Raw genomic sequence first — 54,728 nt, forward strand, 5'->3', positions numbered from 1 at the left:
CGGGTCGGCGAACGCGTCGGCGGCGGGCGGGCCGAGCAGGGTCAGGCCGGACTGGCGCAGGATGCTGCGGTCCAGCGCGTACCAGAACCGCCCGTCCGCGGCGGGCCGGTCGGCCGGGTCGTAGGTGGCGCGGAACGGCATCGTGGCGCCGGTGTTCAGCTCCAGCTCGAAGCCCGGCTCGAACGTGCCGGAGGCGGCCACGTCCCGTCGGTAGACGACCAGCTCCAGGCCGCGCGCCGGGCAGGGCAGCGACTCGTGCCGCAGCCGGTCCACAAGCGTCCGCCTCGCCTCGGCGGACGGCGGCCCGGCCACCAGCAGCGCCACGTCCACGTCGCTGCGCCCCGGCTGGTAGGCGCCCAGCGCGACCGAGCCGGCCGCGTACGCGCCGGCCAGGTCGTCGCCGAGCACGTCCCGGGCGCGCCGGACGAGTCCGGCGAGGTATCCGCGTACGTCGTCGCGCATGCCCGCATCCTGCCCGGCGGGTGCCCGGCGCCGCCGCCCGGGTGGCCCGGACGCGACCCCGGCGCGCCGCGCCGGCCGGTGCCGTCGGCACAGGTCGGTTAGCCTGCGAGCCGGGCATGGACACGATCGGCCGAGCAGTCGGAGGCATCGCGTGCGGCACAGCGGAGAGAACGGCGCGGTCCCGGCGCGACCGCGACGCCGGGGGCGGCGCCTGCTCGTCATCCTGGCGGTGTGCGCGCTGCTCGCCGGGTGCGGGCTGGTCGCCGGCGGCTACTACTTCGACAGCGTGCCGACGCCCACCGACCTGAAGCTGCCCGAGTCGACCACGGTCCTCTACGCCGACGGCCGCACGCCGATGGCGAAGTTGGGCGCGCAGAACCGCACCATCGTCCCGTACGGCCAGATGAACGACTCGGCGAAGCAGGCCATCGTGGCGGCCGAGGACCGCACCTTCTGGACCAACCGCGGCATCGACCTCAAGGGTGTGCTGCGGGCGGCGTGGGCGAACGTCAGCGGTGGGCAGCGGCAGGGCGCCTCCACGCTCACCCAGCAGTACGCGCGGGTCGCGGCCGACCTGCGCGGCGTCACCTACTCCCGCAAGCTGCGCGAGGCGGTGATCGCCTGGAAGCTCGACGACAGGTACAGCAAGGAGGAGATCCTCGGCTTCTACCTGAACACGGTCCCGTTCGGCCGGGGCGCGTACGGGATCGAGGCGGCCGCGCAGACGTTCTTCGGCAAGACCGTGCGCCGCGACGCGCCGGCCGCGCAGCAGCTCACCCCGGCCGAGGCGATGGTGCTCTGCGCGATGGTGAAGCAGCCGGAGGCGGACCCGGCCGACCCGCAGGGCGCACCGGGCTACGACCCGCGCCGCAACGCCGTCGCGAAGCAGAACTCGATCGACCGCTGGAACTATATCCGCGACGGCATGGTGAAGCTCGGCTACCTGACCCCGCAGCAGGCGGCGAACCTGGCGTACCCGGACACGGTGCGGCCGATCGACCGCGACGCGGGCCGCTCCGACCTGGACCGGCCGACCGGGCTGGTGGTCAACCACGTGCTGGCGGAGCTGCGGGGGACGGAGCCGTTCCGCGGCAAGCCGGACGAGGTGATCCGCGACGGCGGCTACCGGATCGTCACCACGATCGACAAGCGGGTGCAGGACGCGGCCGAGGCGGCGGCGGACATCCGCCGGGACAGCGCGCCGGCGGCGGTGCGCGGCCAGCCGAAGAACTGGCAGGCGGCGCTGGTAGCGGTGGAGCCGGGCACCGGCCGGGTGCTCGGCTACTACGGCGGGGACCGCGGCTCCGGCGCCGACTACGCCGGCTGGTACACCGACGAGCAGGGCCGGGCGCGCGGGTTCGGCCAGCATCCGCCGGGGTCCTCGTTCAAGGTGTACGACCTGGCCGCCGCCGTCCGCGACGGGATCTCGGTGAAGCAGCGGTTCGACTCGCCGGACACCAAGGAGTTCCCCGAGTCGGGCCGCACGAAGGGCAGCGCGGCCGGGCCGATCCGCAACGCCGAGCACGCGGCCTGCCAGCCGGACTGCGCGCTCTGGGAGGCCACGGTCGCCTCGTTGAACGTCACCTACTTCGAGCTGACCGAGAAGCTGGGCAGCGCCAAGGTGATCGAGACGGCCCGGCAGGCCGGCGTGGAGTCGATGTGGGAGACGGTGCGGGGCAACCCGCGGCCGCAGCGGGTCGACCTCCGCGACGACCCGGCCGACGAGTTGGCGGAGCACTTCTCCGCCGAGGTCGGCATCGGCCAGTACGGCATCACCGTGCAGGACCACGCCAACGGGATGGCCACCTTCGCGGCCGGCGGCAGGCGCGCCGACGCGCACTTCGTCCGGTCGGTGACCAAGGGTGACGACAAGGTGTGGACCGAGCAGCTCCGGCAGACCGACCTCGGCCTCGACTCCGAGGCGGTGAACCAGCTCGACTGGGCGCTGCGCCGGGTCCGGGCGGCCCGGCTGGAGAACGGCTGGGACTCCGCCGGCAAGACCGGCACCTGGCAGGCCGGGCAGAGCACCACCCAGAACGTGCACACCTGGATGGTGGGGTGGACCGGCGCCCTCGCCTCGGCGGTCTGGCTGGGCACCACCGACGGGAAGCCGCTGCGGACCACGGGCGGCAGTTACGAGGTGTACGGCTCGACCGGGGCCGCGCCGATCTGGCGCCAGTTCATGACCCGGGCCACCGCGGCGATGAAGCTCGACCCGGACCGGTACCGCTTCCACGAGCCGGCGTTCCCCGGCGACGCCCCGGAGCCCACCGGATCCGCGCCGCCGGCGACCACCTCGGCGCCGAGCCCGTCCGCGTCGCCGTCGCCGAGCCCGACCTCGTCGAGTCCGAGCCCCGGTCCGACCCGGCGGCCCACTCCGCGCCCGACCCTGTCGCCCTCGCTGACCACGTTGCCCACCGGGCCGCCGACGCGGACCCGGGGACCGCGCTGAACCTCTGTGCACCACCCGCACACCGCGGCAATGCACGCAGATCGGGCACGCTGCCGTCCGCTGCCGACAATGTTCACCCTGATCAGGGGCTATTGAAGATCATGGCTTCCTGAATTCGGGGTGACGGCGGGGTGTCCGGCGACAGTCGGTTGCCCGGGTCACCCATTGCTCACGGCTCCGACGGCGTGTGATCGTGCACCAGCGAGTCGTCGACCCCCGGCGGCTCGGACGGTCGATCTGTCGACCCGGAGCCACGCCGGCAGCTCCGGTGACCGGCCGTCACCCTGCCTCGCACCATCGCGCCGCCCGACCCCACCGGGCTCCGTGCGGCGCGCCCAAGAACAGGAGCGAACCCTCTTGAAGCTCTCACCTCGCCTCGCCGCGCTCACCGGCGCGGCCGCGGCCGGCGTGATCGCCGCCGGCACCGCCGCGGCCGTGCAGGCCGCGCCACCCGGGCCCGCCGCCCCCAACCCCGCCCAGGCCCGCGCGGCGGCCGCCGACTCGACCCGCGCGCTGGTCGCGAACCGTCCCGCCTACCTGCAGGCCGGTTCCGACGACGCGTTCGTGCAGAAGCCGGTCATCTCCTCGGAGGGCACCCAGTACGTGCCCTACGAGCGCACCTACAAAGGACTGCGGGTGGTCGGCGGTGACTTCGTGCTCGCCACCGACTCCGCCGGCAACCTCAAGTACGCCTCCGTCGCGCAGCAGCGGCCCATCGGCGCCCTCGCCACCACCCCCAGGCTGACCTCGGCCGCCGCCGCGAAGACGGCGCGCGCCCAGCTCAAGACCGTCAGTTCCGTCGAGGGCACCACGCTCGTCGTCTACACGCTCGGCGCCGGGTCGGCGCTGGCCTGGGAGACCACGGTGCGCGGCACCGACGCCGACGGCCCCAGCCGGCTCACCGTCGACGTGGACGCCCACACCGGGGCGGTGCTGCGTAAGCAGGAGCACATCGTCAACGGCACCGGCACCGGCGCCTGGAACGGCCCGGCCCCGCTCACGTTGAACACCACCCAGTCGGGCAGCACCTACACCATGAAGGACCCGACCGTCACCAACCTCAGCTGCCAGGACGCCGCGAACAACACCACGTTCAGCGGCACCGACGACGCCTGGGGCAACGGCACCGCCACCAACAAGGAGACCGGCTGCGTCGACGCGCTGTTCAGCGCGCAGACCGAGCACAAGATGCTCAACCAGTGGCTGGGCCGCAACGGCGCCAACGGCAACGGCGGCTACTGGCCGATCCGGGTGGGCCTCAACGACCAGAACGCCTACTACGACGGCAGCCAGGTGCAGATCGGCAAGAACACCGCCGGCCAGTGGATCGGCTCGCTCGACGTGGTGGCGCACGAGATCGGCCACGGCATCGACGACAACACCCCGGGCGGCATCTCCGGCGGCGGCACCCAGGAGTTCGTGGCGGACACGTTCGGCGCGGCCACCGAGTGGTTCGCCAACGAGCCGTCCAGCTACGACGCGCCGGACTTCCTGGTCGGCGAGAAGATCAACCTGGTCGGCTCCGGCCCGATCCGCAACATGTACAACCCGTCCGCGCTCGGCGACCCGAACTGCTACTCCAGCAGCGTCCCGGGTGGCGAGGTGCACGCCTCCGCCGGCCCGGGCAACCACTGGTTCTACCTGCTGGCCAACGGCAGCAGCCCCACCAACGGGCAGCCGTCCAGCTCCACCTGCAACAGCAGCAGCGTGACCGGCCTGGGCATCCAGAAGGCCATCAAGATCATGTACAACGCGATGCTGCTGAAGACCTCGTCCTCGTCGTACCTGAAGTACCGCACCTGGACGCTGCAGGCGGCGAAGAACCTCTACCCGGGAAGCTGCACCGAGTTCAACACGGTCAAGGCGGCCTGGGACGCGGTCAGCGTGCCGGCGCAGTCCGGTGACCCGACCTGCGCCGGCGGCACGCCGACGCCCACGCCGACCACCACGACCACCCCGCCGTCCGGCGGCTGCTCCGGCAACAAGCTGGCCAACCCCGGCTTCGAGTCGGGCAACGTGAGCTGGACCGTCTCGTCCGGCGTCATCACCACGGACAGCGGCCAGGCGGCGCACGGCGGCTCGTACAAGGCGTGGCTCGACGGCTACGGCTCCTCGCACACCGACACGCTCAGCCAGTCGGTCACCATCCCGGCCGGCTGCCGGGCGACGCTCAGCTTCTGGCTGCACATCGACAGCGCGGAGTCGACCACCTCCACCGCCTACGACAAGCTGACCGTCAAGGCCGGCAGCACCACGCTGGCCACCTACTCCAACCTGAACAAGGCCACCGGCTACGTGCAGCGGTCCTTCGACGTCTCGTCGCTGGCCGGCACCACGGCGACCATCTCGTTCAGCGGCGTGGAGGACGCCTCCCTGCAGACGTCCTTCGTCGTCGACGACACGGCGGTCACGCTGAGCTGACCCCGACGCGAGCGGCCGGCCGTCGTCCTCCCGACGGCCGGCCGTTCCGCGTCTCCGGCTCGCGGCTTGCGGGATCTGGTACGGAACGGCCTCTCATAGGGGACTTCCGTACCAAGATCTACATCTTGGCGGGCGGTCAGGCGGAGCGGGCGGAGCGGGCGGTTCGGGACGCGGCGACGCGGTCGCGGCGGATCCGCGCGGCCACCTCGTGCATCGTCCGGCTGAACAGCTCCGCCTGGTCGGGCAGGCCGCCGAGGCGGGCGGCGAGCGCGTCGGTGTCCGCCCGGGCGGAGTCGCCGACCTGCGCGTCCAACTCGCTCAGCGCGTCGTTGACGGCGTCGACCAGGTGTCCGCAGAGAACCTCCAGCGGCAACCCGGCCAGCTCCGGGTCGACGACGACGGAGTGCAACCGGCCACCCTGGACGGCGACCGCCCGGACCCGGCCGCCGACGGCCGCGCCCTCGGCCCGGAGCAGCTCGCCCGGCTCGCCGTCGGCGAGCACGCAGGCCCGGGACCGCATCGCGGCCAGCGCCTGCTGCGTGCGGGTCAGCAGCTCGTCGAGGCTCGCGGCGGCCGAGAACGCATCGTTGGTCATATCCGCGCTTTCTTCACGTCTTAGCCGAGTCTGGTGACCATAGCAACAGGCGGCGACGGAACCTCGTCACCCGCCGCACCAGGCCGGCCGCCGACGCCGGGAGCAGGACGGACGCCCACCACTCCCGGCGTGTCGCGCGGGGGCGAACGCCCGGCCGGACGACCGGCCGGGCGCTCGCGTCGCCTGCCGGCGCGACGTGGTCCCGAGGACTCGCGACCCGGACCCGCAGCACGCGACCGGACCGACGGGACGCGACGCAGACGCGACACGGCGGCCCGGAGCCGGGGATCAGCGCAGGCGCAGCCGCTGGCCCGGGAAGATCAGGCCGGGATCGTCGCCGACCACGCCCCGGTTACACGCGTGCAGGGCGCGCCACCCACCGGCGACGTGCTTCGCCGCGGCGATCTCGGACAGGGTGTCGCCGGGCCGCACCAGGTAGGCGCCGGTGGCCGGCGCGCCGCGCCGCTCACCGCCCGACGAGGTGGCCCTCTTCGTGGTCGGGGCCTTCCTGGACGCGGTGGAGCCCGACTCCTTGCCGGCGTGCGTCCGGCTCGACCCGGCCTTCCTGCCGCTCCACCCGGCCTTCCTGCCGCAGACCGGCCAGGCGCCGATGCCCTGCCCGTCGAGGACCCTCTCGGCGACGGCGATCTGCTCGGAGCGGCTGGCCCGGTCGGCGCGGGCGGCGTACCGCTGGCCGCCGTGGCCGTTCCAGGTGCCGCGCGAGAACTGGAGCCCGCCGTAGTAGCCGTTGCCGGTGTTGATGTGCCAGTTGCCGCCCGACTCGCACCGGGCGACGGCGTCCCAGTTCAGGCTCGCGGCGGCGGCCGGCGCGGCCGGCCCGAGCAGCGCCACGGCGCCGGTAGCGGCGCCGGCTACGAGCGCGCCGATCACGGTACGGCGGCGCCGGGCTGAGTATGCGGTTGACATGTGGATTCCTCCACGCCGACGAGGTGAGCTGTCGGGTTCGGGCCGAGGAGCCCGGCCGCCGGTGGCGGCTTCACCCCGAGGTGACGTGCACCGTGGAACGTGTGGGTCCCCCGCTCCCGCCCGAGGTCCGGGTACCACCGGGCCGGCGGCGGGATTAGGCGTTACCGGCCCGTGGTGTCCGCGACTGCGAACGGAACCGAGGCTAGGGACGATTTCCGACGATCGCCCGCTTCTTGGGACGTTCTTCACCCGCCCGGGCTACCGTGCGACCGCCGCGTCCACGGTGGTCGGGTCCGCCATCACCCGGCCGGTGGTGGGGCTACCGTGGGGCGGGACCGGCAAGATCGCGTAAGGAGCGGGGCGATGACCGACCACGGACACGAGCTGACCTTCGGTGGCTTCCTCACCCCCGCCGCCGGTCGCCCCGACCAGGTGGTGGCGCTGGCCACGCTCTGCGAACAGGTCGGGCTCGACCTGGTCACCTTCCAGGACCACCCGTACCAGCCGGGCTTTCTGGACACGTGGACGCTGATGTCGTACGTGGCCGCCGCCACCGCCCGGATCGGTCTGGCCGGCAACGTGCTCAACCTGCCGCTGCGCCAACCTGTGGTGCTGGCCCGCAGCGTGGCCAGCCTGGACCTGCTCACCGGCGGCCGGGTCGAACTGGGGTTGGGCGCGGGCGCGTTCTGGGACGCGATCGAGGCGACCGGCGGGCGGCGGCTCTCCCCCGGCGCGGCGGTCGACGCGCTGGACGAGGCGATCCAGGTCATCCGCGAGGTCTGGGACACCGAGCGGCGCGGCATGATCCGGGTGCCCGGGGAGCACTACCGGGTGGTCGGGGCGAAGCGCGGTCCGGCGCCGGCGCACCCGGTGGGCATCTGGGTGGGCGCGTACAAGCCGCGCATGCTGCGGCTGGTCGGGCGGGCCGCGGACGGCTGGCTGCCGTCGCTGGCGTATCTGCCGAAGGGACCGGACGACCTGCCGGCGCTCAACGCGCTGGTCGACGAGGGCGCGCGGGCAGCCGGGCGCGATCCGGGCGCGATCCGCCGGATGCTCAACGTCACCGGCACGTTCACCCGCTCGTCCACCGGCTTCCTCGCCGGGCCGCCGGAGCGGTGGGTCGAGGAGCTGGCCGGCCTCACCCTGGAGCACGGCGTCACCACGTTCATCCTCGGCAGCGACGAGCCGCGCGCCCTCCAGATCTTCGCCCAGGAGGTGGCGCCGGCGGTCCGGGAGCTGGTCGCGGCCGAGCGCACCACGCCGGGCAGCGGCGCCCGGGCCGTCGCCGACGAGCAGGCCGCCGCCGGCGGCCCGACCACGCTCGCGGTCACCCCCACCCCCGATCCGGGGGTACGGCTGAGCGCCCGCCGCCTCTGGGACGAGACGACCCGACCGACCGCCCCGCCGCCACCGGCCGGACAGGTCTACCCCGCCCGGGGGCAGGCCGCCGGGCAGCACCTGGTGGACGTGCACGACCACCTGCGTCAGGAGCTGGCCCAGGTGCGCGACCTGCTCGACCAGGTCCGGCGCGGGGCGGTGTCGCCGGGCGGGGCCCGGGCCGCGCTGAACGAGATGACCATGCGGCAGAACGACTGGACGCTGGGCGCCTACTGCGCGGCGTACTGCACGGTGGTGACCCAGCACCACGGCCTGGAGGACGCGTCGATCTTCCCGCACCTGCGCCGCTCCGACGCCGGGCTGGCGCCGGTGCTGGACCGCCTCGAGCAGGAGCACGTGGTGATCCACGGGGTAGTGGAGAGCGTCGACCGGGCACTGGTGGAGCTGATCCGCTCCCCCGGCGACTTCACCGGCCTGCAGGAGGCGGTGGACCTGCTCACCGACACCCTGTTGTCACATCTGTCCTACGAGGAGCACCAGATCGTCGAGCCGCTGGCCCGACACGGCTTCTTCCCCGGCCAGCTGTGACAAGCGGGAGCCCCTCCTATCGCGTAGGCGATAAGAAGAGGCCCCTCCTTGCATCTAGAGGTTGCGGGCGAGACGGTCGGCGAGGATGCGGGTGAAGCGGGCCGGGTCGGCCAGCTCCCCACCCTCGGCCAGCAGCGCCATGCCGTACAGCAGCTCGGCGGTCTCGGTCAGCGCGGCGGCGTCGCCGCCCTCGCCGTGGGCCTTGCGCAGGCCGGTGACCAGCGGATGGGTCGGGTTCAGCTCCAGGATCCGCTTGACCCGGGGCACCTCCTGACCCATCGCCCGATACATCTTCTCCAGCGTCGGCGTCATGTCGTGCGCGTCGCCCACCACGCAGGCCGGCGACGTGGTCAGCCGGGTGGACAGGCGCACCTCCTTGACGCTGTCGGTGAGCGCGCCGCCGAGGAAGGTGAGCAGGTCGGCGTACTCCTGCCGCTCGGCCTCGGCCTTCTCCTTCTCCTCCTCGGTCTCCAGGTCGACCTGACCCTTGGCCACCGAGCGCAGCGTCTTCCCGTCGTACGCGCCGACCCGCTCGACCCACACCTCGTCCACCGGGTCGGTGAGGATCAGCACCTCGAAGCCCTTGGCCCGGAACGCCTCCAGGTGCGGGGAGTTCTCGATGGTGGCCCGGTTCTCGCCGGTGGCGTAGTAGATCTCGGTCTGGCCGTCCTTCATCCGCTCGACGTAGCCGCGCAGCGTGGTCGGCTCGGCCGGGTCGTGGGTGGAGGCGGCGCGGACCAGGTCGAGCAGCGCCTCGGTGTTGTCCGGGTCCTCCAGCAGACCCTCCTTGACCACCGGCCCGAACTCGGTCCAGAACGTGCGGTACGACTCGGCCGACATGTCCTTGAGCGTGCCGAGCACCTTCTTGACCAGCCGCCGGCGCACCGCCCGGATCTGCCGGTCCTGCTGCAGGATCTCCCGGGAGATGTTCAGCGACAGGTCGTGCGCGTCCACCACGCCCTTGACGAAGCGCAGGTAGTTGGGGATCAACGCCTCGCAGTCGTCCATGATGAACACGCGCTTGACGTAGAGCTGCACGCCGCGGCGGCCCTGCGGGGAGAACAGGTCGAGCGGGGCGTGCGAGGGCAGGAAGAGCAGCGCCTCGTACTCGAAGGTGCCCTCGCCGCGCATGTGGATGGTCTCCAGCGGGTCCGCCCAGTCGTGCGCGACGTGCCGGTAGAACTCCTTGTACTCGGCCTCGTCCACCTCGTCCCGCGAGCGCGCCCAGAGCGCCTTCATCGAGTTGAGCGTCTGCTCCTCGCGGGTGCTGGCGCCGTCCTCGCCGGGCTTGTCGACGGTCATCCGGATCGGCCAGGCGATGAAGTCCGAGTATCGCTTGACGATCTCCCGGATGGTCCGCTCGTCGGCGTAGTCGTGCAGGTTGTCCTCGGCGTCGACGGCCTTAAGGTGCAGGGTGACCGAGGTGCCCTGGGGCGCGTCCTCGACCTCCCGCACCGAGTAGGTGCCCTCGCCGCTGGACTCCCAGCGGGTGCCGCCGGCCTGGCCGGCGCGGCGGGTCAGCAGCGTCACCGTGTCGGCGACCATGAAGGTGGCGTAGAAGCCGACGCCGAACTGGCCGATCAGCTCCTGCGAGGCGGCGGCGTCCTTGGACTCGCGCAGCTTGCGCAGCAGCTCGGCGGTGCCGGACTTGGCGATGGTGCCGATCAGCGCGACCACCTCGTCGCGGGACATGCCGACGCCGTTGTCCCGGACGGTGAGCGTGCGGGCGTCCCGGTCGACCTCCAGCTCGATGTGCAGGTCGGACGTGTCGGTCGACAACTCCTTGTCGACAAGCGACTCCAGCCGCAGCTTGTCCAGCGCGTCGGACGCGTTGGAGATGAGTTCACGCAGGAAGACGTCCTTGTTCGAGTAGATCGAGTGCACCATCAGCTGCAGCAGCTGACGCGCCTCGGCCTGGAACTCCAACGTCTCGACCCGGTCGCTCACACCGACTCCCTTCACCGTGGCGGTCCTACGGCGGAAAGGATACGAGGGGTGACGGCAAGGGCACGCACCGGCCGGGCCTCGGCCGGAAAATCCACTGGTCCAACCAGTTGACGGGTTGATGTGTGCCGGACCACACTCGTGGCCATGGCCTTCGTCCCCGCCCCCCGCGCCTCGGTTTCCGACCACGTCTTCGGCCAGCTCCGCGACGCGATCGTGGCCGGCCGGTACCGCCCGGACGAGACGCTGCCCGGCGAACGTGAGCTGGCCGCCGGGTTCGCGGTGAACCGGCACGCGGTCCGGGAGGCGCTGCGCCGGCTGCAACAGCTCGGCCTGGTCCGGGTCAGCCAGGGCGGCGCGACCCGGGTGCTCGACTGGCGGGTGCACGCCGGCCTCGACCTGGCGCTGTCGCTGGCCCGCTCCGGCGACGTGCTCCCGGTCGAGACGCTGGTGCGCGACATGTTGGAGATGCGGGCCTGCGTCGGGGTCGACGCGGCCCGGCTCTGCGCCGAGCGCGCCGACGAGGCCGTGGTCGCCGCGCTGGTCCGGGCGGCCGAGGAGTACGGCACGCTCGCGCCCGACCTGGACCGGATGGCCGAGGCGAACATCCGCATCTGGCGGCTGGTCGTGCGGGGCAGCGGCAACACCGCCTACCAGCTCGCCTTCAACAGCCTGGTGGCCGGCACGTTCGCGGTCGGCGACGTCCCCCCGGACGCCCGCGCCGCCGAGCTGCTCGACGTGGCCGGCCACCGCCGGCTCGCCACCGCCGTCGCGTCCGGCCAGGGCGCGGCGGCCGCCCGGCACGCCCGGGCGCTGCTGACCGCCCCGGTCACCACCCCCACCACCCCCACCACCGGAAGGGAAGCGCGCGCATGATCCCCGCCGTGCTGTACGCCGTCCCGGCGTTCCTGCTGCTGATCGTCATCGAGGCGGTCTCCTACCGTTTCCTCCCCGACGACGACGAGCGCGGCTACGAGCTGCGCGACACCACCACCAGCCTGTCGATGGGCCTGGGCAGCCAGCTCATCGGCTTCCCCTGGAAGCTGCTCACCGTCGGCCTCTACGCGGCCCTCTGGACGGTCGCGCCGGTGCACCTCTCCCCCGGCGACTGGTGGACCTGGGCGATCGTCTTCTTCGCCGACGACCTGGCCTACTACTGGTTCCACCGGTCACACCACGAGGTACGCGTGCTGTGGGCCAGCCACGTGGTGCACCACTCCAGCGTGCACTACAACCTCTCCACCGCGCTGCGGCAGAGCTGGACGCCGATGACCTCACTGCCGTTCTGGCTGCCGCTGGCGCTGCTCGGCATCCCACCGTGGATGATCTTCCTCCAGCAGTCGATCAGCCTGCTCTACCAGTTCTTCCTGCACACCGAGCGGGTGGGCCGGCTGCCCCGGCCGATCGAGTGGGTCTTCAACACCCCGTCGCACCACCGGGTGCACCACGGCTCCAACACCGAGTACCTGGACCGCAACTACGGCGGCATCCTCATCGTCTGGGACCGGCTGTTCGGCAGCTTCGAGCCGGAGCGGGCCCCGGCGCGCTACGGGCTGACCAAGAACATCCAGACCTACAACCCGCTGCGGGTGGCCACCCACGAGTTCGCCGCGATCTGGTCCGACGTACGCCGGGCCACCTGCTGGCGGCACCGGCTCGGCTACCTGCTCGGCCGCCCCGGCTGGCAGCCGGCCCGGTGAGGCGCTCCTGGCTCGCCCTGTTCGGGCTCGTCGCCGTCGTCGAACTGGTCGGGGTCGCGCTCGACTCGACCGTGCTCCAGTGGCTGGCCAAGCCGCTGCTGGCGCCGGTGCTGCTGGCGTACCTCCTTCAGCACCGACGCCGGGTGGACGCGGTGGCGGCCGGGCTGGTCGCGGCCACCACCGGGGACGTGGCCCTGCTCGTGCCGGGACGGACCGCGTTCCTGGTCGGCATGGGGTTCTTCCTGGTCGCGCAGCTCGCCTTCCTCGCCGGTTTCCGGCGTCGCGGCCGCCCGCCCGTGCTGGCCTGGGCCGGTTACCTGCTCGCCTGGGCGGTGGGGAACGCGCTGCTGTGGGGCGCGTTGGGGCCGCTGCGGCTGCCCGTGCTCGGCTACAGCCTGGCGCTGTGCCTGATGGCCGCCGCGGCGACCGGCGTGTCGGCGCGGGTCGGGGCGGGCGGCGCGTTCTTCCTCGTCTCCGACCTGCTCATCGGCGTGGGCGCGGCGGGCACGGAGCTGCCCGGCGCGGGCCTGCTGGTGATGACCACCTACTGCGCCGCGCTGCTGCTGATCACCACCGGCTGGGTGGCCGCGTCACCGCCGGCGGCCGGCCGTCCGGCCGGCGAGCGGCCGGTCGCGGGGCGGGTGGCAGCGGGCTAGCGCACCCCGAGCATCCGGGTCACCACGGTCAGGTCGTCGCCGCCGAGCCCCTGCTCCGCCGCGTTCCGCCACTCGGCGGCCAGCGCCTCGGCGGCCGGGAAGCTGCCCGTCGGCGCCTCGCGCAGCGCCAGCTCGACGTCCTTGAGCGCCAGCGCGAGCGAGTATTGCGTGCCGTGCTCGTCGCGGACCACCCGGGCCAGCTTCTCCGCCGCCCAGGGCGCGACCAGCGGGCTGCCGTCGAGCGCCCGGCGCACGGTGTCCCGGTCGAGGCCGAGCGTGTCGCCGAGCGCCACCGCCGCGGCGACGCCCTCGTTGACGAACGCGAGCAGCAGGTTGTTGACGAGCTTGAGCCGCGAGCCGGTCCCGGCCGGGCCGAGCCACAGCGTCCGCTGCCCGACCGCGTCGAAGACCGGGGCGACCCGGTCACGGACCTGCTCCGGGCCGGACGCGAGGACGGTCAGTTTTCCCTGCTCGGCCGGGCTTCGGCTGCCGGCCACCGGCGCGTCCACCAGGGTGACGTCGGGCCGCTCGGCGGCGACCAGCTCGGCCAGCCGCTCGGTCTCGGCCACGCCGATGGTGCTCATCTGCGCCCAGACCGCGCCGTCCGGCAGGGCGGCGAGCATGCCCTGCTCGGTGGCGATGGCGCGGACCGCGGCCCCGTCGGTCACCATGGTCACCGCCACGTCGGCCCGGCGCACCGCCTCGGCCGGGTCGGCGGCCACCTCGGCGCCCCGCTCGGCGAGCGCCCGGGCCGGTTCCGGGTGCCGGTTCCACACCACCGTGTCCAGCCCGGCCTTGACCAGGTTCGCCGCCATCGGCGTACCCATGCCGCCGAGCCCGAGCACCGCCACCCGCGTCATCCGCCGCCCCCTCATCGCCGTCCGGGCCAGCCTAGGGGCCGGTTCGGGCGGCGGCACGCCGAACGGCGCAGGCGGGTATCCTGCCGGCGTGGCCAGGGAGAACGGGCGCAAGCTGATCGCCTCGAACAAGAAGGCGCGGCACGACTACGACGTCCTCAAGACCTACGAGGCAGGCATCGTGCTGGCCGGCACCGAGGTGAAGTCGCTGCGCGAGGGGCGGGTGTCGCTTGTCGACGCGTTCGCCCAGGAGCGCGACGGCGAGCTCTGGCTCTACGGGCTGCACATCGCCGAGTACGGCTTCGGCACCTGGACCAACCACGCGCCCCGGCGCACCCGCAAGCTGTTGCTGCACCGGGTGGAGATCGCCCGGATCCTGGAGAGGCTGCGCGACGGCGGGGTCACGCTGGTGCCGCTGTCGATGTACTTCGCCGACGGCTGGGCCAAGGTCGAGCTGGGCCTGGCGCGGGGCCGCCGGTCGTACGACAAGCGTCAGGCGCTCGCCGAGCGGGACGCCAAGCGGGAGATCGCGCGGGAGATGGGCCGCCGGCTCAAGGGCCGGGCGGCGACGCGCCGGGCCTGACTCTCCGGCGGGTCGCGGACAGTCCCTGACCGCTGTGTGGGGAAGGCTGGCCGGGACCCGACCGAAGGAGAGCTGAGATGGGCCGCGACGTGCAATTCACCTTCGACTGCGCCGACCCGGCCAGGCTGGCCGCGTTCTGGGCCGAGGCGCTGGACTACCAGGTGCAGGGGCCACCCGACGGCTTCGACTCGTGGGAGCAGGCGCTGACCGCGCTCGGGGTGCCACCGGAGCGGCACAACGACGCCTCGGCCGTGGTCGATCCCGAGGGCGCCGGGCCTCGGTTGTTCTTCCAGCGGGTGCCGGAGCCGAAGCGGGTGAAGAACCGGGTGCACCTGGACGTCCGGGCCGCGCCGGGGCTGACCGGGGACGCCCGGATGGCGGCGCTGGAGGCGGCGGCCGACCGGCTCGTCGCCCGCGGCGCCGGCCGGGTGGCCCGCCACGAGCCCGCTCCCCCGCTCGACGCCGGCCATCTGGTGATGACCGACCCCGAGGGGAACGAGTTCTGCCTGGACTGATCCGGACAAGCACAAGACATCTTGTACTTCGTGTCTTGTGCATCTAGCCTGTCGCCATGGCGGACGAGCCGAAGCACGTGCACCTGACCGATCCCCGCGCCATGCGGGCGCTGGCCCACCCGACCCGGCTGCGCCTGCTCGGCGAGCTGCGCCTGCGCGGCCCGCAGACGGTGGGGATGCTCAGCGAGCGCACCGGCGAGGCGGTGGGCTCGGTCAGCTGGCACGTCGGCAAGCTGGCCGAGCACGGCTTCGTGATCGAGGCGCCCGACCTGGCCCGCGACCGCCGCGAACGGTGGTGGCGGGCGGCGCACGCCTCCACCGACTGGGATCCGGTCGAGCTGCTCGACGACCCCGAGCGGCGGCTCGCCGGCGACCTGCTGCGCCGCGCCGCGATGGAGCGCTACGTGGCCCGCTACCAGGCCTACCTGGAGTCCGAGGCGAGCCTCGACCTGGCCTGGGTGCGCGGCACCACCAGCAGCGACACGGTGCTGCACCTGACCCCCGACGAGCTGGGCGAGCTGCGCGACGAGCTGTCCGCGCTGGGCCGGCGGTGGCGGGCGCGCGGCGCGCCCGACCGGCCGGGCGCGGAGATGGTGACGCTGATCTGGCAGGCCTACCGGGGGCCGCAGTGAGCCGGGACCGCCGGCCGCTGGCCGGGCTGCTGATCGGGCACGCCGTCTCGCTGACCGGAAACGTGCTGACGCTCATCGCGCTGCCGCTCTACGTGCTGGCCGAGACCGGTTCACCGGCGGCCACCGGCCTGGCCGGCGCGTTCGCCACCGCGCCGGTGGTGCTGGGCGGCGCGTTCGGCGGCGTGCTGGTCGACCGGATCGGCTACCGGCGGTCCAGCGTGCTGGCCGACGTGGTCTCCGGCGTGACCGTCGCGGCCGTACCCCTGTTGCACGCCACGGTCGGCCTGCCGTTCCCGGCGCTGCTGGCGCTGGTCTTCGTCAGCGGCCTGCTGGACACGCCCGGCCAGACCGCCCGCACCGCGCTGCTGCCGGAGGCGGCGGCCGCGGCGGGGGTGCCGATCGAGCGGGCGATCGGCTGGGCGGAAGCCACCTCGCGGGGCGCCCGCATGATCGGCGCGCCGGTGGCCGGCCTGCTGGTCGGCGTGCTGGGCGCACTGCCGGTGCTCGCCGTGGACGCGGCGACGTTCGCCGTCTCGGCGCTGGCCGTGACGCTGCTGGTGCCGCGCGGCCTGCGCCCGTCCACCGAGGACGGCGAGGAGGGCGAGGCGGAGGCCGGCGGCTACTGGCGGCAGTTCGCCGCCGGGCTGCGCTTCCTGGTCCGGGAGCCGCTGCTGCGCGCCATGGTGCTGCTGGTGCTGGTGACCAACCTCTTCGACGCGGCCAAGAGCAACGTGCTGCTGCCGGTCGTCGCCGACCGCGAGCTGGGCGGTCCGGCCGCGTTCGGCCTGCTGGTCGGCGTCATGGGCGGGGGCGCGCTGATCGGCTCGCTGGTGTTCAGCGCGATCGGGCACCGGCTGCCCCGCCGGGCCACGTTCGTCACCGCGTACGCGATCTGCGGCGCGCCGCCGCTGTGGGCGCTCGCCGCCGCCCCGCCGCTGCCGGTGGTGGTCGCGGTGGTCGCGGTGGCCGGGCTGGCCGCCGGCGCGCTCAACCCGCTGATGGGCGCGGTGGAGCTGGAGCGGGTGCCGGCATCCATGCGGGCCCGGGTGTACGGGGTGATCGGCGCCGGCGCCTGGGCGGCCATGCCGGTCGGCGCGCTCGGCGCCGGGCTGGCCGCCGACCGGTTCGGCACCACGTCCACGCTGGTCACCATGGGCGCCTGCTATCTGCTGGTGGTGCTCACGCCGCTGCTGGGCGGGCCGTGGCGCACGATGCGCCGCCCGGCGCCGGTGGCGCGGCAGCGCGAGCCCGAGCGGGTGCCCGAGCCGGCGGAGCGGGAACGGCGGGAAGCGCTCTCTTGACAGCGGACGGCTTCGTTCATACCTTCATCGAAGCCTATCTTTATAGTTTGTTTACCGTTCGGCGGGGCCGGCCGACCGGACGGTGAACGGACCACACCCCCGCAGGAGGCACCCCGTGCGCAGCATCCGTACCGTCGCCACCCTGGCGATGGCGGCGGTCGGCCTCACCGCCGCCCTCACCACCGTCCCGAGCACCCCAGCGGTGGCCGCCCCCGGCGCGGTCACCTGGTCCGACGACTTCAACGGCCCGGCCGGCGCCGCCCCCGACGCGAGCAAGTGGCGCTACGACATCGGCGGCGGCGGTTGGGGCAACAACGAGTTGCAGTACTACACCAACAGCACCCGCAACGCCGCGCTCGACGGCAACGGCAATCTGGTCATCACCGCCCGCAAGGAGAATCCGGCCGGCAACTCCTGCTGGTACGGAAGCTGCCAGTACACCTCCGCCCGACTGCTCACCAACGGCACGTTCGCCCAGGCGTACGGCCGGTTCGAGGCCCGCATCAAGATTCCGCGCGGGCAGGGGCTGTGGCCGGCGTTCTGGATGCTCGGCAACGACATCGGCAGCAACCCGTGGCCCAACAGCGGCGAGATCGACATCATGGAGAACGTCGGGTACGCGCCGTCCACCGTGTGGGGAACGCTGCACGGCCCGGGCTACTCCGGCGGCAACGGCATCGGCGCGTCCACCTCGCTGCCGGGCGGCCAGGCTCTCGCCGACGCGTTCCACACGTTCGCCGTGGACTGGGCCCCGGACTCGATCACCTGGTACCTCGACGGCGTGGCGTACTCCCGCAAGACGCCGGCCGACGCGGGCGGCAACCGCTGGGTCTTCGACCACCCGTTCTTCATGATCATGAACGTCGCGGTCGGCGGCAACTGGCCCGGCTCGCCGGACGGCGGCACCACGTTCCCGCAGACCATGACCGTCGACTACGTCCGGGTGCAGGCCTGGGACAACGGCGGCGGGGGCACCGGCGGGCAGATCGTCGGCTACGGCAACAAGTGCGTCGACGTGGCCAGCGCGAGCACCGCCAACGGCACCCCCGTACAGCTCTGGACCTGCAACGGCACCGCCGCCCAGCGCTGGACGTGGAACGCCGACGGCTCGGTGCGCGCGCTCGGCAAGTGCCTCGACGTGGCGTCCGGGTCGACCGCCAACGGTGCCAAGGTGCAGCTCTACGACTGCAACGGCTCCGGCGCGCAGAAATGGGTGTTCAGCGCCGCCGGCGACATCGTGAACCCGCAGGCCAACAAGTGCCTGGACGCGACCGGAAACAGCTCGGCCGACGGCACCCGGCTGCAGATCTGGGAGTGCGGCGGCACCGCCAACCAGAAGTGGCGGCGCTGACCGCCAGGTGAGCCGGGGCGGGCGGCCTCACCGCCCGCCCCGGCCGCTCGCCCAGCCGACGAAGCGCCGGTAGCGGGCCGCGGCCCCGCCGTCCCGGGCGGGCCGCTCCGCCTCGGCCTCCACCCAGAGCGTGGCCAGGTGCATCAGCAGCGCCGGCCGGGCCTCCCGGTAGGCGGCGAGCAGCCGCAGCTTCGCCGCCGAACAGGGCCAGGCGATCCCGCAGGCCCGGCACCGCCAGGTCGGCCGCGACGGCACGTGCTCCCGCCGTCCTCGGCTCACCGCAACCTCAGCGCGACGGCCCGTGCCTCCTCGTCGCTCAGCGGCAGGAACCACAGGAACCGGCGGACGATCTCCGGCGGCTGCGGCCCGCCGGGACGGCCGCGCAGGTCACGGATCGCCCGCCGGGTCAGCCGGACGAACTCCGGCAACAGCTCGGCCCGCCGCGCCGCGTCGGTCGGCGCCGCCGTCCACGCCGGACACGGCCAGTCCGCACCGCAACCGTCGCAGACCCAGGCGGGACCGGCCGTCGAGTGCCGGGCGGTCGCCACCGGCGCCGTCCGCGATTCGTGCGGCTCCCCGGTCGGTACGTCCGGCCGCTCGACGTGCGCCTGGTCCTCCGGCATCGGGTGTCCCTCTCCGTCGCTTCGACACACCGTTCACCAGAACCCTGCCGACCGTTGCGGGCCAATCACACTGCGTTGCAGGATGACGTCGGGATGGCCGGGATGTTCGAGGAGGACACAGGGATGAACCGTGCCGTGGCGGCCGCGATGTCCGAGGCGGGGCACACCGCCGAGAGTCTGGCCGAGCGGGTCGGCGTCGACCCGAAGACCGCGGCCCGATGGGCGAGTCAGGGCCGGATCCCGCAGACCCGGCACCGCGCCCAGGTGGCCCAACTGCTCGGCAAGGATGCCGCCGAGTTGTGGCCGGACGCGCTCAAGCGCCGCGAGCCCGCCTGGTTCCGCCCCTGGGCCGACATCGAACGCGAGGCGGTGTCGCTCCGAACCTTCCAACTGGCCTGGATCCCCGGCCTGCTGCAGACCGAAGCCTATGCGCGGGCGACATTGGCGGGAGAGGCGTTGGCGGAGGCCGAGATCGCCGGCCTGACCGCCGCCCGCATCGCCCGGCACGCCATCCTGCGTCGAGACCGCCCTCCGCTCCTGATCGCCGTGATCGACGAGTCCGTCCTCAGGCGGACCTCCGGCGATGATCGGACGATGATGGCCGAACAACTCGGCTACCTGGCGGAATGCGCTGCGCTCTCCGCGGTCCAGGTCTACGTCGTGCCGCTGTCGGCCGGCATGTATCCGGGACTCGGCGGGCCGTTCACGCTTGCGGAGCTGCCCGACGGCGGGCGGGTCGCCCACGTGGACAGTCAGGCCGAGGCTCAGATCATCGAGAAGGCCGAAGCGATTGCTACCCTGGAGCGGCGCTGGGAGCGGCTACGCGGCGAGGCGCTGTCCAGGGCACACTCCCTCGACGTCATTAGGGAAGCGGCACGTTCATGGGCCTGAGCGGTGCGCGGTGGCGCAAGAGCACGAAGAGCGGTAACAACGGCGGCGACTGCGTCGAGGTGGCCGACAACCTGATTGCCGTGGTCGGCGTGCGCGACTCGAAGGATCCGACCGGCCCGGTGCTCGTCTTCGGGCCGCCGGCCTGGCGGGCGTTCGTCGCCCACCTGGGGCAGCGGCGCTGACGCCGATGAGCGGGTTCGCGCCGGAGCCCATTCCCACCGCGCGGCTGCTCCTGCTGCCGCTGGGCGTCGACCACGCCGAGGAGATGGCCGCCGTGCTCGCCGACCCGGCGCTGCACACCTTCATCGGCGGCGAGCCCGCCGACTCGGTGGCGTTGCGCGCCCGCTACGAACGGCTGGTGGCCGGCTCACCCGACCCGGCCGAGTCGTGGTGCAACTGGGTCGTCCGGCTCCGCGACGACGGCCGGCTGGCCGGCTTCGTCCAGGCCACCGTCACCGCGCCCGACGCGCCGACCCGGCACGCCGCCACGGGGAGCGCGCGGGCGGTCGGGCACCGGCACCTCGACGAGGCGGACCCGGTCGACGACGGACCGGTCGCGGAGATCGCCTGGGTGGTGGGCACACCCTGGCAGGGACGCGGGATCGCCACCGAGGCCGCCTGGGGGATGGCCGGCTGGTTGGGGCGGCGCGGTGTGCGTACCCTCGTGGCCCACATCCATCCCGACCACCGCGCGTCGGCCGCGGTGGCCACCGCGTGCGGCCTGGCCCCCACGGACGTGTGGCACGACGGGGAAATCCGCTGGTCGGGACCGACACCGGCCTGAAGCTGGCAGTGGCTCCGCCCAGTTCGCCGAGGTGGCGGCATCGGACGGCATGATCCACACCAGTTCGGCGAGGTGGCGGTGTCGAACGCGCTCGGACCGCACCACTACGCCGAAGTGGAGTCGATCACGCCAGCCGACCCCGTCACTTCGCCGAAGTGGAGTTGATCAAGCTCGGCCCGACACGGCGCACGCTGCGGTCAGAAGGGGGCGTCGACGGCCAGGCGGCGGACCTGGGTGAGGTAGGGGTCCAGCTCGCCGACCTCGAAGCGGCAGGTGCCGATCACGTGCCAGAACTGGCCGCCCGGGTCGCCGTCCAGCTTGTACCGGCCGTCCGGGCTGACCGCCGCCCAACCGTCCGGCAGGCCGATCAGCGTGGTCCGCAACTGCGCGTGCTCCGGGTCCGCCACGTCCCAGAGCCGGACCGTGCCGTCGTCGCCGGCGCTGGCGAGCAGGCTGCTGTCCGGGCTGAAGTGCACCGACCAGACCCGGCGGGTGTGCGCGGCCAGAGTGCCGTGCAGCCGGCCGGTGACCGGGTCCCAGAGCCGGATCACCAGGTCGTCGCCGGCGGTGGCGAGCAGGTTGCCGTCCGGGCTGAACGCGCACGACCAGAGCCGCCCCACGTGCTCGGCGAGCACGAGGCGCCGCTCGCCGGTGAGCGCGTCCCAGATCACCGCCGTGCCGTCGTTGCCGGCGCTGGCCAGCAGCGTCCCCTCGCTGTTGAACCCGACCGAGTAGACCCGGTCGGTGTGGTGTTCCAGGGTCAGCCGGCAGGTGGCCGTCGCCGCGTCCCAGAGCCGGACCATCTGGTCGTCGCAGCCGGTGGCGATGGTCTCGCCGTCCGGGCTGAACGCCATCGTGCGCACCCGGCCCCGGTGCGGGGTGAGCGTGGCGAAGTGCCGGCCGGTGCGGCGGTACCACAGCCGTACGGTGTCGTCGTCGTTCGCGGTCGCGAGCGCGTCCCCGTCGGGGCTGAACGCGACCGCCCAGACGTGGTCGGTGTCCACGTTGAGTTCCCGCTCGTCCACGCCGGTGTCGGTGTTCCACAGGTGCACGCCGCCGTCGCCGCTGGGCGCGGCGACCAGCGGCTCGTCCGGGCAGAACACCACCGAGAGCAGGCGGTCCGCCGGGCTGGCGAGCTGCCCCAGCAGGCGGCCGGTGCGCGGCTCCCAGAGCCGGATCACGCCGTCGTTGCCGCAGGCCGCCAGCACCTCCCCGTCGTCGCGGAAGGAGAGCGCGGTGACCCGCCGGCCGTGCCCGCGCAACGTCTGCTGGAGCTGCCCGGTGCGGACGTCCCACAGCCGCGTGGTGCCGTCGTTGCTGCTGGTGGCGACCTGGTTCTGGTCCGGCCGCCAGACCACCGGCCAGACCGAGCCGCGGTGCCGGGTCAGCTCGTGCCGCACCTGGCCGTCGTCGGTGTCCCAGAGCTGGATGGCGCCGTCGCTGGCGGCCGTGGCGAGCAGGCTGCCGTCACCGTTGAACCGGACGCTATAGATGGCGCCACGCTGCCGGCCCAGCACCCGCACCGGGCGGCCGGTCTCCGTCTCCCACAGCCGCAGCGCGCCGTGCGTGTCCCCGGTGGCCATCAGCGTGCCGTCGGGGTGGATGTCGAGGGCGTACACGTCGGCCTCGTGGCCGCGCGGCTGACGCAGCAACTCGCCGTCGGTGGCCCGGCGGATCCAGACCCGGCCGTGCTGCCCGACGGCGGCCAGCAGCCGGCCGTCCGGCGAGTGCACCACCCGGTAGACCACCTCCGGCTCGCGCACCTCGAACGCCAGCCGTCCGGTGTGGATGTCCCAGCCGCGTACCGTGCCGGCGCTGTCCGCCACCACCACCCGCCGGCCGTCCGGGCTGAACGAGGTGCCCCAGATCGGCGCGTCGTGCCCGGGCCACTCGTGGCGCAGCCGGGCGGTGCGGGTGTCGAAGAGCCGGACCACGCCCGCCGCGTCGCCGACCACCAGCCGACCTCGGCGCCCGTCGGTGAGCAGCGGCCAGACCCAGCCGGCGAAGACGTCCTCGATGACGTGCCGCACGTCGCCGTGGTCGGCGTCCCACAGCCGTACGGTGAGGTCGGCCGCGCCGGTGACCAGTTGGTGCGACGCCGCGTCGTAGCGGACCGCGTAGACCCGGGACCGGTGCCCCTGCAGGGTGCGCACCGGCAGTCCGGTGGCCGTGTCGCAGAGCAGCACGCCACCGTCGTCGCTGCCCACCGCCAACACCGCGCCGTCCGGGCTGTAGGCGACCGGCACCGGCAGCCGTCCCACCTCGAAGCCGTAGCCCACCCCTACCGCTGGCGGGGCCAGGCCGGGTGCCACCGGCCGGCCCGGCGCGACGACGGCACCACGCAGTTCCGGGGCGCGCAGCAGCGCCGGGTCGGCGGTGACGTCGATCAGGGCGGTGCGGTGCCAACTGCTGCCGGCGATCCGCGCCCCGCGCAGGTCGGCCCGGAACAGCCGGGCGCCGGCCAGCTCCGCGCCGCGCAGGTCCGCCCCGGACAGGCGGGCCTGGTCCAGGCGGGCGCCGCGCAGCCGGGCGTGCTCCAGCCGCGCCTCGGTCAGGTTCGTGGCGATCAGCCGGGTGTCGGTCAGGTCGGCGCCGGTCAGGTCGGCGCCGGCCAACTCCCGGTGTGACAGGTCCTCGCCGCGCAGCACCGCGCCGCGCAGGTCGGCCCGGTCGGGCAGGCGCAGCCGGGCGCTGAGCCGCAGCGCGTTGGCGCGCAGCGTCTCGCCCGCCGCCTCGTCGCCGAGCACCCGGGCCGTCCACGCCGTGCACCGGGCCGGGTCGGCGAGGTCGCCGAGGAACTCCACGGCCAGCGCGGACAACGACCGCACCGCCAGCGCGGCCGGCTCCTCACCCCGGTTGAGCTGCTCGGCGACCCCCTCGGCGACCAGCCACTCCATCACCGAGGTGTGGATGAACCCGAACAGCCCGTCGTCGGTGCGGACCAGCAGGCTGCCGGCGCCGACCGCGTGCGCGGCCTGCGGCCCGGACAGCCGCGAGTCGGCCCGCCCGGCGAGCTGGCCGGTGGACTCGGCCAGCTCGGCCAGTCGCAGGTGGGCCTCGCCGCTCTCCCAGAGCTGGAACGCCAGCCGGCTCACCGCCTGCCACAGCTCGGGCCGGCGCAGGCTGACCGGGGCGCCCGGGATGCCCTGGGTGCGCCGCTCCTCGAAGTCCAGCCAGGACTCCAGGATCTCCCGGTAGAGCGCGGCGGCGCTGAACGTGCCGCCGGCCCCGGCCACCGCGGCCAGCCGCCCCTCGTCCAGGTTGGCGATGAACCCGAGCATGCGCGGGTTGCGGGAGAGGCCGAGCAGGTCCTTGACGCCGGCGAGCAGGCTCATCCGCTCCCGGGCGGCCTCCTCGTCGCCGCCGTAGCGGTTGCGCAGGAACGCCTCGATCTGGCCCGGGGTGAAGTCCTCCACCGCCAGCACCCGGCGGTGCGGCAGCAGGCCGACCCGCTCCCCCAGCGCGGTCAGCACCTGCGAGTTGGTCTTGAAGTGCTGGGTCCGGCTGCTCACCACGATCTTCGCCGCGCCCTCGGCCGCCTGGAGCAGCGTCTCCAGGTGGTCGGCCGCCCGGTCGTAGGTCACCCGGGCCACCAGCTCGTCGAACCCGTCGAAGAGCAGCACGATGCGGCCCTGCCGCAGCATGTAGCGGAACGCCTTGAGGTCGATCACCTGCTCACCGTGGTTGGCCAGGTGCGCGGCGACCAGGCCGTCGACCGAGTGCGCCTTGTCCAGCGCGCGCAGCTCCACCAGGATCGGGATCAGGTCGGGCGCGGCGGTGGGCAGCCGGCGGGCCACCTCGCGCAACGCGAACGTCTTGCCCCGGCCGAAGTCGCCGAGCACCAGCACGAACCGGCCGTCCGGCGCGGAGACGGTTTCCAGCAGCTCGTCCACCACGTCGTCGCGGATCCGCTGGTCGGCGCCGACCAGATGCCGGTAGCGCTGCGGCACGTACTGCCCCGGCGGGTAGAGCCGGTCGGCCTGCAGCCGGGCGGTCTGCGCCGCGACGTAGTCGCGCAGGTCGAGCAGGCCCTGGAACTCGGTCAGGTGCAGCACCCGTACGCCGCGCCGCTGCGCCTCCTCGGCCAGCCCGCGCGGCACCCGGTCGCCGTCGTAGACCAGCTCCGAGGCGATGTCCGGGTCGGTGGCGTGCACCCGGCGGGCGAACCGGTCCACGTCGGCCGGCGCCGGGGTGCCCACGTGCGCGCCGACCCGCTGCTGCCGGACCACCCCGTCGGAGCGGTAGCTGACGTAGAGGTGCGGCGGGTCGGCGTCGACCCGGCGCACCACCACCCGGTCGTAGCGGGCCTCGCACACCTCGGCGAGCCGGTCGAGCAGCCGCTCCACCGGCGTCCCGGCCGCGACCGCGGGCCCGCCCTGGATCGCGCCCTCCACCACGTCGGGACGGCGCGGGTCCGGCACCTGCGCCGGGCCGGCCGCGCCGAACGTCGCCTCCGCCCGGGGCCACGCCGCCGCGCTCGACTCGCCGCCGTCCAGCCGGTCGTCGCGGCCCAGCACCCAGCGGGTCATCCCGTCCGGGCCGAGGCGCAGCACCTGGGCCCGGCCGTCGCGCGGGGCGGCGGCCAGCGGCACCACCGGGTCGGCCCGGCCGGCCGGCGCGGCGTCGGAGAGCAGCAGGTTGAGCATCGGGCCGACCAGCCGGTTGACCGAGCCGCGGTCGCGCAGCGACACCCGGTCCGGCGGGGCCTCGTCGGCGTACGGGCTGCGCGGGCCGGGAGCGTGCGCCATCGCGCCCAGCCGCAGCCAGCCGGACTGCTGGTAGTGGCGCAGCCGCTGGGCGAACCAGCTGGACTGCGCCTCGCCGAGGAAGCCGTAGCGATCCTCCTCGCGGTAGGTGATGGCGATGGTGGAGTTCAACCCGGCCACCACCACCCGCAGGTCGGGCACCGGGAACAACGTCCACGGTTGCTCGCTGTCGAAGATCCGGTCGTCGAGGCCCTGGAAGAGGTCGTCGAAGAGGCGCGCGTAGTGCCGCCACTTCGGCCAGTACGGCGGCTGCGGGTCCACGTCGTCGGCCTCGCAGGTGGCGAAGTAGGCCCGGCAGGCGGCCATCGTCACGTCGCGCGGACCGGGCACCACGACCAGGCGGTGCGGCTCCAGGCCGAGCAGCACCCGCAGCCCGGTGAGGAAGCTCAGCGCGTCGGAGAACTCGCGCGGGCTGCCCGACTCGGTCAGGTTGCCGGCCACCACCAGCAGGTCCGGCCGGGGCACCCCGTCGTTCATCAGCAGCGTCAGGTCGCCCATCAGGTGTTCCTGCAACTCGCCGGGGGTGACCGGGGCGCCGGGGTCGATCACGCCCCGGCCGAAGCGGGGCCCGCCGACCTGGAGGACCGTGACGGTGTCGCGGGCCGTCGGTGGCGCGGTCGCGGCCGGCGGGAACGGCGGCGGGTTGATCGGGGTACGCCGGGGGCGGCGCTGCGCGGGCGCGCCGGCGGCGGGCGCGGCGAGCACGTCGGCGGGGTCGTCGAGGTGCAGCGGGAACACGGGTTGGCGCATCGGCTTGGCCCGGCCGTCGAGCGTCTCCCGGATCCGGTTCAGCACCCGGGCGCGCGCCTGCGCCGGATCGTCCACCCCGACCAGGTCCACGTAGGTGATGGTGGCCAGCAGGCCGTCGATCGGGCAGTCCTCGACCCGCACGGTGACCAGCTTGTTGCCGGTGCCGTCGGGGTCGGCGCGCAGCGCCGCCTGCCACTCCAGCTTGCCGTACGTCGAGTGCAGGTAGCGTTCGGACAGCACCGCCACCACCACCTCGGCCTCGCGGACCCCACGGTCCATGAAGTCGATGAAGTTGGTGCCGGCGACGAAGTCCCACGCCTGGATCATCGTGCGGTAGCCGGCGGTCTCGAACTCCCACGCCAGCCACGTCGCCCACCGTTCGTCGGCCGGCGAGTAGCTGATGAAGAAGTCGATGGGGCGGTCGGACCGGGTGGGGTGCGCGCCTACAGCCACATGGTCATTATGACCACCGACGGTCAACAGATCGACACCCTCGGCAGCTCGGAACGCCGACGGCGTCGGGCCGGACCGGCCGGGGCCGGATGTGCGAGGATCAGCGTTCGTGGAGACCGTCGGCGACCCGCCGTCCGCCGCGCCGGACCGGCACCGTCGGCGACTGCACGTGCTGGACTGGGTCGCGATCGCGCTGGCCGTGGCCGGCGTGCTGGGCGTGCTCACCGGGCTGCTCCCGCGCGCCGACGCCGAGGCCACCGTACGCCGGATCGTGCCCATCCTGATCTTCCTCGGCACGGTGGTGGTGCTGGCGGAGCTGACCGCGGTGGCCGGGGTCTTCGACGCGCTCGCCGCCCGGGTGGCGATCACCGCGCGGGGCAGTTTCCGGGCGCTGTTCTGGCTCTGCGTCGGCTTCGCGTCGGTGACCACGATCGCGCTCAACCTGGACACCACGGCGGTGCTGCTGACGCCGGTGATGATCGCCCTGGCCCGGACGCTGAACGTGCCGCCGACGCCGCTGGCCATGACCACGGTCTGGCTGGCCAACACCGCGAGCCTGCTGTTGCCGGTGTCCAACCTGACCAACATCCTGGCCAGCAACCGGATCGGCCTGGACCCGGTGCCGTGGGCGGCCCGGATGTGGTGGCCACAGCTGGTCGCCATCGCGATCACCATGCTGCTGCTGTGGTGGTGGTACTGGCGACCGGCCCGCGCCGGCGCCGACCCGTTCGTCCCGCCGCCGCCGTACGTGCCGCCGGACCGCCTGGTCTACCGGACCGCGCTGGTCGCCTGCCTGCTCTTCGTCGCCGGGGTGCTGGCCGGGGTCGAGATCGGCGTCGCCTCCGGGGTGGCCGCCGCGATCCTGGTGGCCGGCTTCGCGGTGCGGGCCCGGCACCGGCTGCGCCCGGCGCTGGTGCCGTGGCGGCTGCTGGTGTTCGTCACCGGCCTGTTCCTGGTGGTGCAGACCATCGGCCGGCACGGCCTGGACACCGTGATGGGCGCGCTGATCGGCGCCGACCCGGGCGCGGAGGGCGCGCTGCGGGCCGGCGCGGTCGGGGCCCTGTTCAGCAACGCGGTCAACAACCTGCCCGCGTACGTGGCCGGCGAGGCGGTCATCGCCGCCGACCGGCACACCCAACTGCTGGCGCTGCTGATCGGCACCAACGTCGGCCCGCTGGCCACGCCGTGGGCGTCGCTTGCCACGCTGATCTGGTACGAGCGCTGCCGGGCGGCCGGGTTGACGGTGCCGCTGGGCCGGTTCGTGGCGACCAGCGCCGCGCTGGCCGCGCTCGCCACCGCCTTCACCGTGGCCGCCCTGCTGGTCGGCCCCGGCGCGTGACGCCGCTGTCCCGATCGGTCACCGCCGCCACGGCCGGCGGGCGGCGTAGTGCAGCGCGCTGGCGGCGAAGAGCCCGCCGCTGACCGCCAGCCAGCGGCCGAGCAGGGGTTCCGGGGCCAGGCCGGTGGCCGCCGCGTAGGTGCCGTCGCCGAGGCCGAGCACGCCGGGCAGGTAGACCACGAACAGCAGCGCCGAGGCGTACGCCGGGACCCGGACGTGGTTGCGCAGCGACCGGCCGGCACGCCGCAGCACCCGGTCGGCCGCCGCGTACGCCGGGAACAGCACCAGGTCGTGGGCGACCACCGCGCCGACGAACCAGAGCAGCATCCGGCCCGCGGTCGGCTCGCCGGCCAGCCGCAGCGCGACCCATCCGGCCACCGCGAGGCAGCCGACGAGGAGCAGCAGGTGCCAGGGCGCCGCGCCGTACGCCCGACGGAGGTCAACCATCGAACACGATCTCCTCCACCCACTTGGTGCAGTGCACGCCGGGCAGCGCGGGCACCACCACCCGGGCCGGGAAACCGTGGTCGGGGCTCAGGTCGACGCCGTTGACCCGCAGCGCGAGCAGCGCGTCCGGGTCGGTGACCTGCCCGCCGTGCAGGGTGGCCCGGCCGAACAGGCCGCCGCGCTCCAGCGAACGGACCCGCGCGGCGGCGGGACCGGCGGCGCCGACCAGCGCGGCGAGGTCGCGCAGGCGTACCCCGGTCCAGGTCTGCGACGTGGACCAGCCCTCCACGCAGGCGATCGGCAGGGTGGCGGTGTGCTGCGGCAGCGTCAGCAGCCCGGCCCGGTCCAGCGTGACCGTCCGGTCGCCGGCGCGCAGCGACAGCCGCCAGCCCGGGCCGGTGCGGTCGGCGGTGACGCCGGCCGCCGCCGCGGCGCGGTTGACCGGGAAGCCGGTCGGCCCGTCGCCGGCGCGCCGGCCCCGGGGCAGCAGCAGCGCCGTGCGCCGCAGCGCGTCCACGCTCTGCCCCACGGTCAGCGCGGCCAGCAGCAGCGCGCCGCCGCCGGTCAACGCCAGCACCCCACGGCGGCTCATCGTCGCCGGCCCGGGGCGGCGGGCCACCAGGCCGTCCGGATCCGCCGGCTCCGGCCCGGTCCGGTCCACCGGGGTACGCGCGAAGCCCGGCCCGCGCAGCGCGGTCACCAGCCGGGGCAGCTTGATCGCCACGTGCGTCACCAGCGCCACCGTGAAGACCCACGCGCCGTACCAGTGCGCGGTGTAGAAGTCGAAGCCGAACAGGTACGCGTACTGGATGTTGAGCAGGCCGGTCGCGCTCTCGAACAGGATGCCGCCGACCAGCAGCAGCAACGACACCCGCTCCAGCACCTGCGCGACCGAGCGGGCCGGCGGCCAGTCGAACAGCTTCGGCACCACCGACCAGAGCTTCGCCAGCACCACCGGCAACAGCACGATGCCGAGCGTCACGTGCAGGCCCTGGGTGAGGCGGAACAGCCAGGCCGGCCGGGTCGGCCAGTCGAACACCGGCGGGTGCAGCCAGCCCACGTCCCGGGGGAACGCCTGGCCGAAGCGGGGGCCGTAGGCGATCCAGTCGAGCAGCCCGGTGACCACCACCAGCGGCAGGGTGGCCAGCAGCACGGCGCCGAGCACCGAGGTCAGCCACGGCCCGCGTACCGGGCTGCGCCAGGCCCGGTCGACCGCGTCGACGCCCGGTGGGCGGTGGCGGTCCAGGGCGCGCCAGAGCCGGGCCGGCGCGGCGTACCCCGGATCGGCGGGCCTCGTCGCGACGGACGCCGTACCGCTCGGACCGGTGGTGGACGTGGGACCGTCCGGCGGCGGGACGTCGGCGGGCGCGGGACCGTCCGGCGGTGGCGCGTCGGTGGGCACGGCACCTCCTCCGGCGACGGCGCCGACCGGACGGCCGGCGCTCCCGGGATTGGACGCTAGACGCCGCCGGCGGCCCACGACGGCGTTTGCCGCATTACCGAAGCCTTACCGGCGCCGTCCCTTACGGACCGCTGACGTCCGGCGGGAACCGGCCTCCGGCCCGCCCCGGGTGCCCTAGCGTGGTCCGGTATGCGGGTACTGGTCACCGGCGCGGCCGGTTTCATCGGATCGCAGGTCGCCGACCTGCTGGCGGCCGAGGGCCACGAGCCGGTCTGCCTGGACGCGCTGCTGCCGCAGGCGCACGGCGGGACGCTGCCGGAGTGGTCCCGCCGGCACGACCCGGTGGTCGGCGACGTCCGCGACGCCGCGCTGCTGGACCGGCTGCTGTCCGGGGTGGACGCGGTCTGCCACCAGGCGGCCATGGTCGGGCACGGGCTCGACCCGTCCGACGCGCCCGACTACGCGGCGCACAACGACCTCGGCACGGCCGCGCTGCTGGCCGCCATGCACCGGGCCGGGGTGCGGCGGCTGGTGCTGGCCAGCTCGATGGTGGTCTACGGCGAGGGGCGCTACACCTGCGACCGGCACGGCGTGGTCCGGCCCGCCCCGCGACGCGCCGCCGACCTGACCGCCGGCCGGTACGACCCGACCTGCCCCGACTGCGGCGGCACGCTCGCGCCGGCGCTGGTGCCCGAGGACGCGCCGCTGGAGCCGCGCAGCACGTACGCGGCCAGCAAGCTCGCCCAGGAGCACTACGCCGCCGCGTGGGCCCGGCAGACCGGCGGCGGGGTGTGGGCGCTGCGCTACCACAACGTCTACGGTCCCCGGATGCCCCGCGACACCCCGTACGCCGGGGTGGCCTCGCTGTTCCGCTCGGCGCTGGCCGCCGGCCGGGCGCCGGTCGTGCTGGAGGACGGCCGCCAACGTCGGGACTTCGTGCACGTCACGGACGTGGCCCGGGCGAACCTGCTGGCGCTGACCGCGCCGCCGCCGGCGGGCCTGGCGGCGGTGAACGTCTGCTCCGGGGAGCCGCACACCGTGGGCGACCTGGCGAGAGCGCTGGCGGAGGCGATGGGCGGCCCCGAGCCCGAGATCGCCGGCGGCGCGCGGGCGGCCGACGTTCGGCACGTGGTGGCCGACCCGACCCGCGCCCGGACCCTGCTGGGCTACACGGCGACGGTCACCTTCACCGACGGCGTCACCGCCTTCGCCACCGACCCCCAGCGCTCCCCCGCCACCCTCTCCCCCCAACCCGCCTGACCCCCACCCGCCTGACCCCCACCCCACCTCGCCCGGCCTGGTCGACTCGTCGATCATGGAGTTGTGGCACGTCCGATATCGGTCTGATCCGACATCCTGGGCGCCACAACTCCATGATCGATGAATCGCGGCCGGTCAGGAGACGGTGAGGAGGAGGTGGTTGACGAGCAGGGCGGTCAGGGCCTGGGCGGCGAGCCAGCGACGGTGGGTCGGTGGGGGCAGGTGGGCGGCGGCGACCAGCAGCCAGACCACGAACGGCAGCCAGATCCGCTCCACCTCGGCCTTGCTCATCCCGGACAGGTCGGCGGCGGTCACCACCAGCGCGGCGGCGGCCGGCAGCAGCACCGCCGGCCCGAGCCCGACCAGCCGCCGCGCCCGGACGACGAACGCCGCCGACCGGCCGGCGGATGGCGAGACGCCAGCGGCGTGCCAGGCGAGGCGGGCGACCACGACGGTGCGGCGCAGCGCCGGACCGAGCACCGGCCCGGCGGAGAGCAGCAGCGCGGCCAGGTTCGCCCAGACCCAGTACAGGTACGGGCGGTCGGCCGCCCAACCCTGGTAGTAGCGCTCGACGACCCGGTCGTACCCCTCCCACCAGTGGAAACCGGCCAGCACGAAGAACGCGGTGACGGTCGCGACACCCGCGGTCGCGGTGAGCAGAGCGGCCCGGCGACGGTCCGGCCGCAGCGCCAGCACGGTCACCGCCAGCGCCCCGACCAGCACGAACCCGTACGACAGGTGCAGCGCGAAGCCGAGCAGCAGCCCGCCGGCCAGCGCGGCGAGCGGCCCACGGACCGCCAGCAGCGCCAGCCCCGCGGCGACCACACCGGTGAACACCGCGTCGGCCGAGGCGCCCAGCCACACCGCGCCGGGCAGCAGCACCAGGAACGGCAGCACCGCCCGGGCCGCGTCGGCGGCGCCCAGCGCGCGCAGGGTCACCGGCACGGAGACCACCGCGGTCGCCCCGAGCAGCACGCAGCAGAGCGCGGCGGCGGCGCCACCGCCGAGCCCGACCCGGTCCAGCCAGACGAAGATCAGCAGCGCGCCCGGCGGGTGCCCGGCGGTGTGGGTGGACCAGGAGTCGGGCTGGAAGTCCAGGATCCGCCCGGTGAAGCCGGCCAGCATGGCCGGGATGTCGGTCACCCCGGGCACCTCGTGCAGGTACTCCGCCTGCGGGGTCAGCCTCCGGGTCAGCCCGGCGGACCAGCCGTCCACCAGCGCCAGCGCCAGCGTCCAGGCCACCGCCGCCAGCCAGCCGGCGGCCAGCAGCGGCCGCCAGCGCGCGGTCCGCGACCAGCGCAGCCCCGGCCCGAGCACGACAAGCGCGACCACCACCGCGAGCGGCGTACCCCAGCCGGCGTGCGGTCGCCAGGTGGCGTAGAGCGGCGGGGGGGGGGGGGGGGGGGCGCCGCCGCGCCCGGGGGGGGCCCCCCCCCCCCCCCCCGCCGCGGCGCGCCGCGCCCCCGCCCCCGCGGCCGCGGCCCCCCCGCGGGGGGGGGGGGGGGGGGGGGGGGGGGGGGGGGGGGGGGGCGGGGGGCCCCCCCCCCCCCCGCGCCGGTTGAGCACCAGCCCGACCACGACGGCGGCGGCGAGCAGCGCCGCCTCGACGGCGACCGCGACCAGGTCGCCCCGGCGTGGGGGCCCGGTCCGGTCCGCGGTGGGGGCGCGGCGCAGCGTGGGTGCGGATCTCATGACGACCGCACGGTACGGCCCGCCGGCGCCGGCCGGGACGGCAACCGCCGGCCCGTCACGGGACGGTAAGAAATGCCTGCTCGGTAAGGGTTCCGTAAGCACGATCGGGGCTCACCCGGGCGGCTGCCGGCCTAGCGTCGGCGGCATGCGGACACAGATCGACGTGGTGCTGCCGTGCCTGGACGAGGCCGCCGCGCTGCCCGGGGTGCTGGGCGCGCTGCCGCCGGGCTACCGGGCCATCGTGGTGGACAACGGCTCCCGGGACGGCTCACCCGAGGTGGCTGCCCGGCACGGCGCGCGGGTGGTACGCGAACCCCGCCGCGGTTACGGCGCGGCCGTGCACACCGGGCTGGAGGCCGCCGAGGCCGAGCTGGTCTGCGTGCTGGACGCGGACGGCTCGTTCGACCCCGGCGAGCTGCCGGCGCTGGTCGCCCCGGTGGCGGCCGGCACGGCCGACCTGGCGGTGGGCCGCCGCAGGCCGGTGTCCACCCTCGCCTGGCCGTGGCACGCGCGGGCCGGCACGGCGCTGGTCGCCGCGTTGCTGCGGCAGCGCGGGGTGCCGTTGCGCGATCTCAGCCCGATCCGGGTCGCCCGCCGTGCGGAGCTGCTCGCGCTCGGGGTCACCGACCGGGCGTTCGGCTATCCGCTGGAACTGATGATCCGGGCCGCGGCGGCCGGCTGGCGGATCCACGAGCGCGACGTCAGCTACGCCCCGCGCGCCGCCGGCACGAAGTCCAAGGTGTCCGGCTCGGTACGCGGCACGGTCCGGGCCACCCGGGACTTCCTCACCGTGCTGCGCAACGTGGACGGCCCCCGGTGACCGTCCTGCTGGTGGTGGCGAAGGCCCCGGTGCCGGGGGCGGTGAAGACCCGGCTCTGTCCGCCGGCCACCCCGGCGCAGGCGGCCCGGATCGCCGCCGCCGCGCTGCGCGACACGCTGGACGCGGTCGCCGCCACCCGGGGCGTCCTGCCGGTGCTGGCGTTGGCCGGGCGCTTCGCCGATGCCGAGCACGGCGCGGAGCTGGCCGCCGCGGTCGCCGGGTGGCCGGTGCTGCCGCAGCGCGGCGACGGCCTGGCCGCCCGGCTCGCGCACGCGCACGCCGACGTGGCCGAGGCGTACCCGGGGCGGCCGCTGGTGCAGATCGGCATGGACACCCCGCAGCTGACCCCGGCGCGGCTCGCCGACGCCGTACGCCGGTTGTCCGCGCCCGGCGCCGACGCGGTGCTCGGCCCGGCCACGGACGGCGGTTGGTGGGGTCTGGGCCTGCGCGACCCGCGGTGGGCGGCGGCGCTGCGCGGCGTACCCATGTCCACCGCCGACACCGGCCGGCTCACCTACGCGGCGCTGGTCGGGAGCGCCCTGCGGGTGGCCGCGCTGCCGACGCTGCGCGACGTGGACGACTGGGCGGACGCGCTGGCGGTGGCCCGGGCCGCACCCGCCGGCCGCTTCGCCCGCGAGGTCGCCGCGCTCCGGCCGACCCTGGTGGGGGGCCCGTGAGCGCGAGGAGTGAGCCGGGGTTGCGAGCCCCGCAGTCGCGAACCGAAAACAGCACCGCGGGTGTGGACGGGTTCGGGGCCGCGCTGCGGCGACGGGCGGGCGCGCACTGGCTCGTGCAGGCCGACGGGGTGCGCCGCCGGTTGCCGGTGGAGCGGTGGCACGGTCCGGCGGAGGCGGCGACCGTCGCGGTAGTGAGCCGGTGCCACGGACCGACGCTGGACCTGGGCTGCGGGCCGGGCCGGCTCGCCGCGGCGCTGACCCGGGCCGGCGTCACCACCGTCGGCGTCGACGTCTGCCCACAGGCGGTGGCGTTGACCCGGGCGCGGGGCGCGGTCGCGGTGCGGGCCGACCTGTTCGCGCCGCTGCCCGCCGAGGGCCGGTGGCGGCACGTGGTGCTGCTGGACGGCAACATCGGCATCGGCGGCGATCCGGAGCGGCTGCTGCGCCGGTGTCGGGACCTGCTGGGCCCGGACGGCACCGTGCTGGTCGAGCTGGACCCGCCCGGCAGCGGCACCTGGCAGGGCCAGGCGCACGTGGTGTCCGGCCGGCGACGGGGGCCCAGCTTCGGCTGGGCGCGGCTGGACACGCGCTCGGTGCACGTACCGGCCGCCGCGGCCGGGCTGACCCTGCGCGACCTGCGCCCGGCCGGCGGCCGCTGGTTCGCGGAACTGGCCACCGCCTGAGCGCCCGGCCGGGCCGGAAAACCGCTACGACCGGGCCTCGCGCACCAACTACCGTGCCGGCATGACCCCCACCCTGCACTTCCACGCCGATCCGGGCGAGTTCCTCGACGCCGCCGGCGACCACCTCGCCGCCGACCCGGTGGTCAACACCGTGGTCGCCTCCGTCGCGTACCGGATGGCCGCCCGCCGGGCCGAGGGGGTCGGGCTGCCGGAGGACGACTGGTGGCTGGTGGTCCGGGACGACTCCGGCGCGGTGGTCGGCGCGGGGATGCGGGCCGCGCCGTTCCCGCCGCGCCCGCCGTTCCTGCTGCCGATGCCGGCGGACGCGGCGGTCGCGCTGGCCCGGACCTGGCACGAACGCGGCGAGGAGGTGTCGGCGGTCAACGGCGCGCTGCCCGCGGCCCGCGACTGCGCCGCCGAGGTGGCGCGTCTGTGCGGCGGCCGGGTCGAGGTCGCCCAGCACACCCGGTTGCACGAACTCGACACGCCGGCGCCGCCCGCGCCGGCGCCGGGCGCGCTGACGGTCGCCGGCGAGGACGACGTCGACCTGGTCGCCGCTTGGTTCGGCGCCTTCATGGCCGATGCCGACGAGCAGGCGGGCCGCCCGCGCGGCGCCAGCGCCCACGAGACGCCGGACCGTGACGAACTGCTCCGCCGGATCCGGGGCGGCCGGGTCTGGTTCTGGACCGACGCGGCGGGCCGGCCGGTGCACCTCACCGCCGCGAACCCACCGGCGTTCGGCGTGGCCCGGGTGGGACCGGTCTACACGCCGCCGGAGGAGCGCGGCCGAGGGTGGGCCGGCAACGCGGTGGCCGAGGTGAGCCGGCTGCTGCGGGCCGAGGGGGCGCGGGTGTGTCTCTTCACCGACCAGGCGAACCCGACGTCGAACCGGCTCTACGCCCGCCTCGGCTTCCGGCCGGTGGTGGACATGGCCAACCTCGTCGTCGTCCGCTGAGGCCCTGACCGGGCTCAGTCGTCGAGGCCGAGCGCGGCCAGCTGGTGCGGGTCGGCGATCACGTCCACGGCGACGATCCGCCCGCCGGTGACCGTGAACGCCATCACCGACAGCGGCCGGCCGCCGGCGCTCACCAGCACCCCGGCGGCGCCGTTGACCAGCACCGGCCGGGCGTACGGGAAGAGCCGGCCGAACGTGGTGGCCTGCGCGGCGACGTCCGGCGCGCCGGTGAGCACGGTGGTGTGCCGGGCGCGGGCGGTCCCGCCGTCGGAGCGGAGCACCACATCCGGGTGCAGCACCGCGATCAGCGCGTCGAAGTCGCCCTCGCGGGCGGCGGCCAGGAACGCGTCCACCACCGCCCGCTGCCGGGCCAGGTCCGGGTCCGGCGTGGGCGCCCGGCCGCGTACCCGGCGGCGCGCCCGGCTGGCGAGCTACCGGGCCGCCGCCAACCTGGTCCGCGCCGCGCGGCGGGCCGGGGTGACGCACCTGGTGCACGTCTCCGTGACCGGTGCCGACCGGGTGCCGCTGGCCTGGCTGCGGTCCAAGCTCGGGGCCGAGCAGGCGGTGGCCGACGCCGGCCTGCCGTGGACCGTGCTGCGGGTCGCGCAGGTCCACGACCTGGTGCTGAGGATGCTGACGGCGATGACGAGGCTGCCCGTGACGCCGGTCCCCGGTGGCCTGCGGCTGCAACCTGTCGACGCCGCCGAGGTGGCCGCGCGCCTGGTGGAGGTGACGCTCGGCGCGCCCGCCGGGTTGGCGCCCGACCTGGCCGGCCCGGCCACGCACGGCCTCGACGAACTGCTGGCCGGCTACCTGGCGGCGACCGGCCGGCGGCGGTTGCGGTTGCCCGTGCGGCTCCCCGGCCGAGCCGGGCGGGCCTACCGCAGCGGGGCGAACCTGGCCCGGCCGGATGCGACGCGGGGCGTACGGACCTGGGACGACTTCCTGGCCGACCGGCTGCGGCGCGGCGTCGGTCAGCCCTGACCGGCCCGCGGATGGAACTGCTCGAACATCACCTCGTACCCGTCCGGGTCGAGACCGTAGAAGATGCGGGCCCAGCCCACGTCCTCCGGTTCCAGCGTCACCGGCAGCCCTTCGGCGCGCCACAGCGCGTACGTGGCGTCCAGGTCGGGCGTGGGCACGGTGAGCACGACGCCGAGCCCGGGCGGACCGTCCCTGGTGGCGCGTTCCCGCTCGATGTTGTGGTGCCCGTGCCGACGCAGGTCGGACAGGATCAGCCAGGTGTGACCGAAGGTCAGGTAGCGCAGGTGCGGCTGGTCGGGCTGCGGGATCTGCTTGAAGCCCAGGCGGAGGTAGAGCCGGTGGGAGCGGTCCAGGTCGCGGACCCGGAGCCCGAGCTTGAGCTGTCTGGCGGCCACCGACGCGACACTATCGGATCTCGGTGGCGCCGGGGCGACGCCGGATGGGACCCTCGAGGCGTGCGAGACGGCGAGCCGGTCATGGTGCGGGTCCACTGCCGAATCGACGTCGCCGTCGACGAGCCGGGCGCGGTCACGGCGCTCGCGCGGCGGCGGCTGCGCGAGGCGGACATCGACTGGGCGAACGAGCCGAACACCGTCGAGGAGGCCGACACCGAACTGGGGGCGGACCTGCCGCTGGCGCTGGCCGGCCTGGTCGACCCGGGGCACCTGCTGGCGGGCGTGCCCGGCGTGCGGTTCCGGGGCGCGCACTGCTGGGCCACGCCCGCCGATCAGCTCACCAACCCACCGAGCCCAGACTGACCGGGGTCAGCCGACGCACCTGCGGCTCGATCCACTGGGCCGCGGTGACGAGCTTGACCAGCCGGTCGATCGTCTCCGGTGGGCCGGCCACGAAGCTGCGCCGCTCCGCCGGGCAGCCGTACCGGTCGTCGAACGTGCCGCCGTCCAGCGCCCGCACGGCCATGCCGGCCTCGGCGGCCAGCAGCACCCCGGCCGGCAGGTCGACCGCCTCCGGGCGGTAGCCGACGATCCCGTCGATGTCGCCCCGGGCCAGCATCACCCAGGCCAGCAGCGGCGCCCACAGTTGCAGCACCCGTCGGGCGGTGGTGTCGAGGACGACCTTCAACGCCCGGGCGGTGCTGTCGTCCCGGCGTACCCCGTGGCCCTGGGTCCAGGCCAGCACCGGCGCGGCCGGCACCGGCCGGTGCGCGGTGCGCAGCGGGCGCCCCACCGGATCGGAACCGTGCACGAAGGCGCCCTGGCCGCGCACCGCGGACCAGGTCCGGCCGGCGATCGGGTCGTGCACCACGCCGAGCACCGGGGAGCCGTGCTGACACAGCGCGATGCCGACCACGTAGGCGGGAAGCCCGATCGCCACGTTGTTGGTGCCGTCGAGCGGGTCCACCAGCCACGCCCAGGTGGTGTCCGGCGCATACTCGCCGCCCTCCTCGGCGATCACGCCGTGCTCCGGCCAGCGGGCCCGGATCCGGTCCACGATCAGCCGCTCGGCGGCCAGGTCGAGGTCGGTGACCAGGTCGCCGGAGTCGCCCTTGGCCCAGGCGTGCACCTCCCCCCGGATGCCCCGGCGTAGCAGCCGGCCGGCCGCCCGGGCCGCCTGCACCGCGAACCGGTGCGCGTCGCGCAGGTCGGGCCCGCCTCTGTTCGGCTCCACGTCCACGGCTCCTCCAGCCAGTCAGCCCCGTGCCACCAGGCGCGCGATCCGCCGCGCCATCCGCGCCGTCTCCGCCGCGTCGCAGCGGTCCCGGCGTACCCGGTGGCTGCGCCCGTCCACCGCGCCGAGGCTCAGGTCGCACGCGCCGGGAGTGGTCCGGCCGAGCGCCACGGTCACCGCCGGCTCGCCGTCGGTCACCTCCGAGGTGTGGAAGCCGCCGGCGCGCAGCGCGTACGAGTCGCCGGCGGAGTGTGTCTCCACGGTCACTGTCGTCGCGGTGACCAGCCGGTCGGTGGCGGCCACCTCGTCGACCTCGCCGAGGCTGTGCACCTCGTAGACCCGCCAGGACGGGTCGGCGGCCGTGTCGGTGACGTCGATCAGCTCGTTGCGGACCGTGCCGTGCAGCACGTGGCTGAGCAGGTCCCAGCTGTGCGAGTGCATGGCCGAGGTGCTCGGGCGCACCGGCGGCGGCTCGGCCGGCCAGGCGTGCACGCAGATCCCGTCCGGGCCGTCGCGCTGCACCGGCAGGCAGGTGAAGCCGAGCGGGTGCCGGACCGCCCGCAGCGGCCGCCGCCCGTCGGCGATGTCGGCGAGCACGCTCAGCACCCAGTCGCGCAGCAGCTCCGGCCGGGTGCCCCGGTCGATCTCCCGTTCCAGGTCGGCGTAGCTCGTCATGTGTAGGGGTTCCTCGCCTGGAGGGCCTTGCGCACGATGTCGGCGACCTCGCGGTCGCCGAAGGACCGGGGCAGCGTCAGGCCGAGCGCGGTGAACAGCCGGCGTACCTGCTCGACCGACGGCTCGTCGTCGAGCGTGACCTGGCCGGCCGACTCGATCGGCACCCGGCGGCTCTGCCGGCGGCTGTAGTCCAGTTCGATGTTGAACCGGTTGTAGTAGACCTCGCCGCGGTCGATGCGCAGCGCCGGGGTCTGCGGGTTCTCCTGGGTGATGACGACGCAGGAGGAGGAGAGGTCGTAGCGGAACGTGGTCATCTGCGCGGAGAGCCGGATGTCGACCGTGAGCAGGCCGGAGCGCTGCATGTACCAGCAGGCGGCGAGCACCGTCGCGTACGACTCCTTGCGGGTGCGGTCGACCGTCCACGGTTCGGTCGGCTCGGTCGGCTCGTCCGACTCCAGGCTGCGCCGGAAGCGCGCGTACCGCTCGCAGACCTTCTCGTCGGTCGGGTCGATGATCTCGACGGCGACGGTGAGCGTGGCGTTGCGGCGGCGGGCCAGCTTGAGGCACTCGGGCAGCGTGACCGCGCGCAGGTAGGTGCCGGTGCCGCCCTTGAAGTCCCACCGGTCGGTGTGCTGACGCGCCTCGGCGAGCGCCTGGCCGACCTCGCTGCCGTGCAGCACCCGCACCATGGAGGAGCTGTGGATCGCTTCCCGGGCCCGGCTCAGCGCGCCCTCCGGGCCGGTCAGCTCGCGCACCGGCGGCGCCAGCTCGGTGAGTCGCTCGCGGGTGTCCACGATGACCTGACGGACCTCCTGCTCGGCGGTGCGGCGGCGCAGCCGGTCGCGCAGCACCGCCTGTGCGAGCAGGCCGAGGACCAGCAGGATGGCGCTGTTGACCACATCCTGGCTGACCGCGTTGGTCAGGCCGAGGACGGCCACCGTGACGGCCAGCACCAGACCGATGAACGCGTCGAGATTGCTGACGACCCAGCCGATCAGGCGCGCCATGACATCCCCCGGTCGACGACGGAGCCTCCATGATAGCCCTATGTCAATGTCGCGATCACGCCCTGTTCCGGGACGGTGGCGGCGCGCCGCGCCGACGGGCGGCACAGATCAGCGAGCCGCCGAGCCCCGGCGCCGCCCGGGCCAGCCACCGCGAGGTGACCCACCGTCCACCCGGCAGCCGCCAACCGACCTCGTTGGAGCGGATCGCCAGCGGGGTGAACCCGGCCCGGCGCAGCGTGCGCCGTAGCAACGACGCGGTGAACGGTCGGATGTGCAGCCACAGGTAGGGATGCAGCGGGTCGACCTGGCGCGGCGCCCGCCCGGCGAGGAACGCCAGCCGGTCCTGCACCGGCGCCAGGTTGGGCGTGGTGAGCACCAGCAGGCCGTCCGGGGCCAGCACCCGGTGGCACTCACGCAGCAGCGCCAGCGGGTCGTAGACGTGCTCGATCAGCTCGCCGGCGAGCAGGCCGGCGAAGCTGCCCGCCCGGAACGGCAACCCACGGGTGGCGTCCAGGCAGACCGGCAGCGCCCGCCCGCCCGCCGCCCGCCGGGCGGTGCCCAGCGCGGGTTCGGCCATGTCGGCGAGCACGAGCGGCCCGGGCAGCGCGGCCGGGTCGAGCATGCCGCGCGACCCGCACCCCACTTCCAGCACCGGTCCGCCGCCGGTCACCCCCTCGGCCACCAGCCGGGCCGCGACGGTCCGGCGCACCCGGTGGTACGGGTCGTCGACGTACCCGTCGACCTGCGCGCCGTCGTGGTAGCTGTGGTGGTTGGCGTGCCGTCCGTGCACCTGGGCGCGGTGCGCGGAGGCGCCGGTCGGCGGCTCGGCCATCGCACCTCCCCCAGCGGTCGCCGGCCCCGTCGGCGGCGTCCACCCCAAGCCTCGCACCGCTTCCGCCCCACCGCGTGGACATCCACTCCGGATACGCCGACGCGGCGGCCGTCGCCGGCCGCCGCGTCGGTGCGGGCGGGTCAGATGGCCCGGGCCCAGTCCAGCCGGCTGCTGTCGTCGTACTCATCGCCGGCGATCCACCACTGCGCGTCGAAGCCCCTGGTGAAGACCGTGATGTTGCCGCCGTCGGGGTATTCCTGGTTGGCCGGCGGGATGGACAGCGCGGCGCAGTAGCGCCCGTCCGGGGAGAACACCGGCGACAGGTAGAACTGCGGTTCCTCGGTGAGCTTCTTCAACCCGGTGCCGCCGATGCGCACCGACGCCAGCGACTGGTTGTAGGTGTCCCGCTCCGGATACCAGCGGGTGGTGCAGAACACCACGCGCGAGGAGTCGGGTGTGAACACCGGCCCGCTGAAACGCTCCCCCGCCAGCGGGGCGTAGAGCCGCCGCACCGTGCCGGTCGCCAGTTCCAGGACGCGCAGTTGCAGACCCTCGGAGCGACTGACCCAGTGCATGACGATCATCGAGCCGTCCCGGGACCAGTCCGGCGAACCCATGACATGGCCCTGGGCCAGCACCCGGGTGCCGCCCGTCGCCACGTCGACCGCGATCAGCGTGTCCCGCTGCTTCCCCGTCACCAGGGCGATCTCCCGACCGTCCGGCGACCAGGTCGGCGCGCCGTAGAGCACGCCGGGCGGGTCGGCGAGCAGCGTGCGCTTCTCACCGGTGACGCGGTCGTGCACCGCCACGTAGGGCAGCAGCGGGCCGTCACCCGACCAGGCGTTGTTCACCCAGGCCACGTACCGGCCGTCCGGCGAGGTCTTGGCGTGGTCGCCGTCCGGCAGCAACGACCGTGGCGTGGTGTGGCCCGGGTCGATCTGGAGCACACCCCAGCCCACACTCACCAGCCACGGCCCGTTGACGACCTCGTCGGCCGAGGCCGGCGCGGCGGCGACGAGGCCACCGGCCAGGCCGGTCGCGGCGGCGGCGCCGGTGAGCGCGGCGGCGCGCAGGAGGGTACGGCGATTCAGTGCGGTCATGTGGTCTCCCCGTGATGGACGTCGGCCCCACCCTCCTGATCGGACGCTCACCGCGGGATCGGGTGAGCGGACCGTTCACCGTCAGCCACTCGGTCAGGACGCCGGGTGACCGGCCGGGCCAGCCGGTACCCTCGCCCCGGTGACCTCCGACGCGTTGCGCCGTGCCCTGACCGAACCGGGCGACCCGCCGCTGCTCCCGCTGCCCGGCGTGGCGGTCGAGCTGCTGGACGCCCTCGCCGCGCCGCCCCGACTCGGCGCGCACCTGCGTCTGGTGCACGACGTGGCCTGGCACCTCACCGCCGCGTTCACCGACCGCTTCGCCGCGGTGCCCTTCGACCGGCAGGCGGTGCTGTTCGGCGCGGCCGTGCACGACCTCGGCAAGGTCGAGCACCCGGCCGAGCTGACCGGCCCCGGCTCGGCGCACGAGGAGGCCGGCTTCCAGCTGCTGCTGCGCTTCGGGGTGCCCGAGGAGCGGGCCCGCTTCGCCGCCACCCACGCGGACTGGCACTCCCCCGACGTGCAACTGGAGGATCTGCTGGTCAGCCTCGCCGACAAGGTGTGGAAGGGCCGGCGTGTCACCGACCTGGAGCAGCTCGTGGTGGACCGGCTCGCCGGCATCACCGGGCAGGAGCCGTGGCAGACCTTCCTGGACCTCGACGACGTGCTCGCCGAGCTGGCCGCCGGCGCGGACCACCGGCTGGCCTTCCAGGCCGAGCATCCGGTGTACGGCTGAGCCGGCCGGCTGTTACCCGGCGGTTACGTCGCTGCGAAGGCGCTGTTGCCGGGCGGGTCGACCGTCGGAGCAGGGACACCGGAGGGGGGTCCCGGCACACGGGAGGTCACCATGAGACTGAGGAGAACACTGCTGGCGCTTGTCGTCGTGCTCGGCGGCCTGGTCGCCGGCGTGGGCGGCGCGAGCGCGGCGGCGCCGTACTGCGGGATCACCTGGGGAAGCACGGCCAAGACGGCCGGGACCCTCAGCAGCAATCCGCTCGTCGCGGTCCGCACCGAGCAGCAGGACTGCTGGGACCGGGTCGTCTTCGAGTTCGCCGGGCCGGTGAACGGCTACGCCGTCGCCTACGGCGAGACGTACACGGAGGGGCAGGGCCTCGCGCTGAGCCCGTACACCGCCGGTGGCGCGCTGCTGTCGGTGTCGCTGCGGGCCCCCGCGTACGACGGCGGGCACGTCGCGACCGTGCCCTACCGCGTCGGTGAGCACGCCGCGACCGTGCTGGGCTCCCGCACCTCGCGCGACGTCGTCTTCGGCGGAAGCTTCGAGGGCTACACCACGTTCGCGGTGGGGGTCCGCGCCCAGCTGCCGTTCCGCGTGCTCGTGCTCAGCGGTCCCGGCACGCACAGCCGGATCGTGATCGACGTCGCCCACCAGTGGCAGGCGTGACCGTATCTCGAAGGTGACGAGGGGCCGGTCGGCCCCTCATCACCGGCCGATCCGCCCACGCCGCCAGGCGCGCCGCCGGACTACCCTGAGTGATCGTGGAGGGCTGCGTGCTGGTCGTCGAGGACGACGCCTCCATCCGCGAGGTGTCGGCTCTCGGCCTGCGCCGGGCCGGGTTCCGGGTGACCACCGCCGCCGACGGTCCGGCCGCCCTCGCCGTCTGGCGGGCGGGCGCCACGGACCTCATCGTGCTCGACGTGATGCTCCCCCGCCTGGACGGGTTCGAGGTGTGCCGGGAGATCCGGCGCACCAGTCAGGTGCCGATCCTCATGCTCACCGCGCGCACCGACACCATCGACGTGGTGGTCGGTCTGGAGTGCGGCGCCGACGACTACCTCCGCAAGCCGTTCGACCTGCCGGAGCTGGTCGCCCGGGTCCGCGCCGTGCTCCGCCGCGCTGCCGCCCCGGCGCCCGAGGCCACCGTGACCGCCGGGCCGCTGGAGATCGATCCGGCGCGCTTCGAGGCCCGTCGGGACGGTCGCGAACTCGCGCTCACGGCCACCGAGTTCCGGCTGCTGCTGGAGTTGGCCCGGCGTCCCGGCCAGGTGTTCACCCGCGAGCTGCTGCTGCACCGCGTCTGGGGGTACGACCACCTCGGCGACTCCCGGCTGGTCGACGTGGCGGTGCAGCGCCTGCGCGCCAAGGTGGAAAACGATCCGGGCGCGCCGGCCCTGATCCGCACGGTCCGCGGCGTCGGCTACAAGCTGTCGACGGGGTGAGCGCCGTGTCGGCCGGCAGGGTCGCACCCGGGCGGCTGCGCCGCCGGCTGGTCGTCGCATTCGTGCTGGTCGCCGGCCTGTCCGCCGGGACGCTGGCCGCCGGCTCCTACCTGATGCTGCGGCAGACCCGGTTCGACGGCTCGCTGCAACGCGCCGCCGCCGACGCCCGCTACCAGCTGGTGGTCGCCGCCCAGTTCCTGCCGCTGACCGAGACCCGCCGCGCCGACCTGCTGGCCAGCTTCGAGGAGGCGGGCCGGCACGTGCTGCTCGTCGCCGGTGAGACCCGGGCGTCCAATCCCCGGTACGCGCTCACGCCGGGGGCGGGCCTGCGCGCGACCGTCGCCGCCGGGCAGCTCGGCTTCCAGCGCACCCCCGGCCGGCCCCACCTGCTGGTCGTCGGGGGCCGGATCCCCGGCTCCACCGCCGAGCTGTACGTGGTGACCGTCGAGGACGACGTCGTCGACGCCCTCGACCAGCTCCGTACCGCGTCGGTGGTGGGATGGGCGGCGGTGGTGCTGGTCGCCGCCGGCGTCGGCAACGCCCTCGCGCGCCGCACCCTGGAACCCGTCGGCCGGGCCAGCCGGGCCGCCCGGGCGGTGGCCGAAGGGCTGCTGCGTACCCGGCTGCCGGTGCACGGCCGCGACGAGTTCAGCGCCTGGGCGGTCTCCTTCAACGAGATGGCCGAGGCGCTGGAAGCCAAGATCGAGGCGCTGTCCCAGGCGCAGGCCCGGGAGCGGCGGTTCACCGCCGACGTGGCGCACGAGCTGCGTACCCCGGTCACCGCCCTGGTGGCGGCGGCCTCGCTGCTCGCCGACGAGATCGACGCCCTCCCCGCCGGCACGGTGCGGGCGGCCGAACTGCTCGTGGCCGACGTGGTCCGGCTGCGCCGGCTGGTCGAGGACCTGCTGGAGATCTCCCGCCTGGACGCGGGGCGGGAGGCGCTCGCCACCCGCCCGGTGGACGTCGGGGCGCTGCTGCGCCGGATCACCGCCGGCGCCCCGGGCGCCCGGGTCGACGTGGCCGGCGACCCGCCGCCGGTGGTGACCGATCCTCGGCGGCTGGAGCGGGTCCTGACGAACCTGGTGGCCAACGGGATCGAACACGGCGGGGGCAGCCTGAGCGCCGAGGTCCGGCGCATCGGCGCCGAGCTGGTGGTCGAGGTCGCCGACCGGGGCCCGGGCATCCCGGCCGAGCACCTGGCCCACATCTTCGACCGGTTCTACAAGGTCGACCCGGCCCGCACCGGACCCGGTAGCGGGCTGGGGCTGGCCATCGCCCGGGAGAACGCCCGGCTGCTCGGTGGCCGGCTCGACGTCACCAGCGAGGTGGGTCGCGGCACCCGGTTCCGTCTCACCCTTCCGCTCGGCGCCGTGGGCTCCTGATGCGACGCCCGACGGCGCCTCTCGCCGCGCTGCTGCTGCTCGTCGCCGGTTGCGCCCCGCCGCGGACCGGCTCGCTCGGGCCGGCGCCGGTCGCCCCGCCGCCCACCACCGCCGCGTCCGCCACCGCCGCGCCGACCGGCACGCCGGCCACGCCCGCGACGCGCGCCCCCGGCACCGATACGCCGACCGGCTCGCCGGCGCCGACCACCGCCACGTCCGGGGGCGGGCCGGCCGGCACGCTGAGCGTCCAGCTCTGGTTCGTCCGGGCCGGAAAGCTCGCGCCCACCCGGCGTACGCTTCCCGCCACCGTGGCCACGTCCCACCTGGCGCTCACCGAACTGGCCACCGGCCCGTCCCCGGCGGAGCGCGTCGACGGCCTGACCACACTGGTGCCGGCCGGCACGCGGGTGACCCGCATCGACGGCGGCGTCGCGACCCTGGCGCCACCGGCCGGGTTCGACGCCGGCGGGGCCGCCGCCGCCCGGGTGCGCCGCGCCCAGGTGGTCTGGACGCTCACCCAGTTCCCCACCGTCCGGCGGGTCGCCTTCGCCGAGGCCGGCGCGGCGACCGGGCGGGACGACTACGCCGACCTGCTGCCCCCGATCGTGGTGACCGCCCCGGTGACCGGCGACCGCGTCGCCAGCCCGGTCACCGTCACCGGGACCGCCGACGTCTACGAGGCGACGGTGAGCGTGCGGGTGCTGGACGCGGCGGGCCGTGAGGTCGGTACCGCCTTCACCACGGCCTCCTGCGGCTCCGGCTGCCGGGGCGCCTACCGCCTGGTCGTCCGCTACCGCCGCGCGGCGGCCGGAGCCGGCGTCGTCGAGGTGTTCCAGGTGTCCGCCCGCGACGGCTCCCGGGTCGACGTGGTGCGCGTCCCGGTCGAGCTGACCTCGACCCAGTGAGCGCGAATCGATTGACTTTCGATAACTAGCGAGCGATAGTCGATGCATGTTGACTACCGAGCGCGCGGTGACGGCACTCCGCACCTTCCTCGTCCTGTTGTTCGGCGTCCTGGTCCTGTTCCAGACCATGTCGCTGCCCGGCCAGTTCGCGCACCTGGCGCGGGAGAACCCGGACGACGCGTACCTGAGATGGCCGGCCACCGCGGTCACGGTGTTCTGGGTGCTCTGCGTGCAGGTGGTGATCGTGTGCACCTGGCAGCTGCTCACCCTGGTCCGCACCGACCGCATCTTCACCGAGGCGTCGCTGGCCTGGGTCGACGGCATCGTCTGGGCGGTCGCCGCCGGCTGGGTGAGCCTGGTGGCCGTCTTCCTCTGGGTCGGGTTCAACGCCGACGACCCCGGCCTGCCGCTGCTGCTCTTCCTGCTCACCACCGGCGTCAGCGTGCTCGGGCTGCTGATGGTCGTGATGCGTACGCTGCTGCGGCAGGCCACCACGCTGCGCACCGACATGGAAGCGGTGATCTGATGCCCATCGTCGTGCGCATCGACGTCGAGCTGGCCCGGCGCAAGATGAGCGTCGGCGAGTTCGCCGAGCGCGTCGGGCTCACCCCGGCCAACGTCGCGGTGCTGAAGAACGGCCGCGCCAAGGCCGTCCGCTTCAGCACTTTGGAGGCCATGTGCCGGGTCCTCGACTGCCAACCGGGTGACCTGCTCGAGTGGGTCGACGACGGGGAGGACCGCTGAAACACATCGGCGCGGTCGCCGTCCGCCGCGCCCGGTAGGGCCGGCGCCCCCTCGACGCCGGCCCCGCCTCAGCCCTTCACGCAGACGACCTGCTTGAGGTGGGCGACCACCTCGACCAGGTCCTCCTGCTGGGCCATCACCTCGGTGATGTCCTTGTAGGCGCCGGGGATCTCGTCCACCACCCCGGCGTCCTTGCGGCACTCCACGCCGGCCGTCTGCGCGGCCAGGTCGGCGGTGCTGTACGTCCGCTTCGCCTGCCCCCGCGACATCCGCCGCCCCGCGCCGTGCGACGCCGAGCAGTACGCGTCGACGTTGCCCCGCCCGCGCACGATGTACGAGCCGGTGCCCATCGATCCCGGGATGATGCCGAGGTCGCCCGCGCCGGCCCGGATCGCCCCCTTCCGGGTGACCAGCACGTCCACCCCGTCGTAGCTCTCCTCGGCCACGTAGTTGTGGTGGCAGGAGATCGGCTCGTCGTAGCCGACCTGCGGGAACGCGTCGCGGACCACCTGGCCGAGCAGGGCCAGCATGACCGCCCGGTTGCGCCGCGCGTACTCCTGCGCCCACCACAGGTCCCGCCGGTAGGCGTCCATCTCCGGCGTGCCGGCGAGGAACACCGCGAGATCACGGTCGGGCAGGTCGGTGTTGTGCGGCAGCCCGCGCGCCACCGCCATGTGCCGCTCCGCCAGCTCCTTGCCGATGTTGCGGGAACCGGAGTGCAGCATCAGCCAGACCCGCCCGTCGTCCGGCCCACCCTGCTCCAGGCAGACCTCGATGAAGTGGTTGCCGCCGCCGAGCGTGCCGAGCTGACGCCGCGCCCGCGTCTCCAGCTGCGCCACCTTCCGGTCGAGCGTGCCGAACCGCCGCCAGAACTCGTCCCAGCCGGCCTGCTCCAGCCCGCGTACCCGGCGCGGGTCGACCGCGTCGTCGCGCATCGCGAAGCCGACCGGGATGGTCGCCTCGATCGCGGACCGCAGCGGCCCGAGGTCGTCGGGCAGGTCGGCGGCCGTGAGCGAGGTACGCACCGCGGACATGCCGCAACCGATGTCGACGCCGACCGCCGCCGGCGACACGGCCTGCCGCATGGCGATCACCGACCCGACGGTCGCGCCCTTGCCGAAGTGCACGTCCGGCATCACCGCGACGCCCTGCACCCAGGGCAGCGCGCCGATGTTGCGCAGCTGCCGGGCCGCCTGCGCCTCGATCGCGTACGGGTCGGTCCAGACCCGGACCGGCGCCCGGGTACCGGCCAGCGGGGTGAAACCCATCGTCGTCTCCTTGCTCGTGGTGTAGGCCGGTAGCCGCTCGCGCAAAGTACCCGTCTGCTCAACCGGCCCGTGCCGGGCAGACGAAAAACCGCCCGGCTCCGGTCTGGGGGCGGGCGGTTCGCGCGAGATCGTCGCGCCGGCGCTAGACGCGCCACCACCCTGATTGCGACCGCCACTCCCGGCGGCCCGGGCCCGCTTCGGACAGCAGGGCACCGGCGCGCGGCGAGAGCCGCTCGGCTCGGATGCGATTCTGCTGCGACACGGCGTGCTCCTCGGTGGATCGGGCTGACGTTGCCCGCTCACGGTACGGGGGCCGCGATCAGGGCGGCAACAGGATATTCGCGGCTGTCCCTCCGTCCCCCGCCGCGCAGAACCACCGGCGGAGTTGACCTTCGCGCCGGGCAGGCATCAAGCTGGCCGAATGGGGACCGTCATCCGGAACATCGCGTTCGACTGCGCCGACCCGTACGAACTGGCGCACTTCTGGGCCAAGGTCTTCGAATGCCCGGTCGACCCCGACTTCGAGCCCGACGACGAGGATGTGGTCATCGAGCCCACGGGAGGCAGCAGGCTGTACTTCCAGCGCGTACCTGAGCCGAAGACCGTCAAGAACCGGGTGCACGTCTGCCTGCAGCCCGACGGGCCACGCGATCGGGAGGTCGAGCGGGTCGGCGCACTCGGCGCCACCGTCGTCACCGACCAGCGGCATCCGGACGGCAGCGGCTGGGTCGTGATGGCCGACCTGGAGGGCAACGAGTTCTGTGTGGTGCGCAGCGACGCCGAGCGCGTGACCACCGCATAGGCCGACGGTCGACCGCACCGGCCAGACTCGACAGCGAGAGCGCCGGTCTGACCAACTGTGATCCCCGGTGTACCGTCCGAAGTGTCGGCCGACGGTCACCCGGCCGGGCTGCTACCGCTTCGACGAGTCGAGGAGCACGCCATGCCGCCCATGTCCGATGGCCGGTTCGGCTCCGAGCTGCGCCGGCTCCGCGCCTCGGCGGGCCTCTCACTGCGGCAACTCGCCCCGCTCGTGCTCTCCAGCCGGGGTCACCTGCACGACCTGGAGACGGGGAGGCGTCAGCCGACCGCCGACCTGGCCGGGCGGCTGGACGAAGCGCTCACGGCGAGCGGCCTCCTGCTCTCCCTGGTGCTCCCGTCTCCGACGGTGATCGATCCGCAGCGGTTGGCCCATGTCGCCCAGCATCCCCGTCTCGTCGACTCCGCGACCCTGCACGCGTTGGCCAAATCGCTCGCCGCGCACCGACGACTCGAGGACAGTCTCGGCGCGGCGTCGCTGCTGCCCACCGTTCGAGCGCAACTGGGCATGGTGACCACGCTCGTCGCCGAGACGCCCGACCGGCTGCGGGCGCGAGTGGCCGACGTCGCCGCGCAGTGGGCACAGTTCGGCGGGTGGCTGTACGCGGCGAGCGAGCAGCGTCGTCTCGCCGCCCGCTGGTACGACACCGCGCTGGCCTGGGGAAACGAGGCCGGCAACGTGGACATGATCGCCACCATCCTCAGCATGCGGGGACACCTCGCCTGGTCGGAACGGCGGCCGCAGGCACTGATCGACCTCTCGGCAGCAGCGGCCCGGCAGGCGGCCAGCCCTGGCGTACGCGCGATCGCAACCCAGCAGCAGGCGCGGGGACACGCCCTGATCGGCGAGGCGCGCGCCGTCGTCAGCCTGCTCGACCGGGCTGTCGAACTCAACGATGCGGCTGGTCGGGCACCCCACCGGGAACCGCCGTGGATCTACTTCCACTCTTCCGCCTACCTCACCATGCAGCGTGGACTCGCCTGTCGGCTACTCGGCCGCGACGCCCAGGCGATCGAGTACCTGCGGCTGGGGCTGGCCGGTTTGGCCGCAGATTCGTCCGGCGCCGCCTGGACGGGGCCCTACCTGCTGCGTCTTGCGGCGGCGTTGGCAGACACCGGAGAGGTCGACGAGGCGTCGGCCGTCTACGAGCGCGTGCACGATCTGGGGCGCGCCACCCGCACCCTCACGCTCATCACCCAGGCCGAGGCCGCCTCCGCCGCGTTGTCCGCACGTAGATAGCGGACGCGCCACTGCTCGACTGTCACCTCGCCGTCACGCACCGTGAGAGCCACGGCTTGGCTGTCGGACCAGCACCACGACTGCGGCAGGCCGTCCTTCACTCAGCGCGGTGGTGGTGGGTCTTCCCAGGCCGTCACCGCGCCCCGGCCGAGGAGGACTCAGATGAGCGGTGCACGACGGAAGCCTGCCGAGAGCCGGGGCGAGCAGATCCAGGCGGCCGAGCGGGAGGCGGCACGACAGCGCCTCCTCGCGCAGGCCGAGGCGGACCGGATACCGGTTGAGGAGACCACCCGGGCGGTGCCCGAGCGGCGGCGTCGTGACCAGGGATGAGGTGCCGGTCGGCCGCCGTGTCGCGCAGTGGCGGATCCGGCGGCGGATGACCCAGCAGATGCTCGCCGACCGGTTGGGCAAGTCGAAGAGCTGGGTCGACAAGGTGGAGCGCGGCGTACGGGCCCTGGATCGGTTCTCCGTCATCGAGGAACTGGCCCGGGTGCTGCGCGTGGACCTGGCAGCGCTGCTGGGTCGGGAGGTGCAGCCGCCGGTGAGCGGCGGCGACGGTGTGGACGGCATACGGGCGGCGCTCGCCCGGTACGACGTGTCCATCGAGTCGTCGACGGACGATCTCGGCCGGCGGGTCGACCACGCGCGCTCGGCGTACCGGCACGCGCGCTACTCGCAGCTGGTACGCCTGATCCCTGGCCTGCTCGACACCACCCGGTCCGCACACGCCGCCGGCAGGAGCCAGCACGCGACGGGTCTGCTGGTGCGGGTCTACCGGATCACGTCGTCGGTGCTGGTGAAGCTCGGTGAGCCGGACGTGGCATGGCTGGCCGCCGACCGAGCCGTGGCGGCGGCGGCCGGTGATCCGAGGTGGACCGCGGTCGCGGTGGTACCGCTGGGCCAGGCGCTGCGGGTCGCCGGCCGGGCGCGGCTCGCGATGACGGCGACGACCGCCGTCGCGGAGCGGATCACCCCGGGGCAGGGACGGGAGCGTACGCCGGTCGACCTGGCGCTCGGCGGGACGCTCTGGGTGGAGGCGGCTCTCGCCGCAGCGGCCGGCGGGGATGCGCGCCGCGCGGCGGAGTGGCTCGACCTGGCCGCCGAACTCGCCGATCAGGTCGTACGCGGCGCACCCGGGCACGGCGGCGGGTTCGGCCCGGCGCACGTACGGGCGGCGCGCGTGGCGGCGGCCGTCGAACTCGGCGACGGCGCCGAGGCGGTCACCCGGCACGAGGTGGCCGTCCGGGCCGACGGCTGGCTACGGCTGAGCCCCGAGCACCGCGCCGCGTACCTGGTCGACGCCGCGCGGGCGTACCTTCAGGTTGGTGACCTGCTGCGGGCCGGCCGCGCCCTGACCGACGCCGACCGGATCGCGCCGGAGGAGGTCCGGATGCGGCCGCTGACGCGTACCGTGATCGCCGAGCTGGCTCGGGACGGCCCGGCGTCCGCCGGCGTGGCGCGCCTGACGGCGGCGGTCGGCCTCAGTCACCCGTAGGCGGCCCGGACCGCCGGTTCGAGCAGCGCGAGCGTGCGTTGCCCCGCGTCCAGGGCGACGCGGATGCCGACCGGCATCGGCAGGTTCGGGCCGGCGTGCCCGAACTCGACGTTGCCCAGCACCGGGATGTCCCGATCGCCGAGAACGTCGAGGACGATCTCGGGCAGCGTCGGTGACGCGCCCGTGGAGCACCAGGTGCAGCAGCGAGATGTCGCTGTAGCCGAGGATCGGCTTGGGGTCGGCGGCGATCGCCTGGACGTGACGACGAGATCCCCCGGTGCCAGCGCGCGGGGCCGGAGCAGCGGAGGCGACGCGGAAGCGGTCATCGGCGCAGCGCCGCTCCTTTACCCCGGACCTGCCTAGCCCGCCTGCGTCACCGGGTGGCGCTTCATCTGCTCCATGAACGGGAAACGCGCGGTGAGTTCGGCGAGCGTGGTGCCGGCCCGCCAGGCGTCGGCCACCTGCGCGACCTGGAGCAGGTCGGTGGCGTCGCCGCGGGCCTCGACCTCGCCGTCGACCCGCAGGTCGATCATGAAGTAGCGGGCCTGCGAGCCGAGGCTGACGCAGACCACGCCGCGCTCGGAGGTCAGCTCGGCGCAGGTGAACCGGCTGCGGCCCTGCTCGGGAGCGGTCACCTGACCGACGTCGAGCTGCTGGGCGGTCGCGGTCTGCGCGAGCGCGGGAGCCAGGCCGCCGGGCTCGACCAGATCCGGGTAGAGGCGCACACCCAGTGCCGCCGAGACGTCGCTCATGCCTGACTCCCACTTCCTCGTGACAGAGACCAGCAGCGTGCAGGTTACGAACAGGTTTCCGGCACGCACGCCCATCCTGTCCCGCCCGGGTGGCCCGCGGCAATAGGAACGGTCCATCCACCCCCGATCGGGCCGGGGTACGCTGCCGGTTCATGGCTCGGATCCGCTGTGACTTCTTCTCCGAGGCGCTCGGCATGGGCACCTCGATGACCGTGCTGCTGCCCGACCGTCGTTCTTCCGCCTCTCCACCCGGCGGGAGGACACCTTCGTCGCCGGCCTGTCGATGGGCGGCTACGGCGCGGTGAAGTGGGCGCTGCGCCACCCCGACCGGTTCGCCGCGGCGGCCAGCCTCTCCGGGGCGCTCGACGTGGTGCGGCGACGCCACCACCCGTCCAGCCCGGTCGACCCGGCGGTCTGGCACACGGTCTGGGGCGACCGTCCGCCGCCGGACGAGGACGACACCGTGGCGCTGCTGGAGCGGGCCGGCGACGACCTGCCGTCGCTCTACGTCGCCTGCGGCACCGAGGACTTCCTGTACGAGGACAGCGTGCGGTTCGTCGACACCGCGCGGCGGTACGGCCGGCCGCTGACCGTCGACTTCGGCCCCGGCGACCACGACTGGGCGTACTGGGACGCGCGCATCGCCGACGTGCTGGCCTGGCTGCCGCTGCGGGTGTAAGGCGGGGCCCCCGGGTATAGGAGGGGGCCCCGCTTAACACCTCAGCGGGTGAGCACGACCTTGAGCGCGCCGGTCTCGGCCGCCCGGGCGAACACGTCGTACGCCTCGACGATCTCCTCCAGCGGGTACCGGTGGGTCACCATGTGCGCGGTGTCGAGCTGACCGGCGACCAGCATGTCCAGCAGCTTGGGCGTGGTGCGGGTGTCGACCAGGCCGGTGGTGATGGTGACGTCGCGGATCCAGAGCCGCTCCAGGTGCAGCGTGGCCGGCGCGCCGTGCACGCCGATGTTCGCGACCCGGCCGCCGGGGCGGACCAGCTCGGTGCACAGCTCGAAGCTGGTCGGCACGCCGACCGCCTCGATCGCCACGTCCGCGCCGAGCCCGCCGGTGACCGAGCGGACCGCGTCGAGCGGGTCGTCGTCGGCGAGCACGGTCAGGTCGGCGCCGAACCGCTTGGCCGCGTCGAGCCGGCTGCGCGCCTTGTCGACGGCGATCACGTGGGTGGGCGAGAAGAGCCGGGCGGTCTGGATCGCGGCCAGGCCGATCGGGCCGGCGCCGACCACCACGACGGTGTCGCCGGGCCGTACCCCGCCGTTGAGCACGCCGACCTCGTACGAGGTGGGCAGGATGTCGGCCAGCAGCACGGCCGCCTCGTCGGAGACGCTCTCCGGCAGCCGGTAGGTGGACAGGTCGGCGAACGGGATGCGGGCGTACTCGGCCTGCACGCCGTCGACGGTGTGCCCGAGGATCCACCCGCCGCCGCCGAGGCACTGCCCGTAGACGCCGTCGCGGCAGTAACGGCAGACGCCGCACGCGGAGATGCAGGAGGCGAGGACCCGGTCGCCGGGGGTGAGGTTGGCGACGCCGTCGCCGACCGCCACGACCGTGCCGACCGCCTCGTGGCCGAGCACCCGGCCCGGCTGGACCTCGGGCACGTCGCCGCCGAGGATGTGCAGGTCGGTGCCGCAGATGGTGACCGCGTCGACCCGCACGATCGCGTCGCGAGGGCCGGCGATGGTGGGATCCGGGATCTCGGACCAGGACTTCTCGCCCGGCCCGCCGTACACGAGTGCCTTCATGGCTCCTCCTCACGCCGTTGTCACCCCCCACGCTTCTCCCGCGGGCGGACGGGTGGCAGGGCCGGAGGGCCCGGCGCGCGGGACCTCGGTCCCGCACCC

General features: G+C 74.5%; 55 protein-coding genes, 1 pseudogene and 1 riboswitch (1 of these 57 running past the window's edge). Of the genes and pseudogenes, 34 read left to right on the forward strand and 22 right to left on the reverse strand.

From position 1 onward, the window contains the following. Window positions 1–462: the 5' portion of a nucleotidyltransferase domain-containing protein gene (locus ACGFI2_RS04435; protein WP_393510483.1), read on the reverse strand. The gene continues 309 nt to the left of window position 1, outside the view; the window shows 462 of its 771 coding nt (coding positions 1–462); its start codon is at window positions 460–462; its stop codon lies beyond the left edge, outside the window. Between the two features lie 151 nt (window positions 463–613). On the opposite strand from ACGFI2_RS04435, the gene ACGFI2_RS04440 reads away from it, so the two are divergent. Together ACGFI2_RS04440 and ACGFI2_RS04445 are read left to right on the forward strand one after the other, a co-directional pair. Then, window positions 614–2,914 carry a transglycosylase domain-containing protein gene (locus ACGFI2_RS04440; protein ID WP_393510486.1) on the forward strand — a complete coding sequence of 767 codons (2,301 nt, stop codon included), beginning with the start codon at window positions 614–616 and terminating at the stop codon, window positions 2,912–2,914. A gap of 357 nt (window positions 2,915–3,271) precedes the next feature. Further along, window positions 3,272–5,335 (forward strand): M4 family metallopeptidase, encoded by a 2,064-nt coding sequence (locus ACGFI2_RS04445; RefSeq protein WP_393510489.1) that lies wholly within the window; start codon window positions 3,272–3,274, stop codon window positions 5,333–5,335. 136 nt (window positions 5,336–5,471) lie between these two features. Here the strand turns inward: ACGFI2_RS04445 and ACGFI2_RS04450 are convergent, their stop codons facing one another. Together ACGFI2_RS04450 and ACGFI2_RS04455 are read right to left on the reverse strand one after the other, a co-directional pair. Then, window positions 5,472–5,930: a YbaB/EbfC family DNA-binding protein gene (locus tag ACGFI2_RS04450; RefSeq protein WP_393510492.1), complete on the reverse strand. Its 459-nt coding sequence runs from the start codon at window positions 5,928–5,930 to the stop codon at window positions 5,472–5,474. A 288-nt stretch (window positions 5,931–6,218) separates the two neighbouring features. Beyond that, window positions 6,219–6,857: a transglycosylase family protein gene (locus ACGFI2_RS04455; RefSeq protein WP_393510495.1), complete on the reverse strand. Its 639-nt coding sequence runs from the start codon at window positions 6,855–6,857 to the stop codon at window positions 6,219–6,221. Then, window positions 6,856–7,028, reverse strand: a riboswitch (cyclic di-AMP (ydaO/yuaA leader). Its footprint overlaps the gene before it by 2 nt. 192 nt (window positions 7,029–7,220) lie before the next feature. Between ACGFI2_RS04455 and ACGFI2_RS04460 the strand changes: the two genes are divergently transcribed. Then, the gene (locus ACGFI2_RS04460) at window positions 7,221–8,783 is read left to right on the forward strand and encodes an LLM class flavin-dependent oxidoreductase (RefSeq protein WP_393510498.1); all 1,563 of its coding nucleotides are present in this window, start codon (window positions 7,221–7,223) and stop codon (window positions 8,781–8,783) included. A gap of 54 nt (window positions 8,784–8,837) precedes the next feature. On the opposite strand, the gene htpG is transcribed toward ACGFI2_RS04460, so the two are convergent. Next, on the reverse strand, window positions 8,838–10,730 hold the full coding sequence (htpG, locus tag ACGFI2_RS04465) for a molecular chaperone HtpG (RefSeq protein ID WP_393510501.1): 1,893 nt from the start codon (window positions 10,728–10,730) through the stop codon (window positions 8,838–8,840). 144 nt (window positions 10,731–10,874) lie between these two features. On the opposite strand from htpG, the gene ACGFI2_RS04470 reads away from it, so the two are divergent. Genes ACGFI2_RS04470 through ACGFI2_RS04480 form a run of 3 tightly spaced genes read left to right on the forward strand, consistent with a single transcriptional unit; the run spans window position 10,875 to window position 13,083 of the window. Next, the gene (locus ACGFI2_RS04470; RefSeq protein ID WP_393510504.1) at window positions 10,875–11,603 is read left to right on the forward strand and encodes a FadR/GntR family transcriptional regulator; all 729 of its coding nucleotides are present in this window, start codon (window positions 10,875–10,877) and stop codon (window positions 11,601–11,603) included. Continuing rightward, on the forward strand, window positions 11,600–12,427 hold the full coding sequence (locus ACGFI2_RS04475; RefSeq protein WP_393510507.1) for a sterol desaturase family protein: 828 nt from the start codon (window positions 11,600–11,602) through the stop codon (window positions 12,425–12,427). Before ACGFI2_RS04470 ends, ACGFI2_RS04475 begins: the two co-directional genes overlap by 4 nt. After that, window positions 12,424–13,083 carry a lysoplasmalogenase gene (locus ACGFI2_RS04480; protein ID WP_393510510.1) on the forward strand — a complete coding sequence of 220 codons (660 nt, stop codon included), beginning with the start codon at window positions 12,424–12,426 and terminating at the stop codon, window positions 13,081–13,083. The genes ACGFI2_RS04475 and ACGFI2_RS04480 overlap by 4 nt, the downstream gene beginning before the upstream one ends. On the opposite strand, the gene ACGFI2_RS04485 is transcribed toward ACGFI2_RS04480, so the two are convergent. Then, entirely contained in the window at window positions 13,080–13,943 is an 864-nt protein-coding gene (locus ACGFI2_RS04485) for an NAD(P)-dependent oxidoreductase (protein WP_393510513.1), read from the reverse strand. The two genes, ACGFI2_RS04480 and ACGFI2_RS04485, sit on opposite strands and share 4 nt — an antisense overlap. 88 nt (window positions 13,944–14,031) lie before the next feature. On the opposite strand from ACGFI2_RS04485, the gene smpB reads away from it, so the two are divergent. The 5 genes from smpB to ACGFI2_RS04510 all read left to right on the forward strand — a co-directional run bounded on the left by smpB (window position 14,032) and on the right by ACGFI2_RS04510 (window position 18,322). Then, the gene (gene smpB, locus ACGFI2_RS04490) at window positions 14,032–14,523 is read left to right on the forward strand and encodes an SsrA-binding protein SmpB (RefSeq protein WP_393510516.1); all 492 of its coding nucleotides are present in this window, start codon (window positions 14,032–14,034) and stop codon (window positions 14,521–14,523) included. A gap of 77 nt (window positions 14,524–14,600) precedes the next feature. After that, window positions 14,601–15,038 carry a VOC family protein gene (locus ACGFI2_RS04495; RefSeq protein ID WP_393510519.1) on the forward strand — a complete coding sequence of 146 codons (438 nt, stop codon included), beginning with the start codon at window positions 14,601–14,603 and terminating at the stop codon, window positions 15,036–15,038. A 56-nt stretch (window positions 15,039–15,094) separates the two neighbouring features. Next, on the forward strand, window positions 15,095–15,670 hold the full coding sequence (locus ACGFI2_RS04500) for a helix-turn-helix domain-containing protein (protein WP_393510522.1): 576 nt from the start codon (window positions 15,095–15,097) through the stop codon (window positions 15,668–15,670). Next, complete coding sequence (locus tag ACGFI2_RS04505; protein ID WP_393510525.1) at window positions 15,667–16,971, forward strand: MFS transporter; 1,305 nt, start codon at window positions 15,667–15,669, stop codon at window positions 16,969–16,971. The genes ACGFI2_RS04500 and ACGFI2_RS04505 overlap by 4 nt, the downstream gene beginning before the upstream one ends. Before the next feature lie 115 nt (window positions 16,972–17,086). Further along, a complete protein-coding gene (locus ACGFI2_RS04510; protein ID WP_393510528.1) occupies window positions 17,087–18,322 on the forward strand; it encodes a ricin-type beta-trefoil lectin domain protein in 1,236 nt (411 codons plus the stop codon). Between the two features lie 27 nt (window positions 18,323–18,349). Here the strand turns inward: ACGFI2_RS04510 and ACGFI2_RS04515 are convergent, their stop codons facing one another. Both ACGFI2_RS04515 and ACGFI2_RS04520 read right to left on the reverse strand, forming a co-directional pair. After that, window positions 18,350–18,601: a flavin reductase gene (locus ACGFI2_RS04515; protein WP_393510531.1), complete on the reverse strand. Its 252-nt coding sequence runs from the start codon at window positions 18,599–18,601 to the stop codon at window positions 18,350–18,352. Further along, entirely contained in the window at window positions 18,598–18,945 is a 348-nt protein-coding gene (locus ACGFI2_RS04520; RefSeq protein ID WP_393510534.1) for a hypothetical protein, read from the reverse strand. The genes ACGFI2_RS04515 and ACGFI2_RS04520 overlap by 4 nt, the downstream gene beginning before the upstream one ends. Before the next feature lie 123 nt (window positions 18,946–19,068). Between ACGFI2_RS04520 and ACGFI2_RS04525 the strand changes: the two genes are divergently transcribed. Genes ACGFI2_RS04525 through ACGFI2_RS04535 form a run of 3 tightly spaced genes read left to right on the forward strand, consistent with a single transcriptional unit; the run spans window position 19,069 to window position 20,620 of the window. Beyond that, the gene (locus ACGFI2_RS04525; RefSeq protein WP_393511603.1) at window positions 19,069–19,836 is read left to right on the forward strand and encodes a Scr1 family TA system antitoxin-like transcriptional regulator; all 768 of its coding nucleotides are present in this window, start codon (window positions 19,069–19,071) and stop codon (window positions 19,834–19,836) included. Further along, a complete protein-coding gene (locus ACGFI2_RS04530) occupies window positions 19,827–20,018 on the forward strand; it encodes a DUF397 domain-containing protein (protein WP_393510537.1) in 192 nt (63 codons plus the stop codon). Before ACGFI2_RS04525 ends, ACGFI2_RS04530 begins: the two co-directional genes overlap by 10 nt. 5 nt (window positions 20,019–20,023) lie before the next feature. After that, the gene (locus tag ACGFI2_RS04535; RefSeq protein ID WP_393510540.1) at window positions 20,024–20,620 is read left to right on the forward strand and encodes a GNAT family N-acetyltransferase; all 597 of its coding nucleotides are present in this window, start codon (window positions 20,024–20,026) and stop codon (window positions 20,618–20,620) included. A gap of 197 nt (window positions 20,621–20,817) precedes the next feature. On the opposite strand, the gene ACGFI2_RS04540 is transcribed toward ACGFI2_RS04535, so the two are convergent. Beyond that, on the reverse strand, window positions 20,818–26,589 hold the full coding sequence (locus ACGFI2_RS04540; RefSeq protein WP_393510543.1) for a TIR domain-containing protein: 5,772 nt from the start codon (window positions 26,587–26,589) through the stop codon (window positions 20,818–20,820). A gap of 109 nt (window positions 26,590–26,698) precedes the next feature. Between ACGFI2_RS04540 and ACGFI2_RS04545 the strand changes: the two genes are divergently transcribed. Continuing rightward, window positions 26,699–27,928, forward strand: a complete 1,230-nt coding sequence (locus tag ACGFI2_RS04545) for an SLC13 family permease (RefSeq protein WP_393510546.1) — start codon at window positions 26,699–26,701, stop codon at window positions 27,926–27,928. 18 nt (window positions 27,929–27,946) lie between these two features. Here ACGFI2_RS04545 and ACGFI2_RS04550 read toward each other — a convergent pair whose 3' ends face one another. Both ACGFI2_RS04550 and ACGFI2_RS04555 read right to left on the reverse strand, forming a co-directional pair. Continuing rightward, the gene (locus tag ACGFI2_RS04550; RefSeq protein WP_393510549.1) at window positions 27,947–28,375 is read right to left on the reverse strand and encodes a hypothetical protein; all 429 of its coding nucleotides are present in this window, start codon (window positions 28,373–28,375) and stop codon (window positions 27,947–27,949) included. Then, entirely contained in the window at window positions 28,368–29,621 is a 1,254-nt protein-coding gene (locus tag ACGFI2_RS04555) for a molybdopterin-dependent oxidoreductase (protein WP_393511606.1), read from the reverse strand. Before ACGFI2_RS04555 ends, ACGFI2_RS04550 begins: the two co-directional genes overlap by 8 nt. Before the next feature lie 345 nt (window positions 29,622–29,966). Here ACGFI2_RS04555 and ACGFI2_RS04560 point away from each other — a divergent pair, with 345 nt between their 5' ends. Continuing rightward, the gene (locus ACGFI2_RS04560) at window positions 29,967–31,037 is read left to right on the forward strand and encodes an NAD-dependent epimerase/dehydratase family protein (RefSeq protein WP_393510552.1); all 1,071 of its coding nucleotides are present in this window, start codon (window positions 29,967–29,969) and stop codon (window positions 31,035–31,037) included. Window positions 31,038–31,172: 135 nt separating this feature from the next. Here ACGFI2_RS04560 and ACGFI2_RS04565 read toward each other — a convergent pair whose 3' ends face one another. Continuing rightward, window positions 31,173–32,729, reverse strand: a complete 1,557-nt coding sequence (locus ACGFI2_RS04565; RefSeq protein WP_393510554.1) for a hypothetical protein — start codon at window positions 32,727–32,729, stop codon at window positions 31,173–31,175. Between the two features lie 145 nt (window positions 32,730–32,874). Here ACGFI2_RS04565 and ACGFI2_RS04570 point away from each other — a divergent pair, with 145 nt between their 5' ends. The 4 genes from ACGFI2_RS04570 (at window position 32,875) to ACGFI2_RS04585 (ending at window position 35,864) form a co-directional block, all read left to right on the forward strand. Continuing rightward, window positions 32,875–33,549 carry a glycosyltransferase family 2 protein gene (locus ACGFI2_RS04570; RefSeq protein WP_393510557.1) on the forward strand — a complete coding sequence of 225 codons (675 nt, stop codon included), beginning with the start codon at window positions 32,875–32,877 and terminating at the stop codon, window positions 33,547–33,549. Continuing rightward, a complete protein-coding gene (locus ACGFI2_RS04575) occupies window positions 33,546–34,226 on the forward strand; it encodes a DUF2064 domain-containing protein (protein ID WP_393510560.1) in 681 nt (226 codons plus the stop codon). Before ACGFI2_RS04570 ends, ACGFI2_RS04575 begins: the two co-directional genes overlap by 4 nt. Window positions 34,227–34,288: 62 nt before the next feature. Then, window positions 34,289–34,909, forward strand: coding sequence for a class I SAM-dependent methyltransferase (locus tag ACGFI2_RS04580; protein WP_393510563.1), 621 nt, complete (start codon window positions 34,289–34,291; stop codon window positions 34,907–34,909). 61 nt (window positions 34,910–34,970) lie between these two features. Beyond that, on the forward strand, window positions 34,971–35,864 hold the full coding sequence (locus tag ACGFI2_RS04585; RefSeq protein ID WP_393510565.1) for a GNAT family N-acetyltransferase: 894 nt from the start codon (window positions 34,971–34,973) through the stop codon (window positions 35,862–35,864). A gap of 14 nt (window positions 35,865–35,878) precedes the next feature. Here the strand turns inward: ACGFI2_RS04585 and ACGFI2_RS04590 are convergent, their stop codons facing one another. Next, window positions 35,879–36,220 (reverse strand): hypothetical protein, encoded by a 342-nt coding sequence (locus ACGFI2_RS04590; protein ID WP_393510567.1) that lies wholly within the window; start codon window positions 36,218–36,220, stop codon window positions 35,879–35,881. A 31-nt stretch (window positions 36,221–36,251) separates the two neighbouring features. On the opposite strand from ACGFI2_RS04590, the gene ACGFI2_RS04595 reads away from it, so the two are divergent. Beyond that, the gene (locus ACGFI2_RS04595) at window positions 36,252–36,848 is read left to right on the forward strand and encodes an SDR family oxidoreductase (protein WP_393510570.1); all 597 of its coding nucleotides are present in this window, start codon (window positions 36,252–36,254) and stop codon (window positions 36,846–36,848) included. Here ACGFI2_RS04595 and ACGFI2_RS04600 read toward each other — a convergent pair. Beyond that, window positions 36,839–37,243: a VOC family protein gene (locus tag ACGFI2_RS04600; protein WP_393510572.1), complete on the reverse strand. Its 405-nt coding sequence runs from the start codon at window positions 37,241–37,243 to the stop codon at window positions 36,839–36,841. The genes ACGFI2_RS04595 and ACGFI2_RS04600 overlap by 10 nt on opposite strands. Window positions 37,244–37,303: 60 nt before the next feature. On the opposite strand from ACGFI2_RS04600, the gene ACGFI2_RS04605 reads away from it, so the two are divergent. Continuing rightward, complete coding sequence (locus ACGFI2_RS04605; RefSeq protein WP_393510575.1) at window positions 37,304–37,606, forward strand: hypothetical protein; 303 nt, start codon at window positions 37,304–37,306, stop codon at window positions 37,604–37,606. On the opposite strand, the gene ACGFI2_RS04610 is transcribed toward ACGFI2_RS04605, so the two are convergent. The 5 genes from ACGFI2_RS04610 to ACGFI2_RS04630 all read right to left on the reverse strand — a co-directional run bounded on the left by ACGFI2_RS04610 (window position 37,581) and on the right by ACGFI2_RS04630 (window position 42,091). Further along, complete coding sequence (locus ACGFI2_RS04610) at window positions 37,581–38,477, reverse strand: inositol monophosphatase family protein (RefSeq protein ID WP_393510577.1); 897 nt, start codon at window positions 38,475–38,477, stop codon at window positions 37,581–37,583. The two genes, ACGFI2_RS04605 and ACGFI2_RS04610, sit on opposite strands and share 26 nt — an antisense overlap. 21 nt (window positions 38,478–38,498) lie before the next feature. Continuing rightward, entirely contained in the window at window positions 38,499–39,152 is a 654-nt protein-coding gene (locus ACGFI2_RS04615) for a hypothetical protein (protein WP_393510580.1), read from the reverse strand. After that, complete coding sequence (locus ACGFI2_RS04620) at window positions 39,149–40,159, reverse strand: hypothetical protein (RefSeq protein WP_393510583.1); 1,011 nt, start codon at window positions 40,157–40,159, stop codon at window positions 39,149–39,151. The genes ACGFI2_RS04615 and ACGFI2_RS04620 overlap by 4 nt, the downstream gene beginning before the upstream one ends. A gap of 55 nt (window positions 40,160–40,214) precedes the next feature. Further along, on the reverse strand, window positions 40,215–40,991 hold the full coding sequence (locus ACGFI2_RS04625; RefSeq protein WP_393510586.1) for a methyltransferase domain-containing protein: 777 nt from the start codon (window positions 40,989–40,991) through the stop codon (window positions 40,215–40,217). A 140-nt stretch (window positions 40,992–41,131) separates the two neighbouring features. Next, window positions 41,132–42,091, reverse strand: a complete 960-nt coding sequence (locus ACGFI2_RS04630; protein WP_393510589.1) for a TolB family protein — start codon at window positions 42,089–42,091, stop codon at window positions 41,132–41,134. Between the two features lie 139 nt (window positions 42,092–42,230). Here ACGFI2_RS04630 and ACGFI2_RS04635 point away from each other — a divergent pair, with 139 nt between their 5' ends. The 7 genes from ACGFI2_RS04635 to ACGFI2_RS04665 all read left to right on the forward strand — a co-directional run bounded on the left by ACGFI2_RS04635 (window position 42,231) and on the right by ACGFI2_RS04665 (window position 47,297). Beyond that, a complete protein-coding gene (locus tag ACGFI2_RS04635) occupies window positions 42,231–42,824 on the forward strand; it encodes an HD domain-containing protein (RefSeq protein ID WP_393510591.1) in 594 nt (197 codons plus the stop codon). A gap of 111 nt (window positions 42,825–42,935) precedes the next feature. Further along, the gene (locus ACGFI2_RS04640; protein ID WP_393510594.1) at window positions 42,936–43,490 is read left to right on the forward strand and encodes a hypothetical protein; all 555 of its coding nucleotides are present in this window, start codon (window positions 42,936–42,938) and stop codon (window positions 43,488–43,490) included. Window positions 43,491–43,585: 95 nt separating this feature from the next. Continuing rightward, entirely contained in the window at window positions 43,586–44,266 is a 681-nt protein-coding gene (locus ACGFI2_RS04645) for a response regulator (protein ID WP_393510597.1), read from the forward strand. Next, on the forward strand, window positions 44,263–45,648 hold the full coding sequence (locus ACGFI2_RS04650) for a sensor histidine kinase (protein ID WP_393510600.1): 1,386 nt from the start codon (window positions 44,263–44,265) through the stop codon (window positions 45,646–45,648). The genes ACGFI2_RS04645 and ACGFI2_RS04650 overlap by 4 nt, the downstream gene beginning before the upstream one ends. Then, window positions 45,648–46,553: a Gmad2 immunoglobulin-like domain-containing protein gene (locus tag ACGFI2_RS04655; protein WP_393510603.1), complete on the forward strand. Its 906-nt coding sequence runs from the start codon at window positions 45,648–45,650 to the stop codon at window positions 46,551–46,553. The genes ACGFI2_RS04650 and ACGFI2_RS04655 overlap by 1 nt, the downstream gene beginning before the upstream one ends. 46 nt (window positions 46,554–46,599) lie before the next feature. Further along, window positions 46,600–47,079: a DUF2975 domain-containing protein gene (locus ACGFI2_RS04660; protein ID WP_393510606.1), complete on the forward strand. Its 480-nt coding sequence runs from the start codon at window positions 46,600–46,602 to the stop codon at window positions 47,077–47,079. Continuing rightward, a complete protein-coding gene (locus ACGFI2_RS04665) occupies window positions 47,079–47,297 on the forward strand; it encodes a helix-turn-helix domain-containing protein (protein ID WP_393510609.1) in 219 nt (72 codons plus the stop codon). Before ACGFI2_RS04660 ends, ACGFI2_RS04665 begins: the two co-directional genes overlap by 1 nt. Before the next feature lie 68 nt (window positions 47,298–47,365). Here ACGFI2_RS04665 and ACGFI2_RS04670 read toward each other — a convergent pair whose 3' ends face one another. Next, window positions 47,366–48,565 carry an RtcB family protein gene (locus ACGFI2_RS04670; RefSeq protein WP_393510612.1) on the reverse strand — a complete coding sequence of 400 codons (1,200 nt, stop codon included), beginning with the start codon at window positions 48,563–48,565 and terminating at the stop codon, window positions 47,366–47,368. Between the two features lie 421 nt (window positions 48,566–48,986). Here ACGFI2_RS04670 and ACGFI2_RS04675 point away from each other — a divergent pair, with 421 nt between their 5' ends. The 4 genes from ACGFI2_RS04675 to ACGFI2_RS04690 all read left to right on the forward strand — a co-directional run bounded on the left by ACGFI2_RS04675 (window position 48,987) and on the right by ACGFI2_RS04690 (window position 52,119). After that, window positions 48,987–49,367 carry a VOC family protein gene (locus ACGFI2_RS04675; RefSeq protein ID WP_393510615.1) on the forward strand — a complete coding sequence of 127 codons (381 nt, stop codon included), beginning with the start codon at window positions 48,987–48,989 and terminating at the stop codon, window positions 49,365–49,367. Between the two features lie 141 nt (window positions 49,368–49,508). Further along, window positions 49,509–50,624 (forward strand): helix-turn-helix transcriptional regulator, encoded by a 1,116-nt coding sequence (locus ACGFI2_RS04680; RefSeq protein ID WP_393510618.1) that lies wholly within the window; start codon window positions 49,509–49,511, stop codon window positions 50,622–50,624. Between the two features lie 162 nt (window positions 50,625–50,786). Then, window positions 50,787–50,954 carry a hypothetical protein gene (locus tag ACGFI2_RS04685; RefSeq protein WP_393510621.1) on the forward strand — a complete coding sequence of 56 codons (168 nt, stop codon included), beginning with the start codon at window positions 50,787–50,789 and terminating at the stop codon, window positions 50,952–50,954. After that, complete coding sequence (locus ACGFI2_RS04690; protein WP_393510624.1) at window positions 50,941–52,119, forward strand: helix-turn-helix domain-containing protein; 1,179 nt, start codon at window positions 50,941–50,943, stop codon at window positions 52,117–52,119. Before ACGFI2_RS04685 ends, ACGFI2_RS04690 begins: the two co-directional genes overlap by 14 nt. Here ACGFI2_RS04690 and ACGFI2_RS04695 read toward each other — a convergent pair. Both ACGFI2_RS04695 and ACGFI2_RS04700 read right to left on the reverse strand, forming a co-directional pair. Beyond that, window positions 52,110–52,445 carry a hypothetical protein gene (locus ACGFI2_RS04695; RefSeq protein WP_393510627.1) on the reverse strand — a complete coding sequence of 112 codons (336 nt, stop codon included), beginning with the start codon at window positions 52,443–52,445 and terminating at the stop codon, window positions 52,110–52,112. The two genes, ACGFI2_RS04690 and ACGFI2_RS04695, sit on opposite strands and share 10 nt — an antisense overlap. Before the next feature lie 33 nt (window positions 52,446–52,478). Continuing rightward, window positions 52,479–52,871, reverse strand: coding sequence for a hypothetical protein (locus ACGFI2_RS04700; protein WP_393510630.1), 393 nt, complete (start codon window positions 52,869–52,871; stop codon window positions 52,479–52,481). Between the two features lie 232 nt (window positions 52,872–53,103). Between ACGFI2_RS04700 and ACGFI2_RS04705 the strand changes: the two are divergent. Beyond that, window positions 53,104–53,550 (forward strand): annotated as a pseudogene (locus tag ACGFI2_RS04705) (alpha/beta hydrolase); the annotation flags it as partial. Between the two features lie 41 nt (window positions 53,551–53,591). Here the strand turns inward: ACGFI2_RS04705 and ACGFI2_RS04710 are convergent. After that, window positions 53,592–54,629, reverse strand: coding sequence for a zinc-dependent alcohol dehydrogenase family protein (locus ACGFI2_RS04710; RefSeq protein WP_393510633.1), 1,038 nt, complete (start codon window positions 54,627–54,629; stop codon window positions 53,592–53,594). Between the last annotated feature and the right edge of the window lie 99 nt (window positions 54,630–54,728).

It is taken from the genome of Micromonospora sp. NPDC049282 (genome assembly GCF_043197045.1).
GTDB lineage: Bacteria > Actinomycetota > Actinomycetes > Mycobacteriales > Micromonosporaceae > Micromonospora.

Excerpts from the sequence above, each read along its gene's own strand:
- ACGFI2_RS04450 (WP_393510492.1), bottom strand. The coding sequence starts at position 5,930 with ATGACCAACGATGCGTTCTCGGCCGCCGCGAGCCTCGACGAGCTGCTG.
- ACGFI2_RS04455 (WP_393510495.1), bottom strand. The coding sequence starts at position 6,857 with ATGTCAACCGCATACTCAGCCCGGCGCCGCCGTACCGTGATCGGCGCG.
- ACGFI2_RS04460 (WP_393510498.1), top strand. The coding sequence starts at position 7,221 with ATGACCGACCACGGACACGAGCTGACCTTCGGTGGCTTCCTCACCCCC.
- ACGFI2_RS04470 (WP_393510504.1), top strand. The coding sequence starts at position 10,875 with ATGGCCTTCGTCCCCGCCCCCCGCGCCTCGGTTTCCGACCACGTCTTC.
- ACGFI2_RS04475 (WP_393510507.1), top strand. The coding sequence starts at position 11,600 with ATGATCCCCGCCGTGCTGTACGCCGTCCCGGCGTTCCTGCTGCTGATC.
- ACGFI2_RS04485 (WP_393510513.1), bottom strand. The coding sequence starts at position 13,943 with ATGACGCGGGTGGCGGTGCTCGGGCTCGGCGGCATGGGTACGCCGATG.
- ACGFI2_RS04495 (WP_393510519.1), top strand. The coding sequence starts at position 14,601 with ATGGGCCGCGACGTGCAATTCACCTTCGACTGCGCCGACCCGGCCAGG.
- ACGFI2_RS04500 (WP_393510522.1), top strand. The coding sequence starts at position 15,095 with ATGGCGGACGAGCCGAAGCACGTGCACCTGACCGATCCCCGCGCCATG.
- ACGFI2_RS04520 (WP_393510534.1), bottom strand. The coding sequence starts at position 18,945 with ATGCCGGAGGACCAGGCGCACGTCGAGCGGCCGGACGTACCGACCGGG.
- ACGFI2_RS04525 (WP_393511603.1), top strand. The coding sequence starts at position 19,069 with ATGAACCGTGCCGTGGCGGCCGCGATGTCCGAGGCGGGGCACACCGCC.
- ACGFI2_RS04530 (WP_393510537.1), top strand. The coding sequence starts at position 19,827 with ATGGGCCTGAGCGGTGCGCGGTGGCGCAAGAGCACGAAGAGCGGTAAC.
- ACGFI2_RS04535 (WP_393510540.1), top strand. The coding sequence starts at position 20,024 with ATGAGCGGGTTCGCGCCGGAGCCCATTCCCACCGCGCGGCTGCTCCTG.
- ACGFI2_RS04550 (WP_393510549.1), bottom strand. The coding sequence starts at position 28,375 with ATGGTTGACCTCCGTCGGGCGTACGGCGCGGCGCCCTGGCACCTGCTG.
- ACGFI2_RS04560 (WP_393510552.1), top strand. The coding sequence starts at position 29,967 with ATGCGGGTACTGGTCACCGGCGCGGCCGGTTTCATCGGATCGCAGGTC.
- ACGFI2_RS04565 (WP_393510554.1), bottom strand. The coding sequence starts at position 32,729 with ATGAGATCCGCACCCACGCTGCGCCGCGCCCCCACCGCGGACCGGACC.
- ACGFI2_RS04570 (WP_393510557.1), top strand. The coding sequence starts at position 32,875 with ATGCGGACACAGATCGACGTGGTGCTGCCGTGCCTGGACGAGGCCGCC.
- ACGFI2_RS04585 (WP_393510565.1), top strand. The coding sequence starts at position 34,971 with ATGACCCCCACCCTGCACTTCCACGCCGATCCGGGCGAGTTCCTCGAC.
- ACGFI2_RS04615 (WP_393510580.1), bottom strand. The coding sequence starts at position 39,152 with ATGACGAGCTACGCCGACCTGGAACGGGAGATCGACCGGGGCACCCGG.
- ACGFI2_RS04620 (WP_393510583.1), bottom strand. The coding sequence starts at position 40,159 with ATGGCGCGCCTGATCGGCTGGGTCGTCAGCAATCTCGACGCGTTCATC.
- ACGFI2_RS04625 (WP_393510586.1), bottom strand. The coding sequence starts at position 40,991 with ATGGCCGAGCCGCCGACCGGCGCCTCCGCGCACCGCGCCCAGGTGCAC.
- ACGFI2_RS04630 (WP_393510589.1), bottom strand. The coding sequence starts at position 42,091 with ATGACCGCACTGAATCGCCGTACCCTCCTGCGCGCCGCCGCGCTCACC.
- ACGFI2_RS04640 (WP_393510594.1), top strand. The coding sequence starts at position 42,936 with ATGAGACTGAGGAGAACACTGCTGGCGCTTGTCGTCGTGCTCGGCGGC.
- ACGFI2_RS04655 (WP_393510603.1), top strand. The coding sequence starts at position 45,648 with ATGCGACGCCCGACGGCGCCTCTCGCCGCGCTGCTGCTGCTCGTCGCC.
- ACGFI2_RS04660 (WP_393510606.1), top strand. The coding sequence starts at position 46,600 with ATGTTGACTACCGAGCGCGCGGTGACGGCACTCCGCACCTTCCTCGTC.
- ACGFI2_RS04665 (WP_393510609.1), top strand. The coding sequence starts at position 47,079 with ATGCCCATCGTCGTGCGCATCGACGTCGAGCTGGCCCGGCGCAAGATG.
- ACGFI2_RS04670 (WP_393510612.1), bottom strand. The coding sequence starts at position 48,565 with ATGGGTTTCACCCCGCTGGCCGGTACCCGGGCGCCGGTCCGGGTCTGG.
- ACGFI2_RS04675 (WP_393510615.1), top strand. The coding sequence starts at position 48,987 with ATGGGGACCGTCATCCGGAACATCGCGTTCGACTGCGCCGACCCGTAC.
- ACGFI2_RS04680 (WP_393510618.1), top strand. The coding sequence starts at position 49,509 with ATGCCGCCCATGTCCGATGGCCGGTTCGGCTCCGAGCTGCGCCGGCTC.
- ACGFI2_RS04685 (WP_393510621.1), top strand. The coding sequence starts at position 50,787 with ATGAGCGGTGCACGACGGAAGCCTGCCGAGAGCCGGGGCGAGCAGATC.
- ACGFI2_RS04695 (WP_393510627.1), bottom strand. The coding sequence starts at position 52,445 with ATGACCGCTTCCGCGTCGCCTCCGCTGCTCCGGCCCCGCGCGCTGGCA.
- ACGFI2_RS04700 (WP_393510630.1), bottom strand. The coding sequence starts at position 52,871 with ATGAGCGACGTCTCGGCGGCACTGGGTGTGCGCCTCTACCCGGATCTG.
- ACGFI2_RS04710 (WP_393510633.1), bottom strand. The coding sequence starts at position 54,629 with ATGAAGGCACTCGTGTACGGCGGGCCGGGCGAGAAGTCCTGGTCCGAG.